This window comes from Gilliamella sp. B2969, from assembly GCF_026536195.1.
Taxonomy (GTDB): domain Bacteria; phylum Pseudomonadota; class Gammaproteobacteria; order Enterobacterales; family Orbaceae; genus Gilliamella.
This window is the reverse complement of the sequence record NZ_JAFNOP010000011.1, coordinates 1-57,671: the sequence shown is the minus strand read 5'-3', so window position 1 is coordinate 57,671 and position 57,671 is coordinate 1. Positions and strand designations below refer to the sequence as shown.

The 57,671-nt window shown below is 36.0% G+C and carries 42 protein-coding genes, 1 pseudogene and 1 CRISPR repeat array (1 of these 44 running past the window's edge); of the genes and pseudogenes, 18 read left to right on the top strand and 25 right to left on the bottom strand.

Translation table 11 applies throughout. The features are described from left to right. The 3 genes from luxS to zipA all read right to left on the bottom strand — a co-directional run. A protein-coding gene (gene luxS / locus J3U66_RS10685; protein WP_267333421.1) for an S-ribosylhomocysteine lyase crosses the window boundary here: on the bottom strand, nt 1-471 show its 5' portion. 45 nt of this gene lie to the left of the window's left edge; 471 of the gene's 516 nt are visible here — the first part of the coding sequence; its start codon is at nt 469-471; its stop codon lies beyond the left edge, outside the window. Nucleotides 472-543: 72 nt separating this feature from the next. After that, nucleotides 544-2,622 (bottom strand): NAD-dependent DNA ligase LigA, encoded by a 2,079-nt coding sequence (gene ligA / locus J3U66_RS10680; RefSeq protein WP_267348945.1) that lies wholly within the window; start codon nt 2,620-2,622, stop codon nt 544-546. A 188-nt stretch (nt 2,623-2,810) separates the two neighbouring features. Then, on the bottom strand, nt 2,811-3,734 hold the full coding sequence (gene zipA, locus J3U66_RS10675) for a cell division protein ZipA (RefSeq protein WP_416379740.1): 924 nt from the start codon (nt 3,732-3,734) through the stop codon (nt 2,811-2,813). Nucleotides 3,735-4,152: 418 nt separating this feature from the next. On the opposite strand from zipA, the gene J3U66_RS10670 reads away from it, so the two are divergent. Beyond that, entirely contained in the window at nt 4,153-5,349 is a 1,197-nt protein-coding gene (locus J3U66_RS10670) for an efflux RND transporter periplasmic adaptor subunit (protein ID WP_065634896.1), read from the top strand. A 19-nt stretch (nt 5,350-5,368) separates the two neighbouring features. After that, the gene (locus tag J3U66_RS10665) at nt 5,369-8,587 is read left to right on the top strand and encodes an efflux RND transporter permease subunit (protein ID WP_267333425.1); all 3,219 of its coding nucleotides are present in this window, start codon (nt 5,369-5,371) and stop codon (nt 8,585-8,587) included. Between the two features lie 477 nt (nt 8,588-9,064). Here the strand turns inward: J3U66_RS10665 and ruvC are convergent, their stop codons facing one another. After that, nucleotides 9,065-9,553, bottom strand: a complete 489-nt coding sequence (ruvC, locus tag J3U66_RS10660) for a crossover junction endodeoxyribonuclease RuvC (protein ID WP_267348940.1) — start codon at nt 9,551-9,553, stop codon at nt 9,065-9,067. Then, nucleotides 9,553-10,296 (bottom strand): YebC/PmpR family DNA-binding transcriptional regulator, encoded by a 744-nt coding sequence (locus J3U66_RS10655; RefSeq protein ID WP_267333427.1) that lies wholly within the window; start codon nt 10,294-10,296, stop codon nt 9,553-9,555. Before J3U66_RS10655 ends, ruvC begins: the two co-directional genes overlap by 1 nt. Before the next feature lie 341 nt (nt 10,297-10,637). Between J3U66_RS10655 and rbsD the strand changes: the two genes are divergently transcribed. From rbsD to rbsR, 6 genes are read left to right on the top strand one after another with little or no spacing between them, the layout of a single operon-like run. After that, on the top strand, nt 10,638-11,057 hold the full coding sequence (rbsD, locus tag J3U66_RS10650) for a D-ribose pyranase (RefSeq protein WP_267348938.1): 420 nt from the start codon (nt 10,638-10,640) through the stop codon (nt 11,055-11,057). A gap of 32 nt (nt 11,058-11,089) precedes the next feature. Then, a complete protein-coding gene (rbsA, locus tag J3U66_RS10645) occupies nt 11,090-12,604 on the top strand; it encodes a ribose ABC transporter ATP-binding protein RbsA (protein WP_267348936.1) in 1,515 nt (504 codons plus the stop codon). Then, on the top strand, nt 12,591-13,541 hold the full coding sequence (gene rbsC / locus J3U66_RS10640) for a ribose ABC transporter permease (RefSeq protein ID WP_267333430.1): 951 nt from the start codon (nt 12,591-12,593) through the stop codon (nt 13,539-13,541). Before rbsA ends, rbsC begins: the two co-directional genes overlap by 14 nt. A 36-nt stretch (nt 13,542-13,577) precedes the next feature. Continuing rightward, entirely contained in the window at nt 13,578-14,465 is an 888-nt protein-coding gene (gene rbsB / locus J3U66_RS10635) for a ribose ABC transporter substrate-binding protein RbsB (RefSeq protein ID WP_267333431.1), read from the top strand. A 55-nt stretch (nt 14,466-14,520) separates the two neighbouring features. Beyond that, nucleotides 14,521-15,462 carry a ribokinase gene (rbsK, locus tag J3U66_RS10630; RefSeq protein WP_267333432.1) on the top strand — a complete coding sequence of 314 codons (942 nt, stop codon included), beginning with the start codon at nt 14,521-14,523 and terminating at the stop codon, nt 15,460-15,462. Between the two features lie 3 nt (nt 15,463-15,465). Further along, the gene (gene rbsR, locus J3U66_RS10625; RefSeq protein ID WP_416379630.1) at nt 15,466-16,458 is read left to right on the top strand and encodes a ribose operon transcriptional repressor RbsR; all 993 of its coding nucleotides are present in this window, start codon (nt 15,466-15,468) and stop codon (nt 16,456-16,458) included. Nucleotides 16,459-16,583: 125 nt separating this feature from the next. Here the strand turns inward: rbsR and fis are convergent, their stop codons facing one another. From fis to J3U66_RS10600, 5 genes are read right to left on the bottom strand one after another with little or no spacing between them, the layout of a single operon-like run. Then, entirely contained in the window at nt 16,584-16,880 is a 297-nt protein-coding gene (gene fis / locus J3U66_RS10620; RefSeq protein ID WP_034883623.1) for a DNA-binding transcriptional regulator Fis, read from the bottom strand. A gap of 7 nt (nt 16,881-16,887) precedes the next feature. Beyond that, complete coding sequence (gene dusB / locus J3U66_RS10615; protein ID WP_267333434.1) at nt 16,888-17,895, bottom strand: tRNA dihydrouridine synthase DusB; 1,008 nt, start codon at nt 17,893-17,895, stop codon at nt 16,888-16,890. A 35-nt stretch (nt 17,896-17,930) separates the two neighbouring features. Next, complete coding sequence (gene prmA / locus J3U66_RS10610) at nt 17,931-18,797, bottom strand: 50S ribosomal protein L11 methyltransferase (protein ID WP_267333435.1); 867 nt, start codon at nt 18,795-18,797, stop codon at nt 17,931-17,933. Beyond that, on the bottom strand, nt 18,772-20,223 hold the full coding sequence (panF, locus tag J3U66_RS10605; RefSeq protein ID WP_267343491.1) for a sodium/pantothenate symporter: 1,452 nt from the start codon (nt 20,221-20,223) through the stop codon (nt 18,772-18,774). The genes prmA and panF overlap by 26 nt, the downstream gene beginning before the upstream one ends. Before the next feature lie 8 nt (nt 20,224-20,231). Beyond that, the gene (locus J3U66_RS10600) at nt 20,232-20,468 is read right to left on the bottom strand and encodes a YhdT family protein (RefSeq protein WP_065634883.1); all 237 of its coding nucleotides are present in this window, start codon (nt 20,466-20,468) and stop codon (nt 20,232-20,234) included. Nucleotides 20,469-20,646: 178 nt separating this feature from the next. Between J3U66_RS10600 and ilvC the strand changes: the two genes are divergently transcribed. Both ilvC and J3U66_RS10590 read left to right on the top strand, forming a co-directional pair. Continuing rightward, a complete protein-coding gene (gene ilvC / locus J3U66_RS10595; protein WP_267333438.1) occupies nt 20,647-22,125 on the top strand; it encodes a ketol-acid reductoisomerase in 1,479 nt (492 codons plus the stop codon). Nucleotides 22,126-23,249: 1,124 nt separating this feature from the next. After that, a CRISPR array of direct repeats spans nt 23,250-23,637; the repeat unit is 28 nt; unit sequence GTTCACTGCCGTGTAGGTAGTTTAGAAA. Between the two features lie 385 nt (nt 23,638-24,022). Beyond that, the gene (locus J3U66_RS10590) at nt 24,023-24,595 is read left to right on the top strand and encodes a cell division protein ZapC (RefSeq protein WP_267333439.1); all 573 of its coding nucleotides are present in this window, start codon (nt 24,023-24,025) and stop codon (nt 24,593-24,595) included. Here J3U66_RS10590 and J3U66_RS10585 read toward each other — a convergent pair. Further along, nucleotides 24,585-25,688, bottom strand: a complete 1,104-nt coding sequence (locus J3U66_RS10585; protein WP_267348932.1) for a YcbX family protein — start codon at nt 25,686-25,688, stop codon at nt 24,585-24,587. The two genes, J3U66_RS10590 and J3U66_RS10585, sit on opposite strands and share 11 nt — an antisense overlap. 151 nt (nt 25,689-25,839) lie before the next feature. After that, complete coding sequence (greB, locus tag J3U66_RS10580; RefSeq protein ID WP_267333441.1) at nt 25,840-26,325, bottom strand: transcription elongation factor GreB; 486 nt, start codon at nt 26,323-26,325, stop codon at nt 25,840-25,842. Nucleotides 26,326-26,367: 42 nt separating this feature from the next. Between greB and J3U66_RS10575 the strand changes: the two are divergent. The 3 genes and pseudogenes from J3U66_RS10575 to J3U66_RS10565 form a co-directional block, all read left to right on the top strand. Beyond that, nucleotides 26,368-28,533, top strand: a pseudogene (locus tag J3U66_RS10575) (Tex family protein); the annotation flags it as partial. A gap of 676 nt (nt 28,534-29,209) precedes the next feature. Further along, on the top strand, nt 29,210-30,655 hold the full coding sequence (locus J3U66_RS10570) for a hypothetical protein (RefSeq protein WP_267348928.1): 1,446 nt from the start codon (nt 29,210-29,212) through the stop codon (nt 30,653-30,655). 62 nt (nt 30,656-30,717) lie between these two features. Beyond that, nucleotides 30,718-31,209, top strand: coding sequence for a hypothetical protein (locus J3U66_RS10565; protein ID WP_267333444.1), 492 nt, complete (start codon nt 30,718-30,720; stop codon nt 31,207-31,209). A gap of 406 nt (nt 31,210-31,615) precedes the next feature. Here the strand turns inward: J3U66_RS10565 and J3U66_RS10560 are convergent, their stop codons facing one another. From J3U66_RS10560 to J3U66_RS10515, 10 genes are all read right to left on the bottom strand, one after another. Next, nucleotides 31,616-32,482, bottom strand: a complete 867-nt coding sequence (locus J3U66_RS10560; protein ID WP_267333445.1) for a YjjW family glycine radical enzyme activase — start codon at nt 32,480-32,482, stop codon at nt 31,616-31,618. Beyond that, on the bottom strand, nt 32,457-34,004 hold the full coding sequence (locus J3U66_RS10555) for a YjjI family glycine radical enzyme (RefSeq protein WP_416379629.1): 1,548 nt from the start codon (nt 34,002-34,004) through the stop codon (nt 32,457-32,459). Before J3U66_RS10555 ends, J3U66_RS10560 begins: the two co-directional genes overlap by 26 nt. Before the next feature lie 144 nt (nt 34,005-34,148). Further along, the gene (ushA, locus tag J3U66_RS10550) at nt 34,149-35,834 is read right to left on the bottom strand and encodes a bifunctional UDP-sugar hydrolase/5'-nucleotidase UshA (protein ID WP_267343486.1); all 1,686 of its coding nucleotides are present in this window, start codon (nt 35,832-35,834) and stop codon (nt 34,149-34,151) included. Nucleotides 35,835-35,863: 29 nt separating this feature from the next. After that, nucleotides 35,864-37,165, bottom strand: a complete 1,302-nt coding sequence (locus J3U66_RS10545) for a pyrimidine-nucleoside phosphorylase (RefSeq protein WP_267333448.1) — start codon at nt 37,163-37,165, stop codon at nt 35,864-35,866. Nucleotides 37,166-37,328: 163 nt separating this feature from the next. Next, nucleotides 37,329-37,724, bottom strand: coding sequence for a cytidine deaminase (locus J3U66_RS10540; protein ID WP_065568119.1), 396 nt, complete (start codon nt 37,722-37,724; stop codon nt 37,329-37,331). A gap of 4 nt (nt 37,725-37,728) precedes the next feature. Further along, complete coding sequence (locus tag J3U66_RS10535; RefSeq protein ID WP_267348926.1) at nt 37,729-39,729, bottom strand: bifunctional 2',3'-cyclic-nucleotide 2'-phosphodiesterase/3'-nucleotidase; 2,001 nt, start codon at nt 39,727-39,729, stop codon at nt 37,729-37,731. A gap of 33 nt (nt 39,730-39,762) precedes the next feature. Beyond that, a complete protein-coding gene (gene add / locus J3U66_RS10530; protein ID WP_267348924.1) occupies nt 39,763-40,926 on the bottom strand; it encodes an adenosine deaminase in 1,164 nt (387 codons plus the stop codon). Between the two features lie 360 nt (nt 40,927-41,286). Further along, a complete protein-coding gene (locus tag J3U66_RS10525; RefSeq protein WP_267333451.1) occupies nt 41,287-42,540 on the bottom strand; it encodes a nucleoside permease in 1,254 nt (417 codons plus the stop codon). A gap of 224 nt (nt 42,541-42,764) precedes the next feature. Then, nucleotides 42,765-43,481: a purine-nucleoside phosphorylase gene (gene deoD, locus J3U66_RS10520; RefSeq protein ID WP_267333452.1), complete on the bottom strand. Its 717-nt coding sequence runs from the start codon at nt 43,479-43,481 to the stop codon at nt 42,765-42,767. Nucleotides 43,482-43,535: 54 nt separating this feature from the next. Further along, nucleotides 43,536-44,765, bottom strand: coding sequence for a phosphopentomutase (locus J3U66_RS10515; protein WP_267348923.1), 1,230 nt, complete (start codon nt 44,763-44,765; stop codon nt 43,536-43,538). A gap of 596 nt (nt 44,766-45,361) precedes the next feature. Between J3U66_RS10515 and murB the strand changes: the two genes are divergently transcribed. From murB to birA, 3 genes are read left to right on the top strand one after another with little or no spacing between them, the layout of a single operon-like run. Beyond that, nucleotides 45,362-46,372 (top strand): UDP-N-acetylmuramate dehydrogenase, encoded by a 1,011-nt coding sequence (murB, locus tag J3U66_RS10510; RefSeq protein WP_267348922.1) that lies wholly within the window; start codon nt 45,362-45,364, stop codon nt 46,370-46,372. Nucleotides 46,373-46,382: 10 nt separating this feature from the next. After that, nucleotides 46,383-47,507 (top strand): MFS transporter, encoded by a 1,125-nt coding sequence (locus J3U66_RS10505; protein ID WP_267333455.1) that lies wholly within the window; start codon nt 46,383-46,385, stop codon nt 47,505-47,507. Next, nucleotides 47,500-48,456: a bifunctional biotin--[acetyl-CoA-carboxylase] ligase/biotin operon repressor BirA gene (birA, locus tag J3U66_RS10500; RefSeq protein ID WP_267348920.1), complete on the top strand. Its 957-nt coding sequence runs from the start codon at nt 47,500-47,502 to the stop codon at nt 48,454-48,456. Before J3U66_RS10505 ends, birA begins: the two co-directional genes overlap by 8 nt. A 73-nt stretch (nt 48,457-48,529) precedes the next feature. On the opposite strand, the gene J3U66_RS10495 is transcribed toward birA, so the two are convergent. Continuing rightward, the gene (locus tag J3U66_RS10495) at nt 48,530-50,848 is read right to left on the bottom strand and encodes a zinc/cadmium/mercury/lead-transporting ATPase (protein WP_267348918.1); all 2,319 of its coding nucleotides are present in this window, start codon (nt 50,846-50,848) and stop codon (nt 48,530-48,532) included. Nucleotides 50,849-51,104: 256 nt separating this feature from the next. On the opposite strand from J3U66_RS10495, the gene J3U66_RS10490 reads away from it, so the two are divergent. Continuing rightward, a complete protein-coding gene (locus tag J3U66_RS10490) occupies nt 51,105-52,298 on the top strand; it encodes an MFS transporter (RefSeq protein WP_267333458.1) in 1,194 nt (397 codons plus the stop codon). A 63-nt stretch (nt 52,299-52,361) separates the two neighbouring features. Here the strand turns inward: J3U66_RS10490 and surE are convergent, their stop codons facing one another. After that, nucleotides 52,362-53,147, bottom strand: coding sequence for a 5'/3'-nucleotidase SurE (surE, locus tag J3U66_RS10485; protein ID WP_267348916.1), 786 nt, complete (start codon nt 53,145-53,147; stop codon nt 52,362-52,364). Between the two features lie 22 nt (nt 53,148-53,169). Beyond that, complete coding sequence (locus tag J3U66_RS10480) at nt 53,170-54,027, bottom strand: neutral zinc metallopeptidase (RefSeq protein ID WP_267348914.1); 858 nt, start codon at nt 54,025-54,027, stop codon at nt 53,170-53,172. An 849-nt stretch (nt 54,028-54,876) separates the two neighbouring features. Between J3U66_RS10480 and proP the strand changes: the two genes are divergently transcribed. Beyond that, nucleotides 54,877-56,382, top strand: a complete 1,506-nt coding sequence (gene proP / locus J3U66_RS10475) for a glycine betaine/L-proline transporter ProP (RefSeq protein ID WP_267343475.1) — start codon at nt 54,877-54,879, stop codon at nt 56,380-56,382. The last annotated feature ends 1,289 nt before the right edge of the window (nt 56,383-57,671 follow it).

The following is a 57,671-nucleotide window of genomic DNA, read 5'->3' as shown; positions in this document are numbered from 1 at the left end:
ATGATTATTGCAAATTCCAATTCCTGACTGAATAATTTTACGTGCAATTGCTTTTGCTTCATCTAGTGAGTGCATTTTGTAAGTCCCACACTGATATTCATTCAATTCGGGAATCTGTTTTTGTGATTCAACATTTAATACATCTTGCATAGATTGTAGCCATGCATCTACCACTCGTGATTCTTCTGGTTTACCTATCAGGCTCATGTAAAATCCGGTTCGACATCCCATTGGCGAGATATCAATAATTTCGACTTTATCACTATTAAGATGATCGCGCATAAATCCTGCAAATAGATGTTCTAATGTATGAATGCCTTTTTCTGGCAATAACTCTTTATTGGGAACAGTAAAACGAAGATCAAATACACTAATATCATCACCTTTAGGGGTTTTCATTGTTTTAGCAATACGGACAAAAGGTGCGTTCATTTTAGTATGATCGACTTTAAAACTATCTAATAATGGCATGACATTCTCCTTAGTTTTCGCTATTTCACTATTTTGAATAAATAGTGAAATAGATGCCAGTATATTTGTTATTTATTCATTAAGTAAATGGATAAACTCTTGCTCATCAATGATTGTTATACCCAGCTGTTGGGCTTTGTCTAATTTTGAACCGGCAGATTCACCAGCAACAACCATATCGGTATTTTTAGAGACGCTACCCGCCACTTTAGCGCCTAATTGTTTTAATCTATCTTTTGCTTCATCACGGGTTAAACTCGATAATGTACCTGTTAGCACCACAGTTTTACCTAAAAACGGTGAATTGATGTTACTAATTGGAGATTGTGGGGAAACCGCAGGCCAATGAATACCGATTTCATCGCTCGTTAATTGCGTTATTACATCACGATTATGCGGTTCTTGAAAGAAATCAATAATACTTTCGGCAATCACTGCACCAATATCATTGACGGTTTGTAATTGTTCGAGTGAAGCACTTTCAATCGCTTTTAAATCACCTAATTGATTAACTAAATTTTCAGCTGTTACTTCACCCACATTAGGAATGCCCAATGCAAAAATAAAACGGTTTAATGTCGTATTTTTAGATGTGGCTAATGCATTTAATAAGTTATTAGCCAATTTTTCGCCTACTTTATCTAAAGAGCATAACATTGGCAGTGTTAACTTATAGAGATCAACAGGTGTTTTAACATAATCTTTATCGACAAGCTGTTCAATGAGTCGATCGCCTATACCATCAACGTTCATCGCTCGACGTGAAACAAAATGTTTAAGCGCTTCTTTTCGTTGAGCTGGACAAATTAATCCACCCGCACAGCGTGATATCGCTTGTCCTTCATCTCGAACAATTAACGAGCCACAAATTGGGCAATGGGTTGGAAAGGTAATTGCTTTACTATCAGCTGGTCTACGATCTAGTATTACCGAGACAATTTTGGGAATAACATCTCCGGCTCTACGTACTGTAACATAATCGCCTTCACGAATGTCTAATCTGATTATTTCATCGTTGTTGTGAAGGGTAGCATTACTGACAATAACGCCGGCAACCGAGACTGGTTCAAGCCTTGCAACTGGCGTTATCGCACCAGTTCTTCCAACTTGGAAGTCAACTTTTTTTAATTGCGTCACTTCTTCTTGCGCCGGAAACTTAAATGCCGTTGCCCAACGCGGTGCTCTAGCTACAAAGCCAAGCTCATTTTGTAATGAAATACTATTAACCTTAATCACAACGCCATCGATGTCAAACCCAAGTGACATTCTTTCTTGACCAACTTGATTAAAATAATTTAGCGCGGCTTGTGCACCTTGGCGAATTTCAACTTTATTACTAACCGGTAATCCCCATGCTTTAAACTGCATCAAACGTTGATAATGGGTATCGGGTAAACTCGCGCCTTCAACAATACCAACTCCATAACAAAAAAAGGTTAAAGGTCTTTTAGCGGTAATTTTAGGATCTAATTGTCGCAGTGATCCAGCTGCGGCATTACGAGGATTTGCAAATAGTTTTTCATTATGTTTTTGCGAATCTGCATTGAGTTTTTCAAATCCTTTATGTGTCATAAACACTTCACCTCGAACTTCTAAACGTTCAGGGATATTGTCACCAATTAACACTAAAGGAATCGTTTTAATTGTTTTAACATTAGCTGTGATATCTTCTCCTGTAGTACCATCACCGCGTGTTGCCGCTTGTACAAATTTACCCTTTTCATAGAGTAAACTTACTGCTAATCCATCAAGTTTTAATTCACAGCAATATTCAACAGACTGGTTTTCTGGTAAATTCAATCGATCTTTAATTCGTTTATTGAAGGCAAGAAAACTCGATTCATCAAATACATTATCTAATGATAACATTGGTATTTGATGCCTAATTGTTGAGAATTGTGCTAACGGACTACCGCCTACTCGCTGGGTAGGCGAGTCAGGCGTAATCAGTGAAGGATATTGCTGTTCCAATGACTGAAGTTGTTTGAATAATTTATCATACTCCACATCAGGGATTTCAGGAGTATCAAGAACATAGTAGCAGTATTCGTGATGTCTAATTAAAGCACGTAATGATACTATTTGTTGTTTGATGTCTTCATTCGGTATAGTTTGGTGTGCAGTATTTTCGGGTTTATTTGATAATGGCATAGTGTTCGACTCTTAAATTAATACATGAGCGTTAAAAGATTATCACATTCCTAGTACTCTGATTTTGTCAGACAAGATAATTATTATTTCCAAACAGCCAATTTTATAAGCTGTTCGAAGTTTTAATTACCACCATCAAATTACATTGACGGTGGTAGTGAAGAATGATTACTGAAAAGACGTTGGGGTTAAATTTCGTTACACGCTTTTTTGATGCGTTCTTTGTAACTATCAATTTTTTGTGGTGTCAGCATATGATGTTCATCATCTAACACAACACCATTAACATCATCAGCAATACGTTGGGCAGTTTGTAACATCAGTTTAAAGTTTTGTTGATTGTTACCTTGAGTCGGTGCAACCATAAAAATTGAAACGCCCGGCGTTGTAAATTCGTGCATGGTTTCAGGATCGAGATAGCCTGGATTAACCATATTTGCCAAACTAAAAAGTATTGGGCCATTACCGGCAGGGTCAACATGCCGATGGAAAATTCGCATATCACCAAATTGAAACCCTGATTGCATAATACTGCCTAATAATACATCGCCTTGTAATAACTTACCGTTGATGCCTTTAATGTTTAAGATAATAATTTCGGTTTTATCTTCATCATTTTTATTGATGTTAAGTTTTTCTGGTTTTGTTTTTTGGGTAGCCGGTTGAATTTTATCGTCACGTTTAGCATCAGCTTTTTCTATCGATACATTAGCTTCAGTTTTTAAGGGTTCATCGTCAAATAGATCATGGTTCATGCTTATGTTTGGCTCTTTTGGAGCTGGATCTTGTGTTGTTGGTTCTTGATGATGATTGTTAACAAATAGATCCTCTTGCTTAGGCATGGTTTCTTGAACGAGTTCATCCGGTGTGTTTTTATCTACACTTTCACTATTTTTTTTGTTTTTAGGTGTGATTAATATCACATCATCTTCTTCTATATCATCGATATAGCTATTTTCATACTGTTGAGCATTTTGCTGGTTTTTCTTCCTTTTATCAGAATTAAATAAAGAAGAGCGTTCCTTTTTATTGATCCAAAATCCATGAATCAATAATGCAATAATGACCAAGGACGCAACAACAATTAGAACAATACGTAAATTATCCATAATAACCATCTCAGAATTAAATTAAATATAGACTCAAATTATTCAAAACTATTTTTGAATAAAAATGATTACGGAGTATAACACCTGTAAATTTTTTAGTTATTCTTAGTAAATACAAATTAATATCACTTGAAAAGCTAGGTTTACCGTTTTACTTATTAGTATAACATTTTATCTAAACTATTTTATAGCACAAAAAATCAATTAACACATAGTACTTTATTTCTTTAAAAAAGCATAATAACCAATATCATTTTTTTACTATCATCACTTAGTTTGGCATTTTTTAGAACTCTGTGCTATTAAGCTGTAAAGATACTTACAATTTATGCATATTTTTTGTAAAATCCTCGGTTACTTTTGAATTACATTCAATGTTATTAAAAAAAATAATTATTAAGTTTACTGAGGTCATTTTGATATGAGATTTAACAAACTATTATTAACCGTACCAGTAGCATTAAGCAGTCTACTTTTATTAACTAGTTGTGATAATAGCAAATCACAGGGCGGTAATAATCAAATACCAAAAGTAACCGTTTTTAAAGTTGAACCTTTGGACTTCACCTTAAAAATCAGTTTACCTGGTCGCGTGGTTGCGTCTCAAATTGCTGAAATTAGACCTCAGGTTGGCGGTATTGTGCTAAAACGCGAATTTGAAGAAAGTTCGAATGTCAAAGCAGGCCAATCACTTTATCAAATCGATCCAGCAATTTATCAAGCTAATTATGATAGTGCCGTTGCTAGTGTTGCCAGTGCCAAAGCGAATGCCAATATTGCGCAGCTGACTTTAAAACGTTATGCAGGATTATTGACAACCAAATCGATCAGCCAACAAGATTATGATAAGGCTGCCGCTGATGCAAAACAGGCGGAAGCAAGTGTATTAGTTGCTCAAGCAGCAGAACATACAGCCAAAGTTAATTTAGATTATACGAAAGTGTATTCGCCTATTGATGGTTACATTGGTAAATCAAGTGTAACCGAAGGCGCGTTAGTGTCAGCTGGGCAAGCAAACCCGCTAGCATTAGTTCAACAGCTTGATCCGATTTATGTTGATATGACCGAAGCTGCAACCCGATATAATAAATATCTTCAAGAAGAAAACGTTATTTATGAACCAGCAAAAGGGGATAATGTTGAATTATACTTTAATGATGGGTCTAAATATGCGTTACCTGGCAATATCAAGTTTTCTGATATGACTGTTAATGAAACGACTGGAACGGTTACATTGCGATCTCAATTTGCCAATACTGAAGGCAAAATTTTACCTGGTATGTTTGTTAAACCGCAATTGACTCTTGGCTATATTAAAAATGCTGTACTTGTTCCACAACAAGGTATTACCAGTAATGTTAAAGGTGAATATACCGCTAAAATTCTAAAACCCGATAATTCAATTGAGTATCGTCAAGGTATCCAAATTTACACGGGTGTAAGTGGTTATTGGGTGGTAACTAAAGGCATTAATGTTGGAGAACAAGTTATTACAACAGGCTTACTTAACTTAACCGCTGTTGAAATGGGACAACCAATGAAAGGACAAATCGTGGGTGAGCCAGCTACTTTATCACAAGATCAGTTAGACAATATCATCAAAAACAGTGTGAAATAAAACAGGGGTAGATTTAATTATGGCTAAGTTTTTTATTGATAGACCTGTTTTTGCATGGGTTATTGCTATCATGATGATGTTAGGCGGTGCTTTATGTATAAAGTTGCTAGCTGTCGAACAATATCCGGATATTGCCCCGCCTGCTGTTACCGTAACGGCAACTTATCCAGGTGCTGATGCGCAAACAATTGAAAATACAGTAACGCAGTTGATTGAACAAAATTTAACAGGTTTAGATAACTTGATTTATATGAAATCAACCAGTAGTGCACAAGGTGTGGTTCAAACTACATTAACCTTTGCACCTGGAACAAATCCTGATTTTGCGCAAGTACAAGTATTAAACAAAGTAGAAAGTATTAAATCACGCTTACCTGATAGTGTGCAAAAAAATGGGGTGTCGGTTGCTAAAAATAACACTAACTTTTTAAAGGTTATTGGTTTTTATTCGACAAACCCACAGAAAACACAAGCAGATATTGCTGACTTTGTTTATTCTACCGTACAAGATCCTATTCGTCGTGTTCAAGGGGTAGGGGATACACAGCTATTTGGTTCTGAATATGCTATGCGTATTTGGCTAGATCCAAATAAATTAAATTATTTTAATTTATCAATTGAAGAAGTTACTGCCGCAATTCAAGCACAAAATGCTCAGGTTACCGCAGGTCAATTAGGTGCTTTACCTTCGACTGAAGGCCAAGAACTTAACGCTACAATTACAGCACAATCTCGTTTAAAAACGCCTGAGCAATTTCAGAATATCTTGGTTCGCGTAAATACCGATGGTTCAAATGTCTTATTAAAAGATATTGCCAATGTTGAAATCGGTGCGGCCGATTATAATTTTATTTCTCGTTACAATGGTAATGCATCAGCAGGTCTGGGGATCTATTTAGCAACGGGTGCTAACCAATTAAATACTTCAGAACAAGTTGATAAAAAAATTCAGGAATTATCTAAAATTTTTCCCGAAGATATTAAATTTGCTTATCCTTACGATACAACACCATTTGTTAAATTGTCGATTAGTAATGTGGTTCATACATTAATTGAAGCAATTATCTTAGTTGTTATCGTAATGTATGTGTTTTTGCAAAACCTTCGTTCAACTCTAATTCCGACAATCACCGTACCGGTTGTATTATTGGGTACCTTTGCGGTGTTATATATATGTGGTTTTACTATCAATACTTTATCAATGTTCGCGATGGTATTGGCAATCGGTCTATTGGTCGACGATGCTATTGTGGTTATTGAAAATGTTGAGCGTATTATGCATGACGAAGGGTTGTCGCCTTATCAAGCAACAGTCAAGTCGATGGAACAAATAACCTCAGCATTAGTGGGAATTGCCGTAGTACTTTCGGCAGTATTTGTGCCAATGGCATTCTATGGTGGTGCTGCGGGTGGTATTTATCGTCAGTTCTCCATCACTATTGTTACGGCGATGTCACTCTCGGTTTTAATGGCGATCGTATTAACACCTGCTCTTTGTGCTCAAATTTTAAAAGCGCCAGCCAAAGACGGTGTTGTAGTCAAACAAACAATCGCGGCAAAATTAGCCACTATTCCTCCATTTACTTGGTTAAGCGAATTCACTCAACGCTTTTTTGGTTGGTTTAACAACTTTTATAATAAAAGTTTACATCTATACGAAAAAGGCGTAATTAAATTTATTCGTTACCCTTTAATCAGCTTTGTTTGTTACATTCTGATTGTTATTGGCCTTATTTTTGGTTTCCAGCGCTTACCAACAGGGTTCTTGCCTAACGAAGACCAAGGTGTGCTTATTGTTATGGTAGAATTGCCACCCGGTGCGACATTAGAGCAAACCATGGCAGTATTAGATAAAACGACTAAATTTTATACGACAAAAAAAGCAGACTCTGTTAAAGAGGTATTTACCGTTGCCGGCTTTAGTATGATCGGTCGTGGTCAAAATATGGGACTTGGTTTTATTCGATTAAAAGATTGGGATGAACGTAAACGTTCCGATCAAAAAGTCGATGCACTTGTTGCAAGTGGTTATGGATTTGCATCTACCGTTACTGATGGTCGAGTTATTATTACAAATTTACCAGCGGTACCTTCACTCGGTATGGCAAATGGTTTCTCTTATATGCTTAAAGATTCAGCTGGTCTAGGACATGAAGCATTAATGGCAACATTCTTCAAAGTGTTAGGTGCTGCTAGCCACAATCCTAGTTTGCAACAAGTTCGACCTGGTAGTATGTTAGATGTACCACAATACAAAATTAATGTTGATTTTGAAACAGCTCAAGCTTTAGGGGTATCAGTCAGTAGTGTAAATACCGTATTATCAACGGCTCTAGGTTCGGCTTATATTGATGACTTTGTCTACAATAACCGAGTTAAAAAAGTGTATTTGCAATCTGATGCACCATATCGAATGCTACCTGATGACTTTAGTTATTGGCATGTGAAAAATCAAAAAGGTGAAATGGTACCTTACGATGCTTTTGCCACCACTTCAAAAAGTTATGGTTCGCCATCGCTTGTTCGATACGATGGAGTTGCAGCAATGGGGATCAGTGGTTCTGCGGCGCCAGGTTTAAGTTCTGGTCAAGCAATGGCTATTATGGAGCAAATATCTAACGAGATATTACCTAATGGTTATACTTTTGACTGGACAGATATTTCTTATCAAGAACGCCAAACTGGTTCACAAACAACTACACTTTATATTATCTCAATAATTGTTGTGTTCTTATCATTGGCTGCACTATATGAAAGCTGGACAGTGCCAATATCCATCCTATTTGTTATACCGCTTGGTATATTAGGTACAGTTTATGCAACTATGTTTAGGGGGCTTGATAATGATATTTACTTTATCGTTGGTTTATTAACCACAATGGGCTTATCGGCTAAGAATGCTATTTTGATCGTAGAATTTGCCAAAGATGCACTTGAAAAAGAAGGTAAATCATTAATTGATGCAACACTTGAAGCATGTCGATTACGTTTACGTCCGATTTTAATGACATCATTTGCGTTCATTTTAGGTGTTTTACCACTAGCGCTCAATAGTGGTGCCGGTTCTGCAAGCCAAAATGCAGTAGGTACAGGGGTAATTGGTGGTATGTTAACCGCAACATTTTTGGCCATATTTTATGTGCCGTTATTCTTCTTGTTTGTGACAAAATTGTTTACAAAACATAAGAATAAACCTGTTTTATTAACTGAACACAATATGAGCAATGATAACAAATAGCTGTTATTAAATTACCTATACCTAACTGTTGCTAGGTATAGGTTGAATAAAAAGATTTAAAAAGTTATTTGGTTTTTTACAACTATCTATTTTAAGTGAACAAAAATGCGCTACTTTAGTTAGCGCATTTTTTATATTTACCATATTGCATTTATTTGGCTTAATAAAAAGTTTGCTAACACATTAAATTTACTAATTTCGCAATAGTATTTTTAGTAGATATACCAAAAATATAACCATAGGTCGAATCAACAATTTCAACAGTTATTAGATTATTTTTATAACCATTTTTTATATTCGTATGGTATGTATATTTTATTTGATAACGAAGCTTGCTTAAAAACTAATGAGTTAAGTTAATAATAATTAGAAGTAGAATTTTTAGAGAGGAAAAAGGGTAATCTTAATTTAGATGATTAAAATATTGATTATGTTTTTGGGGAATAAGTATTTGTTAAGCAGGATTGTGTAATCATTTTATTTACAGGTTTTTATCAGCTGTTGCCCAATGTGAGCATGCGTGATTGCAATAGCTAACGCATCGGCAGCATCAGCTTGCGGACTGGCGGGTAACTTTAATAATAATTTCACCATATGTTGGACTTGCTTTTTGTCGGCTGCACCAGTCCCAACGACACTTTGTTTAACTAAACGCGCAGCGTATTCAAAAACGGGTAAATCATTATTAACAGCCGAAACAATAGCGGCACCTCTTGCTTGGCCTAATTTTAAAGCAGAATCAGCGTTACGAGCCATAAAAACCTGTTCTATTGCAAACATATCAGGTTGAAATTGCAGTATGATTTCACTCACGCCAGCATAAATACGTTTTAGACGAGTAGGTAAATCTTCAACTGCTGTTCGAATACAACCGCTACCAAGATAGGTTAATTGGCGTCCCGTTTGTTGGATTACGCCGTAACCCGTCAAACGAGAACCAGGATCGATGCCAAGAATGATGGCCATTAGAGTGTTGCTGCAACCTCGTCAGAAACTTCACCATTATGATAAACTTCTTGCACATCGTCGCAATCTTCAAGCATATCGATAAGGCGTAATAATTTAGGTGCAGATTCAATATCAAGATCAACTTTTGTCGCTGGAATCATTGAAACTTCAGCCGATTCGGCAACTAAGCCAGCCGCATCAAGCGCATCTTTAACTTCACCAAATGATTCAGGTGTTGTAAATACATCAATTGCACCATCATCATAAGTCACCACATCATCAGCACCCGCTTCAAGTGCGGCATCCATGACTTGATCTTCATCAGTTCCAGTCGGGTATGAAATTACGCCTTTTTTGGTAAATAAGTAAGAAACTGAACCATCAGTACCTAGGTTGCCGCCAGTTTTAGTAAAAGCGTGGCGAACTTCTGATACAGTACGGTTACGATTATCACTTAAGCATTCTACCATTACCGCAGTACCAGCAGGCCCATAACCTTCATAGATGATAGTTTCCATATTAGTATCATCTTCACCACCAACACCACGGGCAATTGCTCTGTTCATGGTATCACGTGTCATATTATTCGATAATGCTTTGTCCATAGCAGCACGTAGACGTGGGTTAGACGCTGGATCGCCACCACCAAGTTTTGCTGCTGTTACGAGTTCACGAATAATTTTGGTAAAGATTTTTCCGCGTTTCGCATCTTGCGCTGCTTTACGGTGTTTGGTATTGGCCCATTTACTATGACCTGCCATAAAATTCTCCAGATTAATAATTTAAAAATCGCACTATTCTAGCAAACTTTTATCAAAAATTCATTACCTATATATTGATAAGTTTTGTCCTGTGTTGGATTTATTATTGTAAGAGTGAAAAAGCTATTCGATGAAGTGCAAAACCCATTATTGTTAAAGTGGCCATATTCCTCCCTTTTTTATAACTATTTAAAAAACTATATTAAAAGCTGAATCATTTCACATTGATCAAGATCACAACTTTGCATTTTAGCTATTGCCAGCAGCATTTATTAAGTAGATGATGCATTATCGAAACGTTTCGATAGTCGTCATAATTAAACTAATACAGGGATTTAACTATGCGTAAAGGTCAATTATTTAATTCTGAAATTGTTAAAATTTTAGCTAGAATGGGGCATACCGATCAAATTGCAATAGGTGATGCAGGCTTGCCAATTGCTAATGAAACCCCACGCATTGATTTAGCATTGACTTATGGTGTGCCAACGTTTATGCAAGTTTTTCAAACCGTTTCACATGATATGCAAATTGAAAAGGTGATATTAGCGGAAGAAATCCTTGCTCATAATCCCCACATCCATCAACAAATCATCGAACAAATAAAAGAAATAGAGCAGGTTCAACATAACTGTATCGACATTTTATATGTCAGTCATGCGCAGTTAAAACAACAAACTCATCATTGTAAAGCTGTTATTCGAACAGGTGAATGTACACCTTTTGCCAATATCATTTTACAGTCAGGCGTGATTTTTTAACTTCGTTTGTAAAACAAACAAAAGAGTAATTTATGAATGAAAATCTTTTACAGCTTATCAACATCCATAAATCCTTCCCAGGCGTAAAAGCACTTGCTGGCGTTAATTTAAATGTGCGTGCAGGTCAAGTCATGGCATTGATTGGAGAAAATGGTGCGGGTAAATCTACTTTAATGAAAGTGTTGACGGGTATATACCAAAAAGATGAAGGCGAAATTATTTATTTAGGTAGCAAAGTAAACTTTCATGGACCAAAATCCTCACAAGAAGCGGGCATAGGAATTGTTCACCAAGAATTGAATTTAATACCACAACTGAGTATCGCCGAAAATATATTTTTAGGTCGTGAATTCACTAATAAATTGGGTTGCATAGATTGGCATAAAATGTATAGCGAAGCTGACAAGTTATTAGCCGAACTTCATCTTGATTATGATAGTCGACGGTTAATTAGTGATCTATCCATTGGTGAACAGCAAATGGTAGAGATTGCTAAAGTGCTAAGTTTTAATTCTAAAGTCATTATTATGGATGAACCAACCGATGCTTTAACCGATACCGAAACAACTTCTCTTTTTACCGTAATCAAAAAACTTAAGCAACAAAATTGTGGTGTTGTTTATATCTCACATCGTTTACAAGAGATTTTTGAAATTTGTGATGAAGTAACTGTTTTACGTGATGGTCAATTTGTTGGTGAAAAAAAAATAGATGAATTAAATGAAGATACACTCATTGAGATGATGGTCGGGCGTAAGCTTGAAGAGCAATATCCCAGAATTAATGTTGCTAAAGGTAATGTTACTTTAGAAGTAAAAAACTTGATTGGTCCAGGCGTTAATGATGTCAGCTTTGCTCTTCACGAAGGTGAAATACTGGGAATTTCAGGTTTAATGGGGGCGGGACGAACAGAATTAATGAAAATGATTTATGGTGCTAATCCGGCCGAATCAGGAAAAATACTATTACAAGGAAAATCGGTAAAAATTGCTTCCCCGCGTGATGGTTTGAATCAGGGAATTGTCTATATTTCGGAAGATCGCAAAAAAGATGGCCTGATTTTAGGCATGTCAGTTAAAGATAATATGTCACTGAACGCACTCAATTATTTTACCAATAAGTTCAGAAAGCTACAGTTAGCCGAAGAACAGCAAGCCGTTGAGGATTTTGTCGGCTTGTTTAATATAAAAACCCCTTCTATCAATCAGATCATTGGTTTTTTATCGGGCGGTAATCAACAGAAAGTTGCTATAGCCAAAGGATTAATGACTAAACCGATGATATTAATTTTAGATGAACCCACTCGTGGCGTTGATGTTGGCGCTAAAAAAGAGATTTATCAACTTATTAATCAGTTTAAGCAACAGGGGTTAAGTGTCATTTTAGTCTCATCTGATATGCCAGAAGTACTCGGCATGAGTGATCGTATTTTAGTTATCTATGAAGGAAAAGTGACTGGGGATTTTTCAATTAACCAGGCAACACAAGAAAAACTTATGGCAGCAGCCGTTGGCAAAGCAGAGGAGAGCGCTGATGTTGCAAAATAAAAAACTTAAAAATTTATTAATTGAACAAAAATCCTTAATTACTTTATTGGTTTTAATCATTATTGTTTCTTGTTTAAGCGATAACTTTTTTACCTTAAACAACTTTTTTAACATCTTACAACAAACTTCAATCAATGCCATTATTGCAGTGGGCATGACCTTGGTCATTTTAACTTCGGGTATTGATCTGAGTGTGGGGTCAATCTTTGCATTATCTGGCGCCATTACTGCTTCGTTGATTGGGGCGGATATATCGCCATTTATTGCGATTTTTGCTTCCTTAGTTTTAGGGTGGATATTGGGAACCTTTTCAGGATTTATTATCGCCAAAGGTAAATTACAAGCATTTATTGCAACCTTAGTTATGATGCTTATTTTACGTGGTGTAACGCAAGTTTATACTAAAGGTAGCCCAATTTCGACAGGTACCAATGATAATTCGGAGTTATTTGAATGGTTTGCATTTGGGCGTGTACTGGGGATTCCTGTACCAATTTTTATCATGGCAGTTGTTTTTATCGTAGCTTGGTACTTACTTAAATACACACGTCTGGGTCGTTACATTTATGCATTAGGTGGGAATGAAGCGGCAACCCGTCTATCAGGTATTAATGTTGATCGCGTTAAAATCCTTGTTTATGCAATTAGTGGTTTACTTTGTGCATTAGCTAGCACTATTGAGGTTGCTCGATTGTCTTCAGCACAACCTACAGCAGGGACAGGTTATGAAATGGATGCAATCGCAGCAGTGGTACTTGGCGGTACTAGTATGTCAGGTGGACGAGGAAAAATTTTAGGTACTTTGGTGGGGGCTTTAATTTTAGGGTTTTTAAATAATGGATTAAATATGCTAGGCGTTGATGCCTACTACCAAATGATCGTAAAAGGAGTGGTTATTTTATTAGCCGTATTAGTTGATAAAAAAACCAATAAATAAGGGTATTAAATCGAGATTTTATTTTGGGAGAAAGTTATGAAATTTAGAAAAATGATGGCAGCTGTGATTGCTTCTGCACTAAGTGTTTGTATTGCTTTTCAAGCCTCAGCGAAAGAGCGCATCGCTTTAGTTGTTTCAACGTTGAATAATCCTTTTTTTGTTACCTTAAAAGATGGTGCCGTAAATAAAGCGAAAGAATTGGGTTACGACTTAGTAGTCTTAGATTCACAAAATAACCCTGCTAAAGAGCTAGCTAACGTTGAAGACACCATTGTTAAAGGCGCTAAAATCATTTTGATTAACCCTACTGATTCTGAAGCGGTTGGTAACGCCGTACTGGCGGCTAATAAAGCCGGTATTGCGGTTATTACACTTGATCGTGCTTCAGTCAAAGGCGATGTAGTGAGTCATGTTGCCTCTGACAATGTTGCTGGTGGCAAAATGGCCGGTGACTTTATTTTTGAAAAATTGGGGGCTAATGCCAAAGTGATACAATTGCAAGGTATTGTTGGGACATCTGCTTCTCGTGAACGAGGTGAGGGTTTTGTCAAATCTGTGCAAGCAAATCAATTGGCTATTTTAACAGCACAACCGGCAGACTTTGATCGCGCTAAAGGGATGAACGTAATGCAAAATCTTTTAACTGCTTATCCGGCTGTGCAAGCCGTATTTGCAGAAAATGATGAAATGGCATTAGGTGCTGTGCGCGCCATACAAACTGCAGGTCGTAATGATATTATCGTAGTTGGTTTTGATGGTACTGATGATGGTGTTAAATCAGTACAACGCGGAAAAATGGCCGCAACTGTCGCTCAGCAACCCGACAAAATCGGCTCAATAGGTATTGAAATTGCTGATAAAGTAATAAAAGGTGAAAAGGTTGATGCAAAAATTCCTGTAGAATTAAAACTGATAACTCAATAAAATTATCAAGGACGCATGAGTGCGTCCAATTTCTAGTTGATTAGGAACAAAATATATGAATAGTAAAAAATTAATTGTACTTGGTAGTGTCAATATCGATCATATCTTAAATGTCAATGAGTTTCCCAAACCAGGTGAAACATTAACAGGTACACATTATAAGATCGCGTATGGCGGCAAAGGAGCCAATCAAGCCGTAGCCGCTGGACGCCTCGGTGCGAATGTGCAATTTATTGCGGCTGTTGGTAACGATGATTTAGGCAAAAACTTTAAAAAGCAGCTACAAAGCGATCATATTGATACCCGTTCTGTTGCCGTAATCGACCAAGAAAATACTGGTGTTGCGCTTATTTTGGTCAATCAAGAAGGTGAAAACCAAATTGCAATATATGCTGGAGCGAATGCTGCTGTCACACCAGAGTATTTAGATCAATTTGCTGACGATATCACAAAAGCTGATGCAATTTTAATGCAACTTGAAACGCCATTAGCAACCGTTGAGCAAGCTGCCAAGTTGGCTAAACAAAATAATACACAAGTCATTTTAAATCCTGCGCCCGCACAAAAATTATCTGATGAATTACTCGCCCATGTTGATATTATTACGCCAAATGAAACAGAAGCAGAGTTTTTAACTGGTATAAAAATTATTACCGAGCAAGATGCACAGCAAGCAGCACAATTATTACATGATAAAGGGATCCATACTGTGATTATCACTTTGGGAAGTAAAGGCGCTTGGGTGAGTCATGCACAAAATGGCGTAATAGTACCAGGGTTTCGTGTTAACGCTGTTGATACAATTGGTGCTGGTGATACCTTTAATGGAATGTTGGTTACCGCGTTGCTAGAGGGCAAAGATCTAAAACAAGCGGTTTATTATGCACATGCAGCTGGGGCACTATCTGTGACTAAAGCAGGTGCACAAACATCCGTACCAACACGAAAAGACGTCGATAATTTTATTCAATCACAACATTTATCAATGAGAAATTAACACTTGGCTACCATGAAAGATATCGCAAATTATGCGAAAGTATCTACTTCAACCGTTTCTCATGTTATTAATAACGATCGCTATGTAAGTCCAGCTATTCGCAGTAAGGTTGAGTCTGCAATAAAACAGCTAAACTACACGCCATCAGCTATTGCACGTAGTTTAAAAAGTAATAAAACCTTTACTATTGGCATGTTAGTCACCACAAGTAATAACCCTTTTTACGCTGAGGTAGTGCAAGGTGTCGAGCGTAGCTGTTATGAACTCGGTTATAATTTAATTTTATGTAATACTGAGGGCGATCAGCAACGAATGCTCAACAATATTGAACATTTGTTACAAAAACGTGTTGATGGTCTATTAGCTATGTGCACGGAAACGTACTCTTTTCCGGAACAAATTTTTGACCGTTATCCTAAGTTACCTATGGTCATGATGGACTGGACACCTTTTAAAGGCGTGTGTGATACGATTCAAGATAATTCATTTTATGGCGCAACATTAGCGACCCAGTATCTGATTGAACAGAATTATCAACGTATTGCTTGTATTACCGGACCATTGAACAATACTCAGGCGCAATCGCGCCTTCAAGGGTATCGTCAAACGATGCAGGACGCGCAATTAACCATTTTGCCAGATTACGAAGCGCAGGGCGATTTTCGATTCGCTTCCGGCATTGTGGCAATGCAGCATTTATTACAGTTGCCAATTCCGCCACAAGCGGTTTTTTGCTCTAATGATGCTATGGCTATTGGTGCTTATCAGGCTCTATATCGTAATGGTTTAAAGGTGGGAGAAGATATTGCTATTATGGGTTATGATGATATAGAAATTGCACAATATATTGCCCCACCGTTGACAACAATCCATCAACCCAAAGAAGAGTTAGGACAATTAGCAGTTGAAACCTTATTAAATCGATTACATCATCCTAATGATAAACTGCATACTTTAACGTTAACACCAACGTTAGTTAAGCGTTTATCTGCCTAATTTTTATTTAAGCGAGTTGTTCTAAAAACGTTAAGTTCAATTGAATCATGATTGATACATGATAGTAAAAAAGCGCCTAATTCGGCGCTTTTGGATTGTAAAACAAGATATCAATAAAGAGTTGATTAACTCATTCCATATTGTTTTAATTTTTTGCGTAAAGTACCACGATTAATACCAAGCATATTGGCAGCTCTGGTTTGATTGCCACGGGTGTATTGCATAACCATATCAAGGAATGGGTGTTCAACTTCAGCTAACACTAATTCATATAAATCAGTAGGATCTTCACCATTTAGTTGTGATAAATAGTTTTTTAAAGCCTGCTTTACTGAATCTCGCAATGGTTTTTGTGTTATTTGGTCTTGTGAGTTTACAGTTGTAAATTTAAGTGCTGCAGCTGTAACGCGTTGTTCTGACATAGTATTTTTAACTCTTTTGGTTGTTTCTAATTTGACTAAAAAATGCTTTTAGTGTTTTAACTTGCTCACTTGTATTGCTAAGTACACTAAATAAGCGCCTAAATTGATCGCTATCAGCATAATAGTTGGTATACCAATTTACATGCTTTCTGGCAATCCGTAATCCTTTGTATTCTCCATAAAATTGATAAAGGTCATCAAGGTGTGTTAACACGATTTGCTCCACTTCATCAATTGTTTTTCTTTTTTTTAACTGTCCATGTGTTAAATAGAATGCAATTTCTTCAAATATCCAAGGTTGCCCTTGTGCCGCTCGGCCGATCATTATAGCATCAGCTTGCGTATATTGAAAAACATCTTTTGCTTGTTCCGGTGTACAAATATCGCCATTAGCAATGACAGGAATTGTCACATTTTGTTTTACTGCTCTAATCGACTCATATTCAGCTTCACCTTTGAATAAGCAAGCACGTGTTCTTCCGTGTATGGTTATTGCCTTAATACCACAATCCTGTGCAATTTGTGCGATTTCAATGCAATTTCTATGATTTTTATCCCATCCAGTCCGCGTTTTCAAAGTTACCGGTACATCAACAGCACCAACAACTTTTTGCAAAATCTTTCTAATTAGCTCCGGATGCTGCATTAAAGCCGATCCCGCTAATTTTTTATTCACTTTTTTTGCTGGACACCCCATATTAATATCGATTAACTCAGCGCCATGTTTGACATTAAATTCGGCTGCTTTTGCCATTTCGTCGGGATCTGACCCCACGATTTGAACAGCTCGCACACCAATATCATCTGTTGACACCATACGTAATGCCGATTTATCTGTATGCCAAACATCTGAATTTGCCAAGAACATTTCTGATACTGTCATTCCAGCGCCATATTGATAGCATAGATGACGAAATGGTTTATCGCTAATTCCAGCCATTGGTGCAGCAATTAAATTGTTTTTTAATTTGACCTCACCAATGCTAAGCAAATTGAGGCCGGCTATATTACGCATTTTTTCTCGAAGTTAAAAGGGGTAATGTCAAATTTTTACTTTTTTTTGCCAGTTATACGGCACCATTCATCTTGCTCAATAACTGGATCTAACTCAAAATGTGCTTGATAAGCTAAGCAAACACTTTGTGCCTGCGATGCCAAAATACCGGATAATCCCAATAGCCCACTTGGTTTAACCAGCTTATTTATGTTTGGTTCGAGTTCTTTTAATGGTCCGGCTAAAATATTGGCAACAATAACATCTGCCTGTAAATTATTGGGTATATCGTTGGCAAGATAAAGCTGTAAATTATTGCTAACATTATTACGCTCAGCATTGTCACGACTAGCTTCGATAGCTTGTGGATCGATATCGATACCAATAACCTGTTTTGCGCCTAATTTTAATGCGGCAATGGCCAAAATACCAGAACCACAACCGTAATCAATCACAATTTTATTGTTGAGATCTAGACCGTCTAACCAAGTTAAGCATAATGCTGTAGTTGGGTGGGTTCCGGTTCCAAATGCTAGACCGGGATCTAACATCACATTAACCGCATTAGGATCGGGCACGTCTCGCCAACTTGGGCAGATCCAAAGTCTTTTTCCAAACTGCATAGGATGAAAGTTATCCATCCATTCTCGTTCCCAATCTTTGTCTTCTAATTGTTCAATTTTATAAGAATATTGGTCTAAATTTAGTATCGATTTTAACTCATTAATCTCTGTTTGAGCATCATAAAGCCCGATTACATCGGTGTTTCCCCAAAGTTTAGTTTCACCAGGTAAAGGTTCAAAAACAGGATTGTCATAAGTATCTTGAAAAGTGACTGATACAGCTCCCGATTCTTCTAGTTGTTCGCTGATTTGTTCAGCTAATTCATTAGTCGTATTAATTCTGAGTTGAATCCAAGGCATAATTTTTTCCTTTGTTGCCAAACATATTGGCTAAAATAAAAACCACTAATCCAATAATTAAAGAAGGCACAATTGGGTGGAATGACAATAACTTAATATCATAACTGGCTAATAGTGTATAACTTATTGCACCAGCCAGCATTGAGCAAAGTGCCCCTGTGGCATTGGCTTTTTTCCAATATAATCCGAGTACTAAAGGCCATAAAAACACCGCTTCAAGCCCACCAAAAGCAAGTAAATTTAGCCAAATTATCATATTAGGTGGATTCCAAGCGGCAAAAATGAGTAAACCACCAAAAATAAAGGTAATGGTAACTGAAATACGCGTTAATAATTTATCACTTAAATTGCTATTGCTTTTAATACTTAAAAAAAGATCTTTAATCAGAACGGATGATACTTGCAATAACTGCGCATTGATTGTTGACATGATCGCAGCTAATGGTGCAGCTAAAAAGATCCCCGCAGCAAAAGGCGGTAATACATTAATAATTAATGTTGGTACAATTTGATCTGGTATTGTTAAATCATCAATGATTGCTCGGCCCAAGCTACCAGATAAGTGCATCGTTAACATGATGATTGTAACAACAATTGTACCAATAATAATTCCCTGATGCACTGCTTTACTATCTTTATACGCCATGCAACGCACCGCGGTATGAGGTAACCCCACCACGCCAAAACAGACTAACACCCAAAATGAAGCCATAAACGGAAAATCCATAAAATGGTTTGGGCCTTGTGGTGTAAGCAGTGCTGGATCAATTTCTTGTAGTCGATGAATAATCGTTGTCATGCCGCCGCCTGCATAAATAATCGCGCCAAGCAATAAAACGGCACCAATGATCATAACTAAACCTTGGAATGCATCATTTAATATACTTGCTCTAAAACCACCAAAAGCCGTATAAATAACGGTACCAATACCAAATATTAGTAATCCGCTATGGTAGGGAATACCTACTGATGATTCAAGCAGACGTGCGCCGCCGACAAATTGGACAGTCATAGCGCCAATAAAAGCCACTATTAACGCGATACTTGCAAACCAAACAATCGTTTTACTTTTGTAATGCGCATAAAGCATATCGCTTAAGGTGATAGCATTATATTGACGTGCTAAAATAGCAAATTTTTTACCTAAAATGCCTAATGATAACAGAACAGTAGGAACTTGAATCATGGATAATAACACCCAGCCTAAACCATACTTATAAGCAGCGCCAGGCCCACCAATAAATGAACTTGCGCTAATATAAGTTGCTGCAAGTGTCATGGCGAGTAAAAAGCCACCCATCGTTCGATTACCAATAAAATAATCGGTAAATTGATTGACCTTTTTTCGCTTTATATAAGCATAGAGCGATAATGCAAATACAAAAATCAGGTAGATAACCAGTGGTAAAATAATATCGAAATGCATGGTTTGAATCACTTAGTCTGTTCTAAAGAGATATCTTTGAATTGGGATTTTACAACAATAATACATAACAAAATAAAAGCTAAAGGTGTCATTATGCAAGATAGTTCAAACCACAATGGTAAACCCCAAAAGCCTATTTTGTTGCCCACGCAATAAGCGCAAATAATCCAAGCAATGAGGTAAATAGCCGTTAACAGCAATGATAACTTAGCTTCTTTTTTAGCTTGCTTAAAGCGAGTATCCATATTATACAAATTGCCGATAAATAAAAGGTGGCTTAGAGTAAAAGAAACCGTAAAACTTAGCAAGTATATTGCAATTTATGCAATATAATATTTTAAATATATCAATTTTAGCAATAAAAAATTTACTATATAGTGTAGGGCATATCAATTATGAATTACTCAACTCATGGAGAGAACAATGTCAAATTACTTCAATACTCTAAATTTACGTGAAAAGTTACATCAACTTGGTCAATGTCGCTTTATGGCGCGTGACGAGTTTGCATCTGAAGCCAATTTTTTGAAAGGTAAAAAAATTGTTATAGTTGGTTGTGGTGCGCAAGGCCTTAACCAAGGCCTTAATATGCGCGATTCTGGTTTAGATATTGCCTACGCTCTACGTAAAGAGGCGATTGCTGAAAAACGCGCATCTTGGAAAAAAGCGACTGAAAATGGTTTTAAAGTCGGCACCTACGAAGACTTAATTCCGACAGCTGATCTTGTTATTAATTTAACGCCAGACAAACAACATTCAGCTGTTGTCAAAGCTGTGCAACCACTGATGAAACAAGGCGCTGCACTGGGTTATTCTCATGGGTTTAACATTGTTGAAGTGGGCGAAAAGATTCGTTCGGATATTACTGTTGTTATGGTTGCCCCTAAATGCCCAGGTACCGAAGTACGTGAAGAGTATAAACGTGGCTTTGGCGTGCCAACGCTTATCGCTGTTCATCCAGAAAACGATCCAAAAGGTGAAGGTTTAGCCATTGCTAAAGCGTGGGCTGCTGCAACTGGTGGTCATCGTGCTGGTGTTTTACAATCTTCATTTGTAGCCGAAGTAAAATCAGACTTAATGGGTGAACAAACAATTCTTTGTGGTATGTTACAAACGGGATCACTACTTTGCTTTGATAAACTTGTTGCTGATGGCGTTGATCCTGCTTATGCTTGTAAATTATTGCAATTCGGTTGGGAAACCATTACAGAAGCGTTAAAACAAGGTGGCATAACGTTAATGATGGATCGTTTATCTAACCCAGCTAAATTACGCGCTAATGCTCTAGCAAAAGAGTTAAAAGTTATCATGACTGATCTTTATCGTAAACACATGGATGATATTATTTCTGGTGAATTTTCTGCAACGATGATGAAAGACTGGGCAAATGATGATGCTAACTTATTAAAATGGCGTAAAGAAACCGGCGAAACAGCATTTGAAAAAGCGGCTGAATATCAAGGAAAGATTGATGAACAAGCTTACTTTGATCAAGGTGTTGTCATGATTGCGATGGTCAAAGCGGGCGTTGAACTTGCATTTGAAACCATGCTCGAATCAGGTATTTTAGCTGAATCAGCTTATTATGAGTCATTGCACGAATTACCACTTATAGCTAATACTATTGCGCGTAAACGCCTGTATGAAATGAATGTGGTTATTTCAGATACAGCAGAATATGGTAACTACTTATTTGCTAATGCCGCAATACCTTTATTAAAAGAAAAATTTATGCCAATGTTACAATCGGGTGATCTTGGCAAAGCTATTCCAGAAGGTAGTGTTGACAATGCACAATTACGTGATGTAAACGAAGAAATTCGTAATCATCCAATTGAAATTATTGGTCGTAAATTACGTAGCTATATGACTGACATGAAGCGTATAAATGTAGCAAGTTAATTAGCTATCCCAACTAATAAAAGGTGTCTAATGACACCTTTTATTATTTTGAAGTAAGTATCCTCTATTGTTTGAATAAACGTTGACGTTATATCGACTAATATTAATCGTGTATATCAAAATCCTATTACAGGATTGATGATAACAGTAATAAGTAATACGAATTTTTACTTACAACTAACTTCAACTTTAACAAACGCTCGTTAATATGCGGTAACATTTGATTGGATAATAGTGACTTAACTTACTTGGTTATAGGCATGTTTTAGAATTTTTTGGCAGTTAATAACGCTATGGCATAGCGCATTTCTTACTGAAATCTGAGTCTTAATACTCTTTTTATTTAAAAAAACGTTTAAGTTTTTGCAAGACGCTGTAGTGAGTTAGAAAGCTATTTAAAAGTTTGTCGAACGCTATGCAAATAAAAAAGCATAATGATTTTATCAACACCCCGCCCTACAGTTAAACAATGCATTGATCGCGTTACCCATAACTGCTGACATCGTTGTGAATTCAAACTATTTTTACTCAACTGAGCTATATTTATCTACACTATATATGTTAGTGAACTCGATGGCAAAGGCTCGGCGCTATTTACAGGCTTTATAAACTACCTATACGGCAGTGAACTTGGTTAGCAAATCCCAATCGTCGAATCTTTCTAAACTACCTATACACGTTAATCTACCACTAAGCTCCTCTGCTTCTTTTTTGCCCCCTACAGAGTAGTGAATAAAAATACTGACTAATAGTAAAAATTACTTGGTTTTAATGAATTGTCCTATCTTGGGTGTGAATAAACTCAATGTTAAAAAGTGAAACTTATTTATTACGTTAGTCACAAGTTATCAGCAATATATTGATATTATTAATTTTATTTTCTTACTGTAACCTGATTAATTGATTAATTTGCAGATAAGGGTTATAAGATTATAAATAAATTTTAGCTTTATTACAGCTGAATAAATAAACCAAAAAATTACCCTTGTTTTAACCCTTTTTTTTAGCTTATTTTAAAAACTAATAAAATCAATAGATTAAAAATAGCTACAAAAAAAGGGTTTTTAAAAGTAAAAATATCATTTACCTTTATCTGAACAACGATTATAGTAGGTCGAACTCTAGTTCACTGCCGTGTAGGTAGTTTAGAAACGAACAACGTCAATTGGACCGTTGTTGTTTATGTTCACTGCCGTGTAGGTAGTTTAGAAAGCACATCAAGAAACACTTGCAGCGCATAAACCGTTCACTGCCGTGTAGGTAGTTTAGAAAGAGCTTAAAATCATCAATTAATCGTGTTACGCGTTCACTGCCGTGTAGGTAGTTTAGAAAATATTGTCACCGGTTGCCTTTGATAGTAAATTGTTCACTGCCGTGTAGGTAGTTTAGAAATTGTGAGAGATCGTCGCCAGTCAATACCATTTGTTCACTGCCGTGTAGGTAGTTTAGAAATTTCCGAATCAGAACCATATTGAACCGCTACTGTTCACTGCCGTGTAGGCAGAGTTAAAAATTTTACAGAAATTTAGTTGTGATTAATATCTGGTTTACAATTATTTTATACCTTGGATAAACCGAGGTAATCTTCTTCCTATTAATTATCTCATCACAATTTAAAATTATCTAAATCCATAATAACCCTATCTCGTATTGATGTTCTGTAAAGAAGTTTAATTAAAGCTGTATTTTATAATATAAAAAAAGATGGATCGAATGGGATCAATGATCCTTAAAAAGGATCGAAGTTAGATCGTTTTGATCTTTACCTATTACTGATAAATTTTTTAAAAATTAAGCAATTAAAAAGTTTTTATTTTAATTTATTATTTATTTTTTATCTAAGTTATGTTATCTTTTTGTGCAAATTTAGTTCAACTTTAAAAAGGGTAATATATCAATGAAATTAGCATTTCGACCAACTGATAGTTGGCGTTGGTATTTTGATAGTGATTATGATAGCTTAATGCTAGAAGTATCGCCTGAAATGCTATTTCGTTCATGCTATCCTAGCAAAATGTTGATTCCCGATGTGTTTGGCGAGTTTCCTTTTTCTGTCAGTGATGCAACTGCTTATTATCAATTTTTTGATAGCTGTCAATTATTGAATCTTAACGATTCGCAAAAAATTGAATTGTCGATAAATGCGATTGTTGCTGCCAATTTTTTAAAGCCACAAATGCCAAAAAGTTGGTATTTTTCGCAGCAAATAACGGCATATCGACCTAAAATGGCCGATATTGTTGTAGTAAATATGCAAGAAGGTGGTCAATCAGTGTTTTTGATGGTCGTTGAAGCCGGCGAAAACGCATCGTTGTGTATTATTGCTCAACCTACTTTTGGTGCTATGAATAAAACTTTCTATTTTTCAGAAGCGATTAAAGTCATGAACGATAGATTAATGCCAATTTCAACTTGTTCAATTGAGGATAGTCTTAGCAAACATCCACTTGAGTTAGAAGCTATTTCTTAACTAATTCAATTTCAATATTACTTTTGGGTATACAACTACAAGCTAAAATTCGATTTCCTCTTTTAATAGCAGCTTTAGTCATCGCGGTTACTTCACCACTTTTCAACAGTATCTGACAACGTCCACAAACTCCGGCACGACAAGAATAGGGCACAGCTATTTGATGCTGTTCTAATTGTTCTAAAATAGTTTGCTGATTATTGCCTTGAATTATTTGTTCATTAAGTGCGATTGTGCAAGGTTGTTGATTTTGCTTAATTTCAGCTGGGAATGATTTAATATAATTTTTAGCCGGTTGTCGCTCCAGTACTTCTATAGGATCATCTAAACAGACGGTACCATGATTACGAGCAATCATATTCATACCAAAATCAATTTTACCCTCACTATCAGATCTGAAATAGCGTAACGTTTTCAATGGCTCATTATCGGTTGATAACTTACTGGTTTCAACATTCATGGTTGTTACAACACATCGTGTACAGGGTTTGACAATATCAAATATAACTGGGCCAATTTTAATTGTTTTCCAACCATCTTCAGCAAAAGGTAACGCATCTTTAATAATAATATTGCCGCGAAATTGGCGAATATCGAGTTTTTCCGGGCATTGTTGTTGTAAATAATTAAAAGAGGATTGATTAAGTAATAAATAGGGGTATCCATCAGCAAAGCTTACCGCTACATCACAATAGCGTTTTGTACGTCGTGATAAATGGTTACCTACCCAACGTACTTGTACATCTTTTTGCAAGAATTGACTGATAAATTGATTGACACTAATTGGCGCAATATGCGAAGTAAAATGATTTCCCCATACTTGAGTGGGTTCAACATCTTGGGAAAAATCATCTAAATTAATCGTTATCGCTTGCTTAGAGGGTAATAGTAGATGGATCTTATTATCTACCAGTGTGGTTTCGATTTTTAATAACTGTGGATATTGTCTTGCAGTAATAAAAGTCCCATCGGGTTCACTTATCATTAAAACACGATCGTATTGAAAGCCGCCTTCGGTGGTGGTGGCTTTTTTTACTGGAATGCCTTTCATGGACTTACAGGGATAAATATATAACTGATCAACTAACATCATAATGATTGTAATTTAGAAGCAATTAATAAATTATAGCTTTATTTGCCTGCAAGTTTAAGAAAATTATTCGTCAAACAATATTTAATAACATCTCATTGAACATAACAAATTGTTCGATTTTTTAAAGTGTTATTTTAGTCAATTAAATAGGTTAAAGGGTTAATTCTTGATAGCTAATCGCCACGATATAGAGGTAATTTGTACCATTAGGGGTCATAACCGATATTTCATCATCGACCTTATGACCAATTAATGCGCGGGCAACAGGGCTGTTTATTGAGATCCAATTTTTTTTCGGATCGAATTCATCGGTTCCAACAATTCGATAAACATGTATGCGACCAGATTCATCTTCTAGCTTAACCCAAGCCCCAAAAAATACTTTACCTTCCTGCTTAGGATCGGGATCAACAATTGTCAGCGTTTCTAAACGTTTAGTCAAAAAGCGTACGCGCCTATCGATTTCACGTAATCTCCGCTTGCCATAAATATATTCTGCATTTTCACTGCGATCGCCAAGCGCTGCGGCATCCGAAACAGCTTGTGTTACTTGAGGTCTTTCTATTTTCCATAAATATTTCAGTTCACGATCGAGTGCCAAATAGCCTTCTCTTGTTATATAATTAGCTTTTTGCATAATAAAATTCTATTCCGTTAATCGACGATATACAGAGATACCATGATAAATAATCAAATTAGCCATATTATAGCCGGTGAACTGACGGTAAAACCAGAACAAGTTTTAGCGGCTATTCAATTATTAGATGAAGGAAGTACCGTCCCTTTTATTGCCCGCTATCGTAAAGAAGTAACGGGCGGATTAGACGATACCCAACTACGCACGCTAGACAGTCGTTTAAGTTATTTGCGAGAACTTGAAGATCGTAAACAAACAATATTAAAATCAATCGAAGAACAAGGTAAATTAACCACAGAATTGAGTGACAAAATCACACAAACGCTTAGCAAAACTGAGCTTGAGGATCTTTATTTACCTTATAAACCTAAGCGTCGTACACGTGGGCAAATCGCTATTGAAGCAGGGCTTGAGCCACTTGCTGATGATTTATGGCAAAACCCACACCTTAATCCAGAATCCGAAGCTGAAAAATATATCAACAATGATAAAGGTATTGCTGATAGCAAATCAGCGCTGGATGGTGCACGCTATATTTTAATGGAACGATTTGCTGAAGATGCTGGGCTTCTTGCCAAAGTCCGTCATTACTTATGGAATAATGCCCATTTGGTGTCGCAAGTTGTAGCGGGTAAGGAAGAAGACGGCGCTAAATTTCGTGATTATTTTGCGCAAAGTGAACTTATTTCTAAAGTGCCTTCTCATCGCGCGTTAGCGATGTTCCGTGGCCGCAATGAAGGTTTTTTACAACTGTCATTAAATGCAGATCCCCAATTTGAAGAGCCGCCAAAAGAAAGTTATTGTGAACAGATTATTACCGAGCATTTGGGTGTTCATTTTAATGAGCAACCTGCTGATAAGTGGCGAAAGGCAGTAATTAATTGGACATGGCGCATTAAAATTTTAATGCATATGGAAACTGAACTGATGACTACCTTACGTGAGCGAGCTGAAGAAGAAGCGATCAATGTGTTTGCCGCTAACTTGCATGATATGTTAATGGCTGCGCCGGCAGGGATGAAAGTTACCATGGGAATGGATCCAGGATTACGAACAGGCGTAAAAATTGCTGTTGTTGACGCAACTGGTAAATTAGTCGCAACTGAAACGATTTATCCGCATACCGGGCAAGCGGAAAAAGCGGCAATGATTGTTGCGGCGCTATGCATTAAATACCAAGTCGAATTAGTGGCGATTGGTAATGGCACGGCATCGCGTGAAACCGAGCGTTTTTATCTTGATGTGCAAAAAAAATATCCAGAAGTGAAAGCACAAAAAGTGATTGTTAGCGAAGCGGGGGCATCGGTATATTCTGCCTCGGAACTGGCCGCGCAAGAGTTTCCGGATCTTGATGTATCATTACGCGGCGCAGTTTCGATTGCGCGCCGGTTACAAGATCCATTAGCTGAACTGGTGAAAATCGATCCTAAATCAATTGGTGTGGGACAATATCAGCATGATGTAAGTCAAACACAATTAGCTAAAAAGCTTGATGCAGTGGTCGAAGATGGGGTAAATGCGGTTGGGGTTAATTTAAATACGGCTTCTGTAATGTTACTCGCGCGCATTGCTGGGCTTAACAAAGTCATTGCCCAAAATATTGTTGATTGGCGTAATGACAATGGTCAATTTTCTGACCGTAAACAATTACTCAAAGTTGCAAGATTAGGACCAAAAGCTTTTGAACAGTGTGCAGGTTTTTTACGGATCATGGACGGTAAAAATCCACTCGATGCATCAGCTGTGCATCCTGAAGCTTATCCGGTTGTGGAACGCATTTTAGATAAAAATCATAAATCATTAAAAGAGATTTTAGGTGACTCGAAATATTTAAACTCACTCAAAGCAGTTGATTATGTTGATGACCATTTTGGTGTGCCTACTGTAACTGATATTATCAAAGAACTTGATAAACCCGGACGCGATCCACGGCCTGAATTTAAAACAGCTCAATTTGCCGATAATATCGAAACCATGGACGATTTGAAAGTGGGCATGGTCATGGAAGGTGCGGTAACAAATGTGACTAACTTTGGTGCATTTGTTGACATTGGTGTTCATCAAGATGGTTTAGTGCATATTTCAGCTCTCTCAGATAAATTTGTAGAAGATCCGCGATCGGTTGTCAAAGCTGGCGATATTGTAAAAGTTAAAGTAGTTGAAGTCGACATACCACGTAAACGCATTGCATTAACCATGCGTTTAGATGATGCGGTGACCACTAAAGCCGAAGCAAATAAAAGCCAGCATCGTAGCAATCAAGCGCTAAAAAATCACAATGCACCTTCAAGCACCAATAGTGCAATGGGCAATGCATTTGCTGCTGCTTTTAAAAAAGGAAAATAATGATTTTTCTATCTGCTTTAACTTATTCTAGCGTATTAAAAGGATGATGATTTATCATCCTTTTATTCAATCTATTTGATATTTTTTACATTTTTATCGTTTGTAGAAATAACTTTGAAATCTACTTTTTTTAGAATATAATTGTACAAATTATATTCTATTTTGGGTGAATAAGTTTAATCGGTTTAAATTTTTTGCGCCAAATAGAAGGTTAATTTTATACTCTAGTATAACCAACATATTCTTTTCTTTAGTTAGCTTTTCTTTTGTATTTTTTTAATGTCATTATTTTAGTTTTAAATGAAACATAAGATTGGATTTTTAAAAAAATAGTAACTATTTTTGCATCTAGCAGTAATTTCAAAACAACATCTATTTATACTTAGATGCATAGCGTTAAACATTAACAAAAAGCAATAATCGATAACTGTTAAAACTTCACAATTTTTTATCAAATGATGATTAATTTGTTCGTTCAAACTTCAACTCAATAATCTTGCTCAACACTTTGGATAAGTTAATGAATAGAGGCTAAGAAATGAATAACATTATATATTATACAAAAAAAGTGTGTTTTGTTCGATTTAACATAAAAATTCTAGTTTTATTTATATTATTATTTTTTAATCATACAACAATAGCGAGTAACGGTGTTGTAACAGTGAACTCTATTCATGGTAATCAACCAGATATTCTTGCAAGCGCTGAAACTAAAGTGTTAAACGGAATTCAAATCAAATTTAAATTAGATGATCTCGATCCAGTCGTTATTTCGCCAGGTAGCGCAAATAAGATTTCTGTTGCTTACAATACTTCACCTAGCCTTTATTCATTTGGTGTCGATATTTCGAGTTTAAATGACAGTGATATTCATGATGTGGATGGTGATAAATTGTCGAGTACCGATAGTTTCATTATTCAATCGATTAATGCTCAATGGCTTGACCAAAACAATAACATTATTGCTTCTGATTCCACTGCACCCCTTGGCCGTGATGTGTGCACTTCATCGACGACTAATGCAAATTTATCGGTGAAGGTAACCATTACATTTATTGCTAAAACCCAATACGGTATGCCTGACACCTCAAAACCAAGAGAAGTGTCTAAAACATTTGAAGTCAGTGCTGATGATGGTATCTGTTATATCAGACCGGGCGTACTGGCATTGATTACAAACAATGGTTGGAATGAAGGGGATAACTATGCTCCTTATGGCGCTGATACAATAAGTGTTGATCCTCCTTATAACAGTGATCAATTTACCTTTCATCAAGGCTTCAAGGCAACAGCAACAGATTCAAATGGAAATCATTTTCCAACTTATGGTTTTCCAGAGGCTCGTTTCAGAATTGTACCCGTCAATCCAATATCGGATTATAGTTATACCTTGGTCAAAAATCCTAATAATTCCTTAGTGAATACTGCTCGTGCTTCAAACGCTGATTCTAAAAGTGAATTTAAATTTACCAATAATGTACCTAATCAAGGTGATGAATTTGTAATTTTAGTCACAAATAACCGCACTTCAGCACAATTTTATTATACTTTTTCAATTAATCATTGGTTATATTTCTTAAATAATCCCCCTGGTAATTGGGCAAACTCAAATAAATTATGTCAACAAAATAGTGATAGATTGCCAACACGAGCTGAGATCTCCAATTCTCCTTTATCATACATACCCACAACTAACGATAACTATTATATAAAAGGTAATGGGTATAAAAGAGCAATCGGTGAAGGGTTAACACCAGAATGGGGGAAAGTCTACTTCTATGCACCTTTAGATATTATTGGTCGAGATATGATGTCTGGATTGCTAAATTTGAAAAATTTAATCTATTATGAATTCTATTTCACAAATGAACAATCATCAGTAAAAGATGTAATGGGTAATAACAAATATTATAGTGTAGGGATAGTCGAGGGTAATGTTATTGTTGAACCTGATGTGGCCTATACTGCATGTGTTAAATATTAATCTGATGAAATTTATAATTTATTAAATCAGAAAGTTTATATTAGACATGAGAAGGTATTTTTATGATAAAAAAGAGATCGATAATGTATTTTATTAATAAAAATATATTCAAGTTTGATTCCAATACTACCCAAAAAAAACAAATGTTTTTTACATTACTTTTTACGATATTCGTATTTCATCTTTTTTTTAATACGCAAGATGTTAAAGCATTATCTTCAGCCGAGGTTAATGCGATTAAGAAAAGCATCACTTATTCCCAACAAGTGATGAATATAGGTTGTTTTTATTCGGATATACTCTATTTGCCTTTATCCGAAACTCAAAAAACAACATTCAAACAAGTAGACAGTGATGAAGGTGATATCGTTAAAAATACTCACTTCGATAATGAATACTATATTTGTTGTTATTTATCTGAGCCAATCACATTTTTTACCAAATCAGAAACAATAACAGAACAAGGACAGAGGTATCAAACAAGGATGTTTGAACTCAATCATTTTGATCTCAACCGTATGTGCCGTTTACACACCACTGTAAACCTTCATTAAATACCATATTTGAGTTATATAAGAAAAGTTATCACAATTATCAGATACAATATTCAACCTTAAGTTGATAATTGTCACTGATAAAATGCAGATTATTTTCTTAAAAAATATGAAAAGTTTGATTATTGCTCAATTCATGGTTACTTAACATTGAATTTATTGTAATAAGGCGGGTAAAAGATCCTGTGATCCAGTTGCGAATTTACCTTACCAATGCTGACGAATAATAACTTTATCTGAACAATTTGAGCTCTGCCAATATTCTGCCATTCTCCCGATGTATAACGTAAAGCTTGTGGTATCGATTGAGTATTTTGTCGATCTTTTGGGCCGTGAAGAATGACTGAAACAGATTGGGGACGTTTTAATTTTAGGAATTTTATCGTTATGTTACTCCTTATCAATCTTACAAATAGACGCTTGGGAGCGTAATGTTATGTAAGCCATTATTTTTTAATTGCATGGCAAAAAGTTCGACTTGATCTTGCGTGGCGGGTTTCCAAGTTTTGGCTATGCCGTGTACCCCATGATTATGAAAGGCATTTATTCTAATTTTGATATTGGGATCGATATCTATTAAAAATTGTGCAAGATGTGTGGCATTGTGTTGTAAGTCAGTATGCTCAGGAATGATTAAAAATCTCACTTCGTAGAGTTTGTTGATTTTCGCCAGGTAGGCGATAGTTTGCTTTACTCGATAATTATCTCGACCGGTTAGTTTTTTATGTATTTGGCTATCCCAAGCTTTCAGATCAATCATTGCACCATCAAGTACAGGTTGTACTTTTTGCCAGCCAGATTGTGACAAATAACCATTACTGTCTATAAAACAGGTTAAGTGCTTTAAATCTTGGTCTTGTTTAATAGCACTAAAAAGTTCTGTAATGAAGGGGAGTTGTATTGTGGCTTCACCACCACTAAAGGTAATTCCTGTCAAAAAAGGTAGGTATTTTCGAATTGTTTGCAAAATATCTTCAACACTGTAACGGTAAGTCATGGGCGTTGAACTATGGCTACAGGTATTTATGCAGGTATCACATTGCTGGCAAGTCGACGCTTGCCAAATGACGTTGTGATTATCAAAAGTTAATGCTTGATGTGGGCAGGCATCGACGCAACTACCACAATTACTACACAACGATATGGTGTAAGGATTGTGGCAATTTAAGCATCTAAAATTACAGCCTTGCAAAAAGATGACCAAGCGATTGCCTGGTCCATCAACACAAGAAAAAGGTAACAGTTTATTAACGATTGCCCATGACTTGTTCATGACTAATTACCCGAGGTGTACGGCATAGATAGCTATTGTTTTCAGTATCTTCGGCCGCTTCACTACCTAAAAATGTGGTATTAATCCGTGAGCCTTCTTGTTTATACTTTTTGATATCCGATAATCTCACCATATAACCGGTTACTCGAACTAAATCATTACCACTTATATTCGCGGTAAATTCTCTAAAACCAAATTTGAATGCCGCTTTACAAATTTGTACTAAGGCTAATGGATTAGTTTTAATGGTCTCATCAATCGTTAAAATATCGCTGATACCAGACGCATAATATTTATGGTGTTTAAACAGTGCCATAATGTGGGTAACCGGATCCGGTTCATGCCCATAAGGGATACGTAATCCCGGTGTTGCTCCTCTATCAGTACTAATGCCTGACTGTGCATGTAACATGGCTTTACCCTGCCAAGCATGCTTAATTTCATGACTATCAACAAAGTCAGCGAGTTGTTTAGAAATAGTGGCAGCCAGCTCATTGGCATCTTCATCGACACCGTAGCGACCGGTTAAGTGAGATTTCTCTTGTAAAATATTCACCGCTTCAGCCATGGCATAGACCCCAAACATAGGCGCAAAACGGTTGGCATCAATCAACCCTTCTTTTACCAAAAAGCTATTTTGAAAAAAGTTGGATTTTTCATATAAAAATGCAGAGCGGGCTTTAATTAAATTCAGCTGTAATTGACAGTAGAAAGGTAGGGTATTTTGCAAAAAGTCGACAATATTTTTACTGCGTAGTGCCACTTCCTTTAAATTAATTCTTGAAAGGGTACTGCCACCTCCGGCAACGGGTAACGAATTATAACAGCTTACCACCCCATAGCCTTCTTCATCAAAATCGTTTTTTATCATCATATTATTTGCAATATGTGGTTTGGCTGTTTGGCAAATATTTTCAATGGCGGTATTTAGTAAAGATTCGGGTGTGATACTTTCGTCATAAATAAACGTTAAATTAGGGGCAACTTGTTTAAGTTCGCGATCGACGCGTAAAATTGTTCGACTAATAACATTGTCGGTCGGCCCAATGTTGGCATGCATAAACGCATCAGGTAAATTGCGATCAAGCATAATCCAAAAACGTTTTAATCGCGGGTAAAGATCGGCTTGTGTTAAATTACCAACATAAGGAAGGAGCACTTGGTCTAAACAACCTAAATAAACGGGCATGCCGGTGACAGATGGAACATGATGATAAGCAATTGTCAGCATATTTAATGCATCATCAAAACTTTTTGCCGGCTCAAGTTCTAGATAGTCTGATCCTTGCTTAAGAAATTTTGCATAATCAGGTAATACATATCGCGGCTTGTAAGGGGCATGACCTTCATACATATCACAAATTACACGTTCATCTAAAGCTTGCTTAGTCTCACTATCCAAGTCAACATAAGGTAAATTATTTTCGGCAGCTAAAGCGAGTAAGTTAGATTTTTGTTTTGGCGACAAATTGGGATCTGTCACTATATTATAACAATTTTGTTGAAATTCAGTCATGTCCATTATTACCTCGATACTTACAGTAAGTAGAGCAAACTTAGGTTAATATTAAATTTTGTTGCTAACTAGTTAAAAATATTAATATTTTTATGCTTAATGATTTTTTACTAAACTTAACAACAAAATTTTCATCGTATCAATTCTTGTTTATTTATCCGTAATGAATGGTTTAGGCTCATAATCGGATGCATTAATAGGCGAATGTGCCTCAAAATATTGTTTTACTGCGTCGGCATCTCGATATCCAGTATCAACATAAGTTGGTAAGGTATTGGTTATCGGATAGCCATCCCCACCCGCAGCTAAAAAGTCAAGTGTGGTAATTCGATAAGTTTTTTGTAAATCAATGGGTTCATCTTTAATTTTTACATTATCGATACTGTCCCCAGTACGCGTTAAACTAATATTTTTTAAATGAGTAAAGCCACCTGAACCCGGTTTTTTACTTAATGCGACTTTCAAATAATCAAGTAATTGTTTGCCGGTTAATTCAAAATAAACAACGCTATTGCCAAATGGTTCAACTTTTAAAATATCGCGATAAGTAATATCGCCTTCAATGAGTGAGTCACGAATCATACCACCAGACATGATGCCGATATCAGCATTGGTTTTTTCAATAAATGCACTTAATAAGAGTTGTCCCATATTACTTTGTTGATATCTCACTACACTACGGTCACCTTCTAATCGGCCAGTGAGCTCACCTGTTTTAATCAATAATTGTTGTTTACCTTGTTCTTGATAAGGTTGTAAGGTTTCTAATAATTTTTTATCTTGTGGTATCTCTTTAGTGTAATATTCAAGTCGTTTAGTATCATTACCGTTATCCACTTCTTTTTTAAGATTGATTGGAATCAGTTGGTAATTTTGTAAGGTTATTTTGCCATTTAAAAAGATAAAATCCGCACGACCAACGTATTTGCCCCATTCATGAGCTTGAACAATCCAAGTACCATTTTGTTGATCTGGTGCACAAGGCGTGCCGGGTACATACTCAGTAATACGTTTATTAGGGCTTGCCATGCAAACAGGGTTTTGAGAGTGCCCACCGACAATCATATTCAATTCACCGGTTGGTAAACCTCTGGCTAATTCAACATCGCCGGGCGCCATTGAACCATGTTCACCATTTTCGTAATGCCCCATGTGTGTGACGGCTATTATCATATCGGGGCGTTCAGTTTGCTTTATTTGAGAAATAACTTTTTGCGCTTCGGGTAATGTTTTACGAAATTCGATACCATCGGTATTCTTAGGTGAAGCAAGCGTGATAGTATCGTCAGTTGTTAAGCCAAAAACGGCTATTTTAATGCCGTTCAAATCAAACATTTTATAGGCGTCAAAGACTCGGTTATCAGTATCTTTAAAATAAGTATTGGCAGATAGAAAAGGGAAGTGCGCTAGTTTTTGCTGTTCACGAATAATCGTTAGCGGGTGATCAAATTCATGATTACCAACAGCCATTGCATCGTAACCAATCTCGTTCATACCAATAAAATCGGGCTTAGCTTGTAGTACATCAGATTCAGGAACACCTGTATTAATATCACCACCAGATAGTAGCAGTAATTTACCCCCTTTATCTGCTACTTCTTTACGAATTTCATCCACCACCGTTTTTTGGGCTGCAAGTCCATATTCGCCAATATCATTTTGCCAAAATCGGCCATGATGATCGTTGGTATGTAAAATAGTAAATTGATAAGTTTTATTTTTTTCCCAGTTAGGTCCAATTGGCTGTTTAGTTGCCACAACAGCAATTGCATTAACCGAAAATAAGCCTAAAACAATCAGCAGTGATAGTTTTTTATTTAATTTTAAATACTTCATGGTGTCTCCTAAATCCTAATGCAAAACGCCTATTCAGTTATTACTTTAAAAATAAGCTGAGGTTGCTTAGCACTATCACTAATAGTGATATTGTCATAAAGCTTTTGCTTAATGGCATCTAACTTGTCTGTATTAGCATGAATAGTGAGTAGCGCTTCACCTTCGGTGACTTTATCACCTACTTTTTTATGTAATACAATGCCTACAGCTGGATCGATAATATCCTCTTTAGTTGCACGACCTGCGCCTAATTGCATAGCAATAATCCCAATTTGATCTGCAATAATTCTTGAAACATAACCCGATTTTAATGCTGGTAGGGCGATTTGATAAGGCGCGCTAGCGAGTTTTTCTGGGTGATCAACAACCGAGCTATCGCCGCCTTGTGCTTCAATCAAATCTTTGAATTTTTGGATAGCTTTGCCATTTTTGATGACCTCTTGCAGTTTTTCTCGTGCTTCTTCTAATGTTTTAGCTTTATTAGCAAGCACAACCATTTGGCTACCAAGCGTTAAGACCAGTTCGGTTAAATCAGCTGGACCATGACCTTTTAAGGTATCAATGGCTTCTTTGACTTCAAGGGCATTACCAATAGCAAAACCTAGTGGCTGTGACATATCCGAGATAATCGCCATGGTTCTACGCCCAATCTGATTACCAATATTCACCATTTCGTGTGCTAGTTTTTCAGAGTCTTCCATGGTTTTCATTAATGCACCATCACCGGTTTTGACATCAAGCACAATGGCATCGGCGCCGGCGGCTAGTTTTTTACTCATAATGGAACTAGCAATCAACGGAATAGAACCGACTGTTCCTGTTACATCGCGTAGTGAATACAATTTTTTATCTGCTGGTGTTAGGTTGCCTGATTGCCCAATTACCGCAACGCCTTTTTCATTAACTTGATCAATGAATTCTTGCTTACCTAATTCAATTTTAAATCCTGGAATGGATTCGAATTTGTCATTGGTTCCACCTGTGTGACCAAGGCCACGTCCTGACATTTTGGCAACAGGGATATCTAATGCCGCAACTAAAGGTGCTAAAACTAAAGTTGTCGTGTCACCCACACCGCCAGTTGAGTGTTTATCGACTTTTATACCTTTAATCGAGGATAGATCAACCGTATCACCTGAGTGCATCATTGCGCTAGTTAAATCGGCACACTCTTTTGATGTCATTCCTTGAAAATAGATAGCCATTAATAGTGCACTAACTTGATAGTCAGGAATGGTGCCATTAGTATAGTTGGTGATAAAAAATTGGATTTCTTCGGTTGTAAGGGGATGACCGTCACGCTTTTTTTCAATAATATCTACAAATCTCATTAAATTTCTCTCTTAATATCAATAAATTAAGTTAGTATGTTTAAATTTATATAAAGTGAGTCACTTTATATTTGTCGAATAGTGTCGACATAATTAACATAACTTTAATAATAGCTAGGTTATTAAAATTATTTTATTATCAATCTTATTCACTAAATAAGATTTAATCTAAATCACTCGGTGAAAAAGACCAAGGTAATAATTCACCTACGGTGGTTTCTTGAATTTTTCCCTGCATATTAGTTAATATAACGGGCATATCTTTAGCACAAAATTCGCTAATCACTTGGCGGCAAGCACCACAAGGTGAAATAGGGCCATCTGTATCACCAATAACCACTAATTTTTTAAATTTTCGTTTACCTTCCGACACGGCCTTAAAAATGGCGGTGCGTTCTGCACAGTTAGCTAATCCATAAGAGGCGTTTTCAACATTACAACCTAAAATCGCTTCGTCATCTTCGGTGATAAGTACTGCACCCACCTGAAATTTAGAATAAGGAACATAGGCTTTTGAACGGGCAGTTTTAGCAAGTTCAATCAATTTTTCAATTTTCATGGTGTTAGTCCTTTTTAGTTTCAATTGTACTAGTTATTTGGGATTGATTTTTTGCCGGTGATTGTAGGTCTAGTTGATATACACCAAAGCCTAAATTGTCTTTATCGATAAATTTTATTGAATAAAGCGAATTGTGTTCAATATACGCTTTTGCTTCGTTACTTGGTGAAGACTCAAAGCGGATATCTAATTTGGTTTGACTCGATATTGGCGCTATTTGCCAATTATTATCGGCGTTAACATTTACCACGCCTTTTTCTTTTGTGGTATTTGTAATATATGCCGAAAGAATGACTCTTAAATCGTCAGGCGAATTGAATTTAACATTTTTACCGCCCGTGCCAGGAAAATTACCGGTATAAGCCCGATAATTATTAGTTGCTATTAAAAATGGCTGTTTAACATCGATTGGTTTTTGCTGATAAGTGAGATTTTTAATACGTTCAGCATTGGCGTTGATCAATTGGCAATTGCCATCGTAACGTGCGGGTTGTGTTACATCTATTTGATAATCCACACCATCAATGGTATCAAAATTATAAGTTCTAAAGTGCTCCCAATTGATTAAGTATTGCGGTTTATCAGACTGTATGTCAATTTGATTATAGACTCCTGCTGAACATTCCAGCCACTCTTTGACATCTTGACCTGTAATTTTTACCGCAGATAAGATATTTGGATACAAGTAAATATCGGCTGCGTTTCTAAACGTGAGATCACCTTGTTTTACATCCACATAAGCTGAAGGATCATTTTTTCGACCACCGGCTTTAAAGGGTGCAATTGCTGATAAAATAGGTAATCCATCCAGATCAGGATCGCCTTGAACAAACTGTTTTACGTAAGCTATTTGTGCATCACTAATGATTTGTAAAGCGGGGGTATCTTCCACCAATGCTAAATAACTATTGATATCGGTTGATACTTTACCAATTGGTTTGCTGACAAATTCACGGGTAGCTTGGTGATCTTGTTTCAATACGTTAGCAATATTTTGGTCGGCCTCAACCAGTGCTTTTTTATTTTTGATGTCACAAATTGGTCTAGCTTCGGATTTTCCTGAAGTGACTTGCCAATGATCCTTATTGCCATCGAGTACTAAATCAACAATGCCTAAATGGCTACCCCATTGGCCTGGCATGACCGCAGGAACATGATTGATATTGCCTGTTTTAATATCGGTATTAGGTAAGGATTTAAAATCGTCACTCGGGAAAACACCATGCGAATGACCAAACATAATAGCATTGATACCATCGACTTGACTTAAATAATAAACAGAATTTTCGGCTAAGGCTTTATACGGGTCTGCTGATACACCAGAATGTGCAATAGCTATAATCACTTTTGCACCTTGCTGTTTCATCTCTGGCACAAAGTGTTTAGCCGTTTCGGTAATATCTTTTACAACCACTTTACCTTCTAAATTTAGTTTGTCCCATTGCATGATTTGCGGTGGGACAAAGCCGATATAACCAATTTTGATTGTATGTTTATGCCCATCAGTATCCATTACTGGGGTATCAACAATAATGTAGGGTTTGAAAAAAGGCTTATTGGTTTTTGCATCATATACATTAGCATTAACATAAGGAAATTTAGCACCCGATAAGCTTTTTTGTAAAAAGTCTAAACCAAAATTAAACTCGTGATTGCCGATATTACCAACTGTGTAATTAAGGGTGTTTAATGCTTTATATACTGGATGGATTTCACCGTGTTTGAGCCCTTTATTTTTAGCATAATCGGCCATTGGGCTACCTTGAATAAGGTCACCATTGTCAACCAAAACGCTATTTTTGACTTCTTGTCTTGCTTGATGAATTAAGTTAGCGGTTTTTACTAACCCAAAAGTATCAATATATTGATCTTTAAAGTAATCATAATTCATCATATTACCGTGAAGATCACTTGTTTCGATAATTCTTAAATCAACTGTTGCTGCTTGTAGTGAGCCAGAAATTAATAGAGTTAAAAGGGGTAATGTGATTTTGTATTGTTTCATGTAGATCTCCTATTGCTCTGGCTTTGTTATCCATTAACTTGTTTTCAATAATAATTTTTGGTACTGAGTAAATCTTGCAACAATTGCAGGATGATAGTTTGTACACGCAATGGCCTGTTTCAGGTCCTGTTTATCGGCTAGTGTAAAGCATGACAAAACATAATCGGTTAATTGTGTTTTGATTGAATCTTCAATAAAAGCGGCATCAATACCACACAGGGTGATATCGAGTAATTCTAATCTTGAAAAATGAAACATTGATTGGGCAAGTTGATATTCCTTCTCAATATCTGTACCAAAAATGCCGGCATCATCGGTATTAAGGGTTATACGAACGCCATTTTCGTACAGTTGTCGTATTGGGTGATTGTGAAGGTCACCTTGTAATTCATTGACTAAAATACGATTACTGGTTAGTGCTATTTCTAACGTGACGTTTTGAGTCACTAATTGATGAATTAAATTTTGATCTTCAATGGCGCGAATACCGTGCCCAATGCGGCTAGCTCCATGTTTAAGTGCATTAATGATACTTTCAGCCGATTCAATTTCGCCAGCGTGATAAGATTTTTTTAAGTTTAATTTTGATGCGAGCTGATGAGCTTTTTCAAAATCATCAAAATGCCCTGACTTTTCATTACCAGCAATATTAAATCCGGTGATAAATGGATGAGGATTCCTTTCAATAAATCGCAACGTATCGTAAACTAGTTTAGCGCCAAGATGTCTTACACCAATAACATGGTATCTTACTGTGATATTAAATTGTTTTTGTACATCAATAATGGCGTTATCCATTTGTTGTAATGTTTGATGAAATTTATCTTGATCCCAAATGATTTCACCCTCACTTTCTGTTGCGCAGATATGATAAGGCGAAAGAAAGAGTTCGCAATAAATTAATCCCTGTTTGGCGTTTCGATACAAAAAATCATAGGTAATCAGGTAATAATCTTCGGGCGTTTTTACAAAATTGGAAACAGTATCATAAGTTTGAATAAACTGAACAAAATCAGTTTCGTCATAGCGGTATCGTCCGTAAGGGTAAGCATCTTTATCATATTCGCCAGATGAATAACATAATGATGGGGAAAATGGCATATGATTTTTATCGGCTAACGTTTTAGCCATTAAAGGCGTTATGCTACCTTCTACGTGTTCATGTAATATTACTTTTGGAACTATTAGCTTATTCATCGAGTCTTTTATCTTGTTAACTAAGCGTATTGAGCGCTGGAATCATGATTAATCAGTTTTTTAAAACATTTTCGTGAATCTTAAGTTATCTACATTGTTTGCTTTATTCTACCTTGATAAGGATCAACATTTCCATACATTTTATGTGACTTCTTAGTAATTTTGTGAGGTGGCTAACCATTTATGAGTCATAAATAGGCAACGAATTGATTTGTTGCCTTAATATAGTGTAAATAGAATTTTCACAATCAAGTTATCATTAAGCTGTTTTTTAATTGAATAAAGGTAATATTTAGCATTTCTACTAGGTATTACCATTAATCATTAACAAAATGATAACTTAATTGTTGGTATAGTAATTTAACTTACTGTTTTAGCTGTGGTTAATTTACTTGTATCGTTTTTAAATATCAGTAAAAAGATAATAGCAAGAATTAATGAGTAACCAGCAAAAATAAGCCAAATGGTACGCCAATCAATAATGCCAGCAGTCGTGTAATGATCAACAACAATGCCGCTGATAGTTGAACCTAAATAAGCACCAAGACCATTAGTCATAATCATAAATAGACCTTGTGCACTATTACGAATCGCTGGTGAAACTGATTTTTCAACATACATTGATCCTGAAATATTATAAAAATCAAATGCACAACCATAAACAATCATTGATAATAGCAATAGTACAAAACCAACTGGAGAAGGATCACCATAGGCAAATAAGCCAAAGCGTAATACCCATGCCAACATACTAATTAACATGACATATTTAATACCTAAACGTTTCATAAAAAATGGGACAAATAGGATAAATACAACTTCTGAAATTTGCGAAATGGAAAGTAATACTGATGGGTATTGCACCACTAAGCTATCGGAATATTGTGGAATCTCGGCAAATGAACGTAAGAAAGGGTTACCAAACGTATTGGTGATTTGTAAAATACCACCGAGTAATACAGCAAATATGAAAAATATTGCCATTCTTGGTTGTTTAAATAGTACAAATGCATCTAATCCTAACGAACTGACCAAGGATTTTTCTTGACTGTCATTTTTAGTTGTTGCGCTGACAGGTAAGCTTAGTGAATACAGGCTAAGTAAGATAGAACTTGCTGCTGCTATATAAAGTTGCATGTTGCTCAGTTCTAATTTTAAAAAACTCACTAACCACATTGCCACAATAAAACCAATGGTGCCGAAGATTCGGATACTAGGAAATTGGCTGATAACATCAAGGTTTTTTGATTCTAAACAAGAGTACGAAATTGAGTTTGAGATTGCTATTGTAGGCATAAACGCTAGGCAATGAATTAGCATGACTGCCACCATCATAAATGGAGATGTGATTGATGCGGCAATAAATAGTGTAATTGCGCCAATTAAATGACAAAGCATAAATAGGCGATTAGCCGGTATCCATCTGTCTGCTACTACACCAAGTAAGCCCGGCATAAATAGAGAAGCGATCCCCATTGTGCCGTAGACTGAACCTACAGTTGTGCCACTAAATTTTAGTGTCTCCATCATATAAGAACCCAGAGTAATAAGCCAACTACCCCAGATGAAGAATTGTAAGAAAAATATGACTTTAAGTTGTACCTTGATATTCATTTCGATTCCTTATTAAGCGAGATCTTTTATACCCTATTGTTAAAACTAATGAACAAATTTTAACTATTACGTCTGATAAGTATTCAACTTTCAGACAATTAACTTATGCAGTTTGGTAACTTAAAACAGGTTAGTAATGAAATGTTACTGAGTTATTTCAATGCCAACACTGTTTATTACATAAATTATTGATCAAAAAAAATGGCAGAAATTCTGCCATTAATTTAATTTGAATTCAGTAATACCGACTCTAAAGCAACAGTGATCATCTCTTTAAAGCCGAGCTGTCGTTGTTCTGCCGACATAGCTTCACCTTTACGAATATGATCTGATACAGTACAAATAGCTAAGGCTTTGGCGCCATATTCAGCTGCGACACCGTAAATACCTGCCGCTTCCATTTCAACACCTAAAATGTTGTATTTTTCCATTACATCAAACATTTCAGCATCAACGCTGTAAAATAAATCTGCTGAAAATAAGTTGCCAATTTTAACATTGACACCTAATTTTTTTGCTGCATTAACCGCATGACAAGTCAGATCGAAATCAGCAATGGCTGCAAAATCATTGTCTTTAAAACGTTGACGATTTACTTTTGAATCAGTACACGCTCCCATCCCTACAATGACATCACCAACATTCACATTAGGGCTAATTGCACCGCATGAACCGATTCGGATAATATTTTTTACACCATAAAACTTAATGAGTTCTGTTGCGTAAATTGAACATGATGGAATACCCATTCCATGCCCCATAACCGAAACTTTTTTACCTTTATAGTCGCCGGTAAAGCCTAGCATAGATCTGACATTCGTCACTTCTTTTGCATTTTCTAAAAATGTTTCTGCAATGAATTTTGCTCGAAGCGGATCGCCTGGCATTAAAACTGTTTCGGCAAAAGCATTATCATCAGCATTTATATGTGGGGTAGACATCAAAATCTCCTGAATATCTTTTTCTAAAAAATTGTCCTACTTTAAATAAAATGGTTACTTTTTAATAAATGATTGACCATAATCCATTGGTGATAAATCAAAATAGTCCGCAACACTTTGCCCGATGTCTGCAAAGGTTTTACGATGACCTAATGAACCAACTGGAACACTATCACCATACACTAAAACAGGTATGTGCTCACGAGTATGATCTGTTCCTGCCCAAGTTGGATCGCAACCATGGTCGGCACTAATAATAAGTAGGTCTCCCGGTTGAATTAAAGCTAGCATTTCAGGTAGTCGACTATCAAAATATTCAAGTGCTGCGGCGTAACCAGCAATATCCCGGCGATGACCGTATGACGAGTCGAAGTCAACAAAGTTTGTAAACACGATAGTGTTATCTTTAGCTTGTTTGATCTCTTCTAACGATGCATTAAATAATGCTTCAATGCCTGTTGCTTTAACTTTTTTAGTGATGCCAACCTCTGCATAAATATCGGCAATTTTACCGATTGATACTACAGTACCCTGTTTTTCATCAACCAGTTTTTTGATCATTGTTGGTGATGGTGGTTCAACGGCTAAGTCATGGCGGTTACCTGTGCGAACAAATTCACCCGCTTTTTTACCAATAAATGGGCGAGCTATAACACGCCCAATGTTGTAATCACCTTTATTAAGTTCATCACGTGCGATTTCGCATATTTCATAAAGTCTATCTAAACCAAAGGTCTCTTCATGACAAGCTATTTGAAAGACTGAATCAGCTGAGGTATAAAAAATTGGTTTTCCGCTAGCCATGTGCTTTTCACCTAGTTCATCAAGAATGACCGTACCTGATGAGTGACAATTACCCAAATAACCTGGGAGTTTAGCACGTGCAACAATTTTATCTAACAATTCTTGGGGGAAACTATTTGTGGTGTTAGTAAAATAGCCCCAATCAAATAATACAGGCACACCGGCAATTTCCCAATGTCCTGACGGGGTATCTTTACCGGAAGAAATTTCGCTAGCATAACCATAAGCACCAATGATGTTACCTTCAGTCTTCATGCCTTTCGGATAACTTCCCGCTGATTCGTATGCAGCTTCAATTAACCCTAGTTTAGCTAAGTTTGGTAATTTTAGTGGACCTTTGCGACCGTGATCTGCTTTACCTAATGCACAAGCTTCGGCAATATGACCTAGTGTATTAGCACCTTCATCCCCATATTTTTTTGCATCCTCTGCACCGCCGATTCCGAAGGAATCAAGGATCATAATAAAAACTCTTTTCATAATTTCCTCTGACTTCTAATAAACTTAACTTCACTACAATATAAGGAATAACAGTCCCTAAAACCGTGATCATGTGCTCATTTATTAAGTATATAAATATGATTTAAATCATTATAGCTATGTTTCAATCGTTCAAGCTAGAATTTTACTACGATTTATAAAAAGATCGCTAGCTCGTTATGATACATGATAAATGAAAACAAAAAAGATCAAACCATCAGTTTAGTCGATTATTTATTCAAAATTGGTCAGTTATTCTTATTTTTTTAGTCGACAGGTAACTTAGCACAACGCGTTTTAAATGCACTATAACCTATTGAATGTATTTTACTTTAATTCACTTATTTATCAGCGTTTGAATAATTAATAAAACATCATTTATCGTTGTGGTAAAATAATCATTTTTATGCAAAATATAATGCATTACACAATGCTTTGCCGATATTTAAATGCTGAGCTTATTTCGAATAAAAAGCGTATATAGACTAAAAATCTTAAAGTTAATTAATCAAATAATAAAAACGCTCTTAATTCAATTATGATGCAGGTTAATTTTAATTAGCACATCTCTATAAAGAGATTAAAGGTAGTGAGTGATGAAACAAAAAATTCCAAATACCTTTGGGCTGACGGTTTATGCTCGAAGTGTCGTTACCGTTTCAACCGTTGAGCAATTACAACAAGTTTGGGATCAAAATCAAGAAAATCAGCCCATTATGATCATCGGTGAAGGGAGCAATACACTGTTTACCGCTGATTATGACGGTATTGTGGTTGTCAATCGTATTAAAGGCATCACGATTACTGAAACACAAGAGTCTTGGCTTTTAAACGTTGGCGCTGGTGAAATCTGGCATGATTTGGTGTCAACGACAGTAGAAAAACAGTTAGCAGGATTAGAAAATCTTGCTTTAATTCCTGGGTGTGTTGGATCGGCGCCAATCCAAAATATTGGTGCTTATGGCATTGAGTTTCAAAAAGTGGCTGATTATGTGCAGTTACTTGAACTTGCGACAGGTAAAATTATTACTGTTACTGATGGTCAATATGGTTATCGTGAAAGTATTTTTAAGCGCCGTTATAGCAATGGCTATGCTGTTATATATGTAGGCATTAGATTATCAAAACAGTGGCAACCAGTATTAACGTATGGTGAATTAAAAAACTTTGATCCCCAAACGGTCACCTCCAAAATAATTTTTGATAAAGTTTGTGAGATTCGACACAGTAAATTACCCGATCCTAAAATTTTAGGTAATGGTGGAAGCTTTTTTAAAAATCCCGTTGTCGATAAAATTGTTGCCGATAAATTACTTGAAATTTACCCAGCAATGCCTATATATCCACAAGTTGACAATCAAGTCAAATTAGCCGCTGGATGGTTAATCGATCAATGTGGTCTTAAAGGTTTTCAAATTGGTGGAGCAGCAGTACATCAACAACAGGCATTAGTATTGGTCAATAAAAATAATGCAACAGCGCAAGATGTTGTGGCGTTGGCGCGTTATGTCAAAAATGCAGTATTGGAAAAATTTTCAGTGACTTTATCACCTGAAATTCGTTTTATTGGCCGTACTGGTGAAATTAATGTAGATAAATTTTTATAATTAATTATTCATGAAACACTCTTATTCTTTTCCTATTTTATTAACAAGTTTGTTATTTGTGACTATTTCGTTGTCGGCGTTAAATACACAAGTGCCGCTGTGGTTAGTTGGGCACCAGTTTTCACTTGGTCAAATCGGCTTAGTGGGCTCAAGTTATTTTACTGGCAACTTAATTGGGACGATTATGGCGAATTGGTTTATTAACCGATTTAACGCTAGGTATACCTATACCTATAGTTGTATTATTTTTGCCATTGCAACCATAGGTTTGAGTTTTTCAATAGATTTTTATAGCTGGGCAATTTGGCGATTTTTAATTGGTATTGCTTGTGCTGTAACTTGGGTGGTTATTGAAAGTTGTATACTTGTCACAGGCACCGTTAGAACACGGGGTAAAATGCTAGCGGTTTATTTAACAACCTACTATTTAGGCACCGTTTTAGGGCAAGCACTATTACAGTATTTTCCACAAAATGTGCTGTATTTTGGCCTTGTAGTGGCAGTCTTGATGGGACTAGCGAGTTTATTTATATTACTGACCCACTATAAACTGCCTAAACGAAAAAACAGTAGTTTTAATATTGTACCTATGATTGTAAATAAACCCTCTCGACTCGGGTTAGTGGGGTGCGTTATTGCCGGTATGTTAATTGGTTCTTTATATTCACTGATGCCAGCTTATTATTCCCATTTAGGTTACAGTGATAATGAAGTTGCCAATTGGATGATTCTTCTTATTTTATCTGGCGTTGTTGCACAAATGCCGGCTAACTGGTGTGCTGATAAATATGGTCGTCGTCTTGTTTTACTGGTTGAATCGTTTCTAATGATAATAGCTTGCCTAATGTTGGTATTTAATTTATTTGATATTGTTGCCATTATTTTATTAGGTGCAACAATTTATACCATTTACCCGATTTCAATGGCATGGGCTTGCTCGTGTGTAAGAAAGCAAGACATTGTTGCTATGAATCAAGCTATGCTATTGACCAATACGTTAGGTAGTCTTGTTGCACCTGCTGTAATAGCATTTATTATGGATAAAACAAGTAATAGTTATCTATTTGTGAGTTTTACAGTAGTTTCAATCTATTTTTTTATTTTATTATTAATCAAGCGAGGCACTAATGCGTAATAACCAAAATCCGCTTAAATTGATCGAAATATTAGCTGATGGTGAGTTTCATTCGGGAGAAGAATTAGCTTCGTATTTTGGTATCACCCGAGCAGGGATTAACAAATATATTAAAATTCTGCGCGAATGGGGAATTGAGCTATTTTCTGTTCAAGGAAAAGGTTATTGCTTGGCTGCGCCTATCGAACTTTTGAAAAAAGAGAAAATCGATAAGTATTATGGAGCAGATAGTGCTGTTGAAGTTTTACCTATCATTGATTCAACTAATCAATACCTCCTTGATCGTATTACAACGTTAAAATCAGGTGATGGTTGTGCCGCTGAATTTCAAACTCAAGCAAGAGGGCGGCGGGGGCGTAAATGGTTTGCGCCTTTTGGAACAAATCTCTATTTTTCAATGTATTGGAGATTGGAGCAAGGTATTGCTGCTGCTATGGGATTAAGTTTAGTTGTTGGGATTGTTATTGCCGATACATTAAGATCAATATCTGGGCAAGATGTGAGAGTAAAATGGCCAAACGATCTTTATCTTAAAGATCAAAAATTAGCAGGCATTTTAGTTGAGCTTGCGAGTAAAACCGGCGATAGTGCGCATGTGGTTATTGGCGTGGGTGTTAATTTAAATATGACCAATCCCGATGTTAACATTGTTAATCAAAAATGGGCTAATTTAGGTAATTTTGATCGTAATTTATTGGTTGCTCAAATTGCGAAAACGTTAAAAACTAAATTGATTCAGTTTGAGCAGCAAGGGTTAGCGCCGTTTATAAAAGATTGGGATCGGCTCGACAATTTTGCTAACCGTCCAGTAAAATTATTGATCGGTGACAATATTATACGCGGTATTGCTAAAGGAATTACTGATCAAGGGGCATTAAAACTTGAACAAGATGGCAAAATCATGACTTACATCGGCGGCGAAATATCGCTAAGAAGTGATGAAATGTAACACAAAATTAAAACCTATTGTATCTAAGTCAATAGGTTTTTAATTAATGTGATTAAGTATTAAATCCTAATCCTTATTTTTTAAATCTTAACACTCGCAATGCATTAGCGGTCACAATTGCCGTCGTACCTGAATCAGCTAATACCGCTAACCAAAGCCCTGTATAACCCAGTAAACTTGTTACCAAAAATATCAGTTTTATACCCAATGCAATGGTAATATTTTGTTTAATATTTTTGTTAGCAAAACGCGTTAAGCGAATTAATTTAGGTAAGCTTAATAAACTATTTTTGGTTAATGCTGCATCTGCCGTTTCAAGTGCAACATCACTGCCACTGCCCATTGCAATGCCAACTGTTGCAGCCTTCATTGCTGGTGAATCGTTGATACCGTCTCCCACCATGGCAATTGCAGAATCTTGACCAATTTTTTCAATTTCAGTTAATTTGTCGGCAGGTAATAATTCTGCTAAGTAATCCATATTAAGTTGTCCTGCAATGGCTTTAGCTGCTCGTTGATTATCACCGGTGAGCATTAAGGTTTTTAACCCCAATTGTTGTAATTCATTAATTGCAGAAATGGCATCATTACGTAACACATCTTGTAAAGCAATAATACCTAATAATTTATCACTTGTGACTACAGCAACTACCGTTTTTCCGGCGTTTTCTAATTGATTAATGATCTGCTTATTTTGATCAGTGATAGCATTTGATACTGTCGTTATTTTATTGGGCGAAACAATATAAATTAGTTCTTGACCAATTTGACCTTGAATACCAACACCGGCGATCGCTTTACGGTTATCTGCTTCTTTGAATTGAATTTGCAGCTGTTGAGTATATTCAACAATGGCTTTCGCCAGTGGGTGATGCGAACCACTTTCGATGGCTGCGGCGATAGCAAGTAAATCGTTGGTAGATTTGTCACCATCAATAATATCTGTAATTTGCGGTTTGCCTTGGGTTAAGGTTCCGGTTTTATCAAAAGCAATCGTTTTGATTGATCCAATATGTTCAAGTGCCGCACCGCCTTTGATTAAAACGCCTTGTTTAGCCGCACAAGAAAGGGCCGAGGTAATAACGGCAGGGGTTGATATCACTAAGGCACAAGGACAACCAATAAGCAATAGTGTAAGTCCACGGTAGATCCAAGTATACCAGTCGGCGCCCATCATCAATGGTGGGATGAATATGACTAAAAATGCGAATAAGGCGATAGATGGCGTATAGTAACGGCTAAATTTGTCAATAAAGCGTTCGATTGATGCTTTGCGATCTTCAGCATCTTCTATTAATTGTAAAATACGATCAACGGCATTTTGTCCTGTTTCAGAAATAACTTTTAGTTGTACGGTATTATCGACGACCAATGATCCTGCTAAAATTTTATCGCCGCAAAGATAATTGACGGGTATTGATTCTCCGGTTAGTGCACTTTCATCAATATTGGCTTGTTCACTAATCAAAATAACATCAGCCGGTAGTCTTCCACCCGATGATATTTCAATAATATCATTCGGTTTTAGGGTATGACTTGCGACTGTTTTTCGTTTTCCATCAATAATAATGATTGTCTCTTCTGGCATAAGTTGGACTAGCGATGAAATGCCTTTTTTAGCTTTATTGCTTGCAACGCCTTCAAGCATTTCACCAATCATGAACAGAAATATGACCATGGTTGCTTCTTCAGCTGCGCCGATAAAAAGTGCGCCAATGGCCGAAATACTCATTAACGACTCAATCGCAAATGGTGTTCCACTACGTGTTAAAACGATGGCTTCTTTTAGAATCGGTAGTAAACCAATAATGGCCGTTATAATAAATGCATATTGTCCGACTTGATGATTTACTAACAGTAAAATATAGCTGACAACAATTAAAGTCCCTAATAGTGCTAATGGGATTAACTCTTTTTTATTCAAAATACTTGAATGTTGATGTTGAACTGATTGTTCTGGTGAGGATTCAAAAATGGGTGTATAGCCTAATTCAGTCACTTTATCTTCGATAAGTTTTACAATCTGTTCATTTTTTTGAGGTACAAATACAATAAGTTTTTCTGTGGAAAAGATAATTTTTGTTTGACTAACATTAGGTAACGTTTTAACACCATTTTCGATTTTTTGAGCACAATGTGCGCAGTCCATTCCTTGAATTGTCCAAGTTAACTTAATGTGTTCCCCTTGCCGCTCGGGATCGTCTGTCGGTTCATCATATTCATTGGCTTGAGTTTTGCAGCTATTTTGATTTTCGCAGCAGTCAATAGCTTGATGATTTTCATGTGAATGATGAGAATCATGATCATGGTTGTGCGCAATATTTTGACAATCATCATGGCAATCATTTTGATGAATAGGGTGACTATTTTCAGATTTGTTATTATATAACATAACGTTACCTCATTTTATTGATGATTCTGATTGTACTCTCAATTGAATAAAAATAAATCATTTTTTATTTAATCAGACCGATCTTAATCAGGTTTTTCATAAAATTATATTGAAAATGTGGTGTTACCAGCTAACTTAAATATTAGAAAAAACGCTAAGAATCTATTTTAGGTAGCTAGATTAAAGTTTGATTTTTTATACATTAGCAACAGTTTTGAGTATATAATCATGCTCATTTCAATGATTGAGAGCATATATGACTAATTTTTACTCGCTTCGTCGACGTTCAAGTGTGATTTTTGCGGCTTTTTTATTCAATACCTTTATTATTGGTATTGCAGGAGCCTTACAGTCACCAACGTTAAGTCTATTTTTATCAAAAGAAGTTAATGTTGAACCTAGTTTAGTTGGGCTTTTTTTCTCGATCAATGCATTTGGATGTATTATTGGTAGCTTTTTATTAGCTAAATATTCAGATAAAAAAGGTGATAGACGTAATATTGTCATATTTTGTTGTTTAATGGGTGTTGCCAATAGTTTAATTTTCGCTTTTTCACGTCACTATTATGTTCTCATTACATTGGGTGTTTTTTTCGCCGCGTTAGCGTCCGCAGCCATGCCACAAATTTTTGCTTTAGCACGGGAATATGCGGTTAAGACAGGGCGCAATGTTGTGGCATTTAATTCATTGATTCGTGCCCAGCTCTCTTTAGCGTGGGTGATTGGTCCACCGTTGTCTTTTACTTTAGCCACTAGTTTTGGTTTTACCTCGATGTATTTATGTGCAGTAGGCATGTTTATGGTTGCGATCTTATTTGTTGCAATCTTTTTACCTTCTGTGGAAAAAAATCCTATTTCACATTCAGATAATACTATTGATTTAGCGGCTGCTAACCAACCAATATATAAAAATCGAAATGTGGTTTTCTTACTGCTTTCAACGATATTCATGTGGACCGCCAATATGATGTATATCATTGATATGCCATTGTATGTCAGTTCTGTATTACACTTATATGAATCTTTACCCGGTCATTTAATGGGCTTGGCGGCAGGCATCGAAATTCCAGTTATGTTGATAGCGGGATTTTTGGTCCCTACCATTGGTAAACGAAATTTATTTTTTATCGCTATAATTTGTGGTTTGCTATTTTATATTGGGATGATTTTGTGTACCAGCCAATTTGCGTTATTTGCTTTGCAGTTGTTTAACGCCCTTTTTATTGGCATTGTGGCTAATATTGGTATTATCTATTTTCAAGATTTATTGCCGACTAGAATGGGCGTTGCATCAACTTTATTTAATAACGGCATTATTTGCAGTATCATTTTAGCCGGCGTGATTCAAGGTTTCATTTCTGAATCTTATGGGCACGAAATAATTTATTGGATTGCATTCGCGATGGTTTTTATTTCATTAGTGTTTTGTGCATTGGTAAAAAAGGACTAATAAAATCATTAATAATAGCTTATTAAAATGAGCGTCTTCCTAAGATTAGGAAGACATAGCTATTTATTCATTGGTATTGATTTGTTGTTTTAATTTTTCATAAATTGCATAGTGAGTTCTTTCATAGCCCATAGGTGTAATGGTTATGTAATTGTTGTTAGCTGCATCAAGCTCTTTGTCTTTTCCTAATATTTGTTGATTACGTTTCGCTCTAAACCAATAATAATCATGTCCTTCAGGATCTTTAGTTGGCGTTAGGACTAATTGGCTGGCATCACTTTCTCCTTGTTTGGTTACTCTCATTCCTTTAGTTTCTTTGGCCGAGCAACATGGAAAGTTAATATTAAAGCAGATGTTGTCAGGTACATTTAATGTATAGAGTTTTTTTATAACCTCTTGAGCATGATGAGTTGCACAATCCCAATTGGTTGGCTGCATGTCTTCTGTGTTCACTTGACTAAAAGCCATGGCTGGTATACCAAGTGTCATTGCCATTATTGCCGCACCTACGGTTCCAGACAAAATGGTTTCAAACCCCACATTAGAACCACTATTTATTCCAGATAAAACCAGATCAGGTAAGTTATCGACCATTAAATGTTTGATTGCAAATAACATACAATCAGCGGGGGTGCCATAAACAGCATATCTTTTTTCATCTCGCTGGGTTACGCGAAAAGGGGTTTTTAAACTAACTGAACACGAAACCCCACTCTGATCGATAATTGGTGCAACGACCCATACTTCATGTGCAATTTTTTGGGCAACATTTTCTAATATTTTAATGCCGGGAGCATCGATGCCGTCATCATTAACTAATAAGACGCGGTTTACTAATTTATCAAACATATCACTTCCTTTTGCTATTTACTTATTGATCAAAGGTATTACATTGATTAATAGATCCACTGTCGAATCCTCTTTTAAACCAAGTATAACGTTGTTTGGATGTGCCGTGGGTAAAACTATCAGGCATAACATAACCATTACTTTGCCGTTGTAAGCGATCATCGCCTATGGCTTGTGTTGTGTTTAAGGCTTGTTCGATATCACCCACTTCAAGAATATTTTGTTTTTGCATAGCATTACCCCATAAACCGGCATAACAATCTGCTTGTAATTCTAATTTTACCGATAACTGGTTGCTATTAATATCTGGTTGAGTTTGTTTGAGCTGCTCAATGTTATTAAACGTACCTAATAAATTTTGTACATGATGACCTATTTCGTGAGCAATGACATAACCTTGGGCAAAGTCACCGCCGCCACCAAGGCGCTGCTTCATTTCTTGATAAAAGGAGGTGTCTAAATAGACGGTTTTATCTATGCTACAGTAAAAAGGTCCCATAAAGGTTTGCCCAGTTCCGCATGAAGTTTGAGTTGAGCCGGTATAAAGAACCAATTTGGGGGGGATATAGGTTTTACCTAAAGCTGTAAACTGTTGGCTCCAGTAATCCTCGGTACTGGCTAAAATAACCGAGGTAAATTTTGCTGCATCGGGATCTTCGTCATTATATTGAGTAATTGTTTGCTCAGTATTACTTGAATCAATCAAATTACTATTAAGTAAACTCGTTAGATCCACACCATAATAGCCAGCAATTAATACCACTAAAAATAAAATAACTTTCCCTTTGCCTTTAATTGGGATCCTTGTTCCCAATTCACTTCCTGATTGTGAGCGGCGATCTTCAATATTATCACTCTCTCTTTGGTCTCTCCAGCGCATAGGGGTACCTCATCAGTTATAGTTAGATTATTGTAATGGATAACTTACTGGGATGCTAGGTTCAGTGATGATTATCATCTTAAATTGATAAAATTCAACGTTGCTTAATTATAACCTAATGATTATTATTATCTTTAATCACTAGTTAATATTTTTCCCATCTTTTTCGTTGTGAGCATATTAGATCATGGTAACTCAATTCACCACTCAACTCTCTCAGCAAGCTTTTATTTAGATTACTGACAACACTCATCAGTTTTATTAAAAGATGGTAGAGCGATGAGTGAATTATTTACCATTTTATTATTTCATTCTGTGATTTATCGCAACGGGTTAGCATTAAAAATATTTAGAATAATTAGTTGGTTAATTAGCTTAGCACAACATCATTACGCCATAATAGTGATTTATGTAGCAGTTTTAGTATTATCATTTCACCATTGAACATGGCACACTTTTTATTTTATGGCAGTGATCGAGATCATTTGGCTGAGTAATTGTTAATTATCTGCAGGATAAATAATTAGCGTGTAAGATGAATATACTGCTTAAAAATCGAATTTGATTTATGGTGGATTTTGCAAAAATTAATGATGTTGTTATAATTAGTCTGCAATTTCCACTAGATAGATGGATGTTGTTGTCAGTGAATTAGCTTTAGCGTAATCAATAAAATATTCGTTTTATAATTATTATCAAGTACCTTCTTTTGTCTTTACAAGATTTTGTTCTACATTTAAGTCAATACATATTTTGAACTCGAGTTTAATTGGTCATTAAATCGATATTAATCACTTTGCTTAATTGCATTTTTAATATCATTTTATTAGTATTCAATAGGTGTATTTTATGAAGCAAATATCAAAATCGACAAGTAAACCTCTAAATATTAACGATATTACTATCATCGATGATAGTAAGTTAAAAAAAGCCATAATTGCAGCAGCACTCGGTAATGCGATGGAATGGTTTGATTTTGGCGTTTATGGCTTTTTGGCTTATGTTTTAGGTCAAGTATTTTTTCCGGATGCATCACCGAGTATTCAAGTTGTTGCTGCTTTGGCAACTTTTTCGGTGCCGTTTTTAGTTCGTCCATTAGGCGGATTAGTATTTGGTGTTTTAGGTGATAAATTGGGTCGACAAAAAATCCTTTCTGTTACCATTATTATCATGTCTTTAAGTACCTTTTGTATTGGATTAATTCCTTCTTACGCCTCTATCGGCATAGCTGCGCCCATTTTATTATTAGTGGCCAAATTAGCCCAAGGATTTTCTATCGGGGGAGAGTATTCAGGGGCTGCTATTTTTGTTGCTGAGTATTCACCGGACCGCAAACGTGGATTTATGGGTAGCTGGCTTGATTTTGGCTCGATTGCCGGCTTTTTAGTTGGGGCTGGATTAGTTGTGCTTCTTTCTACATTACTTGGCGAAGCAAGATTTCATCAATGGGGATGGCGCATTCCATTCATCTTTGCTTTACCCTTAGGTATAATCGGTCTTTATTTACGGCATGCATTAGAAGAAACCCCAGCATTTCAACAGCATACAGATTCAACCAATAGTCAGCAAAATAGCGATAGTGATACCTCAACGACTCTGTCATTTAAACAAATTTTCAGCAAATATTGGAAAAGCTTATTGGTTTGTGTTGGCTTAGTTATTGTCACCAATGTCACTTATTACATGTTACTGACTTATATGCCGAGTTATTTATCACATAATCTGAATTATCCTACCGATCATGGTGTTTTAATTATTATTGCTATCATGATTGGCATGTTATTTGTGCAGCCTGTGATTGGTTTGATTAGTGATAAAATTGGTCGAAAACCCTTTATTGTTGGTGGTAGTCTAGGATTACTGGTTCTTTCTTACCCCGCTTTTGCGATGATCAATAGCGATGTTATTGGTCTTATCTTCTTAGGTTTATTAATATTAGCTGTACTGCTTAATTGTTTTACGGGTGTGATGGCATCAATTTTACCTGCTATTTTTCCAACGAGTATTCGCTACAGTGCCCTTGCTATTTCATTTAATATCTCGGTACTGATCGCTGGTGCGACACCAACTGCTGCCGCTTGGCTTGTTGAAGAGAGTGGTAATTTATATATGCCAGCTTACTATTTAATGGTGGTCGCATTAATAGGATTAATCACTGGTTTCAAAATGAATGAAACTGCTAACCAACCTTTAAGAGGTGCAACCCCAGCGGCATCTGACAAGTCTGAAGCAAACGAAATTCTAACAGAACATTTTGATTCAATTGAACAAAAAGTTGAAGATATTGATGAGCAAATTGAATCATTACAAGAACAACGACAAGATTTAGTCGATCAACATCCAAAACTTGATTAATATTATGGCGTTATCATAAAAAAGCCAATATTTGTTAATTAATTGATTTTTATAATGAACCGTAAACGTAGCTAATTCGGTAATGTTGATTATGCTGTTAGCCGTCTAATTAAGGGAATCCGATGATTCCCTTATCTAAACTTAGAGAGTGATAAAACTATTTTCACAGTAACATATGAGTAATATTTAATTTTGTTATATTAAGATCTATCTCGGTTTTAACTATTATCCAGATGATTTGAGATCATATCTGTTCTTTTTAAAAAGCTCATACACAAATTCAATAACTAACTTGAAATCACCGATAAAAATGAACCGATCCTTGGTATTTTTTGACTAAATTAACACGCAAAAAAATCGTTATGTTTAACCCTTTTTTTTACCTTAAATTTAAATTAAATAAAATCAATGTATTAAAAGCAAGCTCAAAAAAAGGGTTTTTAGCAAGAAAAATGTAGTTTGTCTTTTATCAGACAGGCGTTATAGTATGTCTGGTTCTAGATTAACGCCGTATAGGTGGTTTAGAAATAACGTTGCCAATGTATATGCGGATTGAATATGATTAACGCCGTATAGGTGGTTTAGAAATGCCCAATTTACCACCTAAATTAATGACGTTTGATTAACGCCGTATAGGTGGTTTATAAAATTTGTCATCGAACTCTAAACGCTAACGTCTGGATTAAGGCTGTATAAACGTCAGATAATTTAGTCTATCTTTCTTTATACTATGATCAGCAATTCATAGTATAAAGAGAGTTTCTTACACAGAAATAGTGGGCAACATTGTACTTTTTCTGATACTTATCAATTTTGTTGCAAAAATAGTTATAACTTACGCGTCCACTTAAAAATAATCAATTAATTAGAATATATTACGCAACAAATTAAGGTAGCATATGACCTTTTCACTGGTGGATAATCATCGCGGTAACCATAAAATACTATGATAATTATGCAAAAGATTCATTGATTAAGTTAATGGTTAATACTAGTAGGTATTCGTCATTAAATTGTAGACTTAAGATGCATTTATAACGTTGCTATTGATGATTATTAACAAAAATTAACATAAATACACATTACAATTTTTATATTCTATCTTACGATTGAACCGCATTATTGACATTATCACGCACAAAAAAGTTGCATTAGATATCTATATATAAAAGCTAATATATTGTATTTTCTTAAAAAGTTAATCAAATTAGCTACAAGGAGTAGTAAAAATATGTTAAAATATGGTCTTAATCGGGCATCGGGCATCGGGCATCGGGCATCGGGCATCG

Coding starts and splice junctions, on each gene's coding strand:
- surE (WP_267348916.1), bottom strand. CDS start 53,147: ATGTTTGATAAATTAGTAAACCGCGTCTTATTAGTTAATGATGACGGC.
- J3U66_RS10590 (WP_267333439.1), top strand. CDS start 24,023: ATGAAATTAGCATTTCGACCAACTGATAGTTGGCGTTGGTATTTTGAT.
- rbsK (WP_267333432.1), top strand. CDS start 14,521: ATGAATAGTAAAAAATTAATTGTACTTGGTAGTGTCAATATCGATCAT.
- proP (WP_267343475.1), top strand. CDS start 54,877: ATGAAGCAAATATCAAAATCGACAAGTAAACCTCTAAATATTAACGAT.
- J3U66_RS10565 (WP_267333444.1), top strand. CDS start 30,718: ATGATAAAAAAGAGATCGATAATGTATTTTATTAATAAAAATATATTC.
- J3U66_RS10545 (WP_267333448.1), bottom strand. CDS start 37,165: ATGAGATTTGTAGATATTATTGAAAAAAAGCGTGACGGTCATCCCCTT.
- ushA (WP_267343486.1), bottom strand. CDS start 35,834: ATGAAGTATTTAAAATTAAATAAAAAACTATCACTGCTGATTGTTTTA.
- J3U66_RS10535 (WP_267348926.1), bottom strand. CDS start 39,729: ATGAAACAATACAAAATCACATTACCCCTTTTAACTCTATTAATTTCT.
- J3U66_RS10480 (WP_267348914.1), bottom strand. CDS start 54,027: ATGCGCTGGAGAGACCAAAGAGAGAGTGATAATATTGAAGATCGCCGC.
- J3U66_RS10525 (WP_267333451.1), bottom strand. CDS start 42,540: ATGAATATCAAGGTACAACTTAAAGTCATATTTTTCTTACAATTCTTC.
- greB (WP_267333441.1), bottom strand. CDS start 26,325: ATGCAAAAAGCTAATTATATAACAAGAGAAGGCTATTTGGCACTCGAT.
- prmA (WP_267333435.1), bottom strand. CDS start 18,797: ATGCCTTGGATTCAACTCAGAATTAATACGACTAATGAATTAGCTGAA.
- J3U66_RS10555 (WP_416379629.1), bottom strand. CDS start 34,004: ATGGACATGACTGAATTTCAACAAAATTGTTATAATATAGTGACAGAT.
- J3U66_RS10560 (WP_267333445.1), bottom strand. CDS start 32,482: ATGAACAAGTCATGGGCAATCGTTAATAAACTGTTACCTTTTTCTTGT.
- J3U66_RS10600 (WP_065634883.1), bottom strand. CDS start 20,468: ATGGATACTCGCTTTAAGCAAGCTAAAAAAGAAGCTAAGTTATCATTG.
- dusB (WP_267333434.1), bottom strand. CDS start 17,895: ATGCGTAATATAGCCGGCCTCAATTTGCTTAGCATTGGTGAGGTCAAA.
- panF (WP_267343491.1), bottom strand. CDS start 20,223: ATGCATTTCGATATTATTTTACCACTGGTTATCTACCTGATTTTTGTA.
- J3U66_RS10515 (WP_267348923.1), bottom strand. CDS start 44,765: ATGAAAAGAGTTTTTATTATGATCCTTGATTCCTTCGGAATCGGCGGT.
- add (WP_267348924.1), bottom strand. CDS start 40,926: ATGAATAAGCTAATAGTTCCAAAAGTAATATTACATGAACACGTAGAA.
- J3U66_RS10570 (WP_267348928.1), top strand. CDS start 29,210: ATGAATAACATTATATATTATACAAAAAAAGTGTGTTTTGTTCGATTT.
- J3U66_RS10670 (WP_065634896.1), top strand. CDS start 4,153: ATGAGATTTAACAAACTATTATTAACCGTACCAGTAGCATTAAGCAGT.
- rbsD (WP_267348938.1), top strand. CDS start 10,638: ATGCGTAAAGGTCAATTATTTAATTCTGAAATTGTTAAAATTTTAGCT.
- birA (WP_267348920.1), top strand. CDS start 47,500: ATGCGTAATAACCAAAATCCGCTTAAATTGATCGAAATATTAGCTGAT.
- rbsB (WP_267333431.1), top strand. CDS start 13,578: ATGAAATTTAGAAAAATGATGGCAGCTGTGATTGCTTCTGCACTAAGT.
- murB (WP_267348922.1), top strand. CDS start 45,362: ATGAAACAAAAAATTCCAAATACCTTTGGGCTGACGGTTTATGCTCGA.
- J3U66_RS10495 (WP_267348918.1), bottom strand. CDS start 50,848: ATGTTATATAATAACAAATCTGAAAATAGTCACCCTATTCATCAAAAT.
- rbsA (WP_267348936.1), top strand. CDS start 11,090: ATGAATGAAAATCTTTTACAGCTTATCAACATCCATAAATCCTTCCCA.
- J3U66_RS10655 (WP_267333427.1), bottom strand. CDS start 10,296: ATGGCAGGTCATAGTAAATGGGCCAATACCAAACACCGTAAAGCAGCG.
- J3U66_RS10585 (WP_267348932.1), bottom strand. CDS start 25,688: ATGATGTTAGTTGATCAGTTATATATTTATCCCTGTAAGTCCATGAAA.
- J3U66_RS10505 (WP_267333455.1), top strand. CDS start 46,383: ATGAAACACTCTTATTCTTTTCCTATTTTATTAACAAGTTTGTTATTT.
- J3U66_RS10665 (WP_267333425.1), top strand. CDS start 5,369: ATGGCTAAGTTTTTTATTGATAGACCTGTTTTTGCATGGGTTATTGCT.
- J3U66_RS10540 (WP_065568119.1), bottom strand. CDS start 37,724: ATGAAAATTGAAAAATTGATTGAACTTGCTAAAACTGCCCGTTCAAAA.
- deoD (WP_267333452.1), bottom strand. CDS start 43,481: ATGTCTACCCCACATATAAATGCTGATGATAATGCTTTTGCCGAAACA.
- ligA (WP_267348945.1), bottom strand. CDS start 2,622: ATGCCATTATCAAATAAACCCGAAAATACTGCACACCAAACTATACCG.
- fis (WP_034883623.1), bottom strand. CDS start 16,880: ATGTCAGAACAACGCGTTACAGCTGCAGCACTTAAATTTACAACTGTA.
- ilvC (WP_267333438.1), top strand. CDS start 20,647: ATGTCAAATTACTTCAATACTCTAAATTTACGTGAAAAGTTACATCAA.
- rbsC (WP_267333430.1), top strand. CDS start 12,591: ATGTTGCAAAATAAAAAACTTAAAAATTTATTAATTGAACAAAAATCC.
- ruvC (WP_267348940.1), bottom strand. CDS start 9,553: ATGGCCATCATTCTTGGCATCGATCCTGGTTCTCGTTTGACGGGTTAC.
- J3U66_RS10490 (WP_267333458.1), top strand. CDS start 51,105: ATGACTAATTTTTACTCGCTTCGTCGACGTTCAAGTGTGATTTTTGCG.